We start from the raw sequence: 57,671 nt of genomic DNA, 5'->3' as shown, positions 1-57,671 counted from the left end.
CGGTGGAGAAGCGGAAGTTGAACACCGCCGTCAGGTCGCCCGGGATCACGTTGGTGGCGCCGGTGCCGGAGTTGAGGTTGGAAATCTGGAAGCTGGTAGGCGGGAAGAAGGTGTTGCCATCGTCCCAGTGCTCGGCGGCCAGTTCGGCCAGGGCCGGAGCCGCCAGGTGGATCGGGTTCTTCGCCAGGTGCGGGTAGGCCACATGGCCTTGCACGCCGCGCACGGTCAGGGTGGCGCCGAGGGAGCCGCGACGGCCGTTCTTGACCACGTCGCCCACCAGGGTGGTGCTCGACGGTTCGCCGACGATGCACCAGTCCAGGCGCTCCTTGCGGGCTGCCAGGCGTTCGATCACGGCCTTGGTGCCGTGGTGCGCCGGGCCTTCTTCGTCACTGGTGATCAGGAATGCGACCGAACCCTTGTGGTCCGGGTAGTCGGTCACAAATCGCTCGGAAGCGACCAGCATCGCCGCCAGGCTGCCTTTCATGTCGGCTGCGCCACGGCCGCAGAGCATGCCGTTTTCATCGATCAGCGCGTCGAACGGGTCGTTCTGCCAGGCCTTGACCGGGCCGGTCGGCACCACGTCGGTGTGGCCGGCGAAGCACAATACCGGGCCTTCGTGTTTGCCGTGGGTGGCCCAGAAGTTATCCACATCCTCGATGCGCATCGGCTCAAGCGCAAAACCGGCGTCGCCCAGGCGCTGCATCATCAGCTTCTGGCAATCGGCGTCGACCGGCGTCACCGACGGGCGGCGGATCAGGTCGATAGCGAGTTGGAGGGTCGGCGAAAGGTCGGCGTGGGCCGTCATGTAAAAACTCCAGAAGCATGTCAGGGCGCAAGGCTTATGTGGGAGGGGGGCTTGTGTGGGAGCGGGCTTGCTCGCGAATACGGAGTGTCAGTCAACAATGTATGAACTGACCCGGCGCATTCGCGAGCAAGCCCGCTCCCACACAAAGCAATGGCCTGGGCCAAGTCTCACAAAATGGCCGTTATCTTATAGCAAAACGGCGGCCAGAGGCCGCCGTTTAGTGCATTGCGCAGGATTTTAAGCAGCGGCCACAGGCTCTTGCTTCGGTGCCGGTTTCGGCAGCGACGACAGGAACGCCATGATCAGCGCCGCCACATACGGCAGCGACTGCACCAGCAACATCACCACCCAGAAGCGCATGTCATTGCTCGGCAGGCCCTGCACCAGGTAAATCCCCAGTGCCGCACCCCACAACAGCAGCATGATGAACATCTCTTCCCGGGCTTCGGAGATCGCCACCCAGAAACCGTGGTTATCGGCGTTCTTCGGTGTACGGAAGAACGGAATGCTGGTGGTGAAGAACCCGTACAGCACCGCCTTGGCGATGGTGTGCGACAACGCCAGCCCGGCCAGTGCCGCGCAGAACGCATCTTTCAGGTTCACACCCACCGCACGACGGTAGAGGAAGATGATCTTGCCGACCTTGAACACGAACAACGCCAGTGGCGGGATCGCGAAAATCAGCAGCGGCGGGTCAACCCGCGTCGGCACGATAATCATCGCCGCCGACCACAACAAGGCGCCCACGGTGAAGAAGATGTTCATGCCGTCGGCCACCCACGGCAACCACCCCGCGAGGAAGTGGTAGCGCTGGCCACGGGTCAGCTCGGTGTCCTTGCCGCGCAAGAGGCTCGCAGTGTGGCGCTTGATGATCTGGATCGCGCCGTAGGCCCAGCGGAAACGCTGTTTCTTGAAGTCGATAAAGGTATCGGGCATCAGGCCCTTGCCGTAGCTGTCGTGGTAGTACGCCGCCGACAGGCCCTTCTCGAAGACCCGCAGGCCCAGCTCGGCATCCTCACAGATGCACCAGTCGGCCCAGCCCAGCTCTTCCAGCACCGAGCGGCGGGTCATGGTCATGGTGCCGTGCTGGATGATCGCGTCACGGTCGTTGCGGGTGACCATGCCGATATGGAAGAAGCCTTTGTATTCCGCGTAGCAGAGCTTCTTGAAGGTGCTTTCGTTCTGGTCGCGATAATCCTGTGGCGACTGCACCACGGCGATTTTCGGGTCGGCGAAGTGCGGCACCATGTGCTTGAGCCAGTTTGGCGACACGCAGTAATCGGAGTCGATCACCGCGATCACTTCGGCATCCTTGGCGGTGTGCGGGATCAGGTAGTTCAGTGCGCCGCCCTTGAAACCGGCCAGGGGCGAGACGTGGAAGAACTTGAAGCGCGGGCCGAGGGTTTCGCAGTAGTCGCGCACCGGCTCCCACACGGCCGGGTCCTTGGTGTTGTTGTCGATGATCAGGACTTCGTAGTCCGGATAATCGAGGGCGGCCAGGGCGTCGAGGGTCTGTTTGACCATCTCCGGCGGCTCGTTGTAGCACGGCACGTGGATCGAGACTTTCGGGCGGTAGTCCGAATCCCCTTCAACCGGCAGGAATTCACGCCGGCGTTTGTGGGTCCAGACTGCTTCGGCCAGCTCATGGGCTTCGGTCAGCAACACGATAAATACGCCCAGGGCGCCGAGTGCCAGCAGGAAGCCCACCGTCAAGCTGAACCAGGTGCTGTATTGCTGGCTGTAGTCATAACCGATCCACACCAATACCGACCCGCACAGGAACGCGATAAAGGTCAGGAACGTACGGCCGCGCTGGCGCAGGGCCGAGCCGTCGATCATCAGCAGGGTCAGGGACAGCAGCGCAAGCACCACCGAGCCGATCGCCAGCACTCGCCATTGCGGAATCGCGACCACCGGGCCATCAAAGTTGAATTTCTGCTGGCGTGCGGCGTTGAACACGCCCCAATAGGCGCCTACAGAGCCTTCGTCGCTGGCTTTCCATGGCTGGTCAAACGCTTCGATCACGAAGTAGTTGTAGCCCTGGCGGTTCAGCGTGTTAACCAGCGTGCGCAGGTAAATCGCCTGGTCGGCGGGGGAGGCGTCAGCACCGCCACGCATCCGGCCGTTGCTCGGCCAGCCAACCTCCGACAGCAACAGCGGCTTTTTCGGGAAGGTCTTCTTCAGGTCCCGTGCGCGATCGAGGACGAACTGGCCGGCCTTGTCCACCGGGATATGTTCCCAGTACGGCAGGATGTGCGCGGCGATCAGGTCGACGTGCTTGGCCAGTTGCGGGTTGTGTTCCCAGATGTGCCATTGCTCGGAGGTGGTTACGGGCACCTTGACGGCGGCCCGTACCCGATCCAGCAGCACGATCAGCGCTTCCGGAGTGATTTCCTCGCGGAACAGCGCCTCGTTGCCCACCACTACCCGCACTACACTGCGGGAGCTGTTGGCGATTTCGATGGCGCGCTGGATCTCGCGCTCGTTGCGCTCAAGGTCCGGACTGATCCAGATCCCCAGGGTCACCCGCAGGCCGAATTCTTCCGCCAGCTTGGGGATATCCCCCAGGGTGCCGTCGACCGAGTAGGTACGGATGTTGTCCGTCAGCTTGCTCATGATCGCAAGGTCCTGACGCATTTGATCGTCGGTCGGATACTGGTCTTTCTGTGGGTACTGGCCTTGCTGGAACGGCGAGTACGAAAAACCGGAGATCTGCTCGGGCCAGTTAGGGGCATTGACCGGGCGGTTGATCAGCGCCCAGAAGCCGGTGAACAGCGCGGCAATTGCCAGCACCACCACCAGGTTGAGTCCAAATTTACGCGATGACATGGCTATTTCGGGTTCCAAAGGGTGTGGAACGAAAAGAGGTGTCGGCCTGCGCCGAACGGCGCGCATCCTACACTGGCCTTTCACCGACCGTACAGCAAGCCGGGAAAAACCGGACATTGGGCAGTGCAACTCGTCGTAAGTTCTCTTACTTGTAGCTTGTAGTTTAAAACTTGTCGCTGTGTAGCCCTATAATGCGCGCCGGTTTTTGGGGTAATGGTCATGAGTACAGAAGATCCACGGTTTGCCGGCGTCGCCCGCTTGTATGGCATTGAAGGCCTGGAGCGCCTGAAGGCGGCCCATGTGGCCATCGTCGGCGTGGGCGGGGTGGGTTCGTGGGCGGCGGAAGCCATCGCCCGCTGCGGCGTGGGCGAGATTTCGCTGTTTGACCTCGATGATGTATGCGTCAGCAACAGCAACCGTCAGTTGCATGCGCTGGACAGCACGGTGGGCAAGGCCAAGGTCGAGGTCATGGCCGAGCGCCTGAAAGGCATCAACCCGGATTGCACCGTGCACGCGGTGGCGGACTTCGTGACCCGCGAGACGATGGCCGAGTACATCACGCCGAACATCGACTGTGTGATCGACTGCATCGACAGTGTGAACGCCAAGGCCGCACTGATTGCCTGGTGCAAGCGGCGCAAGATCCAGATCATCACCACCGGCGGCGCGGGCGGACAGATTGATCCGACGTTGATTCAGGTGTGTGACTTGAACCGTACGTTCAATGACCCGCTGGCGTCGAAGGTGCGCTCCACGTTGCGTCGCGATTATGGCTTCTCCCGCACTGTGACCCGCCATTACAGCGTGCCCTGCGTGTTCTCCACCGAACAGCTGCGTTACCCGAAGCCGGACGGCAGCATCTGTTTGCAGAAGAGTTTTGTCGGGGATGGCGTGAAGCTGGACTGCGCCGGCGGGTTTGGCGCGGTGATGATGGTGACTGCGACCTTCGGCATGGTGGCCGCGACCAAGGCGGTGGACAAGATAGTGGCCGGGGTGCGCCGGCCTGCTGACAGAGTTCAGGCAACACCGATCTCTGCACCCTGAAAAGATCAAAATGTGGGAGCGGGCTTGCTCGCGAAGGCGGAGTGTCAGTCACCAGACAGGTCGACTGATACACCGCTTTCGCGAGCAAGCCCGCTCCCACATTTAGTTTTGTATAAGGCTCAACTCCCGCATGCGCTGCAGCACCGCATTCAACCCATTGCTGCGCGACGGCGATAACTGCCGCGACAGGCCCAGTTGCTCAAACCAGCCGGGCAAGTCGACGGCTTGCAGTTCGGCGGCAGACACACCGTTGACCCGCGCCAGCAACAACGCCACCAGCCCGCGTATCAGCCGTGCATCGCTGCTGGCGGCAAACTGCCAATGCCCATCCTGCAAGCGCCCCACCAGCCACACCAGGCTTTCACAGCCCTGCACCAGGTTGACGTCTACCTTGTCTTCGTCCGGCAAGGCGGGCAGCCGCTCGCCCCATTGCATCAGCAGGCGGGCTCGTTGCTCCCAACTGCCGACCGCCTGGAACGCTTCCAGCGCGACAACGGCCTCAGTCGGCAAGCTCATCGCAACATATCCAGGGCTTGATCCAGCGCTTCAAAAAAGCGCTCCAGGTCATCGGAGTCATTGTACAGCGCCAATGACACCCGAATCGCCCCCGACAATCCCATCTGCTTGAGCAGCGGCATCGCACAATGATGGCCAGCGCGCACCGCAATCCCTTGTTCGGTCAGCAAGTGGGCGAGGTCGGCGTTGTGCACGCCTTCCACCACGAAGCTGGCCAGGGCGACGTGCGGCGACCCCAGCAAGCGCACGCCATTGCGCGCTTGCAAGCCACGCAACAGGTAGTCGTGCAGGGCGGCTTCGTGAGCCGTCACCGCCTGCTGGTCCAGGGAACTCAGGTAATCCAGGGTTGCCCCCAGGCCGATCACGCTGGCGATCGGCGGAGTCCCGGCTTCGAAGCCGAGGGGCGCCGGGCGGAAACTGGCGCTTTGATAATCAGCCTGCTGCACCATCTCGCCCCCAAACTGCCAGTGGCGCAGGTGATGCAGGGCTTCGGTGCGGCCATACAGCACGCCGACGCCGTCCGGCCCATAGAGTTTATGGCTGGAAAACACGTAGAAGTCGCAGCCCAGGGCCTGCATATCATGGCGACCATGCACGATGCCCTGGGCGCCATCGACCACCGTCAGGGCGTCGTGGGCCTTGGCCAGTGCCAGCAATTGCGGCAACGGCTGCCAGGCGCCAAGTACGTTGGACAGTTGGCTCACCGCCAGCAGGCGGGTGCGCGGGCCGATCAGTTGGGCGGCGGCTTGCAGGTCGATCAAGCCGCCAGCGTCAAGCGGCAGTACCACCAGCGCCAGCTCGCGACGCTTGGCCAGTTGCTGCCACGGCAGCAGGTTGGCGTGGTGCTCCAGGGCGCTGATGACAATCTCGTCGCCCGGGTTGAATAGGTGCTCAAGGCCATAAGCCAGGAGGTTCAGCGCCGATGTCGCGCCGTGGGTGAAGATGATTTGCCCCTCGTCACCGACGTTCAGCCACTGTGCCACCTTGCTGCGACTGTCCTCGAAAGCCTGGGTCGCATGGGCGCCCGGCAAATGCTGGGCACGGTGCACATTGGCTGCGCCATTGGCGTAGTAATGGCTGATGGCGTCCAGCAGGGCTTGAGGTTTTTGCGTGGTGGCGGCGTTGTCCAGATAGGTCTGGTCTTGCCGTTGCAGGGTGGCGATGGCCGGAAAATCGGCGCGCCAGGGAGAGGGCACAAGCATGGTGATCAAGACTCGTATAAACGGCCCGCACCGGTCAGGCGCGGGCCGTTAGTGGCATCGAGTCGCTGCTTAGTTGTGAGCGTGCAGCGCTGCGTTCAGTTCGATGGCCGATTTGTGGGTTTTGCACTCCACGGCACCGGTCTCGGAGTTGCGGCGGAACAGCAGGTCCGGTTGGCCGGCCAGCTCGCGGGCCTTGACCACCTTGACCAGCTGGTTCTGCTCGTCCAGCAGCGCAACCTTGGTGCCGGCGGTCACGTACAGGCCCGACTCCACGGTGTTGCGGTCGCCCAACGGGATACCGATACCGGCGTTGGCGCCGATCAGGCAGCCTTCGCCGACCTTGATCACGATGTTGCCGCCACCCGACAGGGTGCCCATGGTGGAGCAACCGCCGCCCAGGTCCGAACCCTTGCCGACGAACACGCCAGCCGACACGCGGCCTTCGATCATGCCCGGGCCTTCGGTACCGGCGTTGAAGTTGACGAAACCTTCGTGCATCACGGTGGTGCCTTCGCCTACGTAGGCGCCCAGGCGGATGCGCGCGGCATCAGCGATACGCACGCCGCTCGGCACCACGTAGTCGGTCATCTTCGGGAACTTGTCCACCGAGAACACTTCCAGCAGGTCGCCACGCAGGCGCGCTTCCAGTTGACGCTCGGCCAGCTCATTGATGTCGATTGCGCCCTGGCTGGTCCAGGCCACGTTCGGCAACTGCGGGAACACACCGGCCAGGCTCAGGCCGTGAGGCTTGACCAGGCGATGGGACAGCAGGTGCAGCTTGAGGTAGGCCTCAGGCGTGGAGGTCAGTGCGGCGTCTTCGGCCAGCAGGGTGGCGACCAGCGGCGTGTGGCTTTCAGCCAGGCGGCTCAACAGGGCGGCTTGGGCAGCGTCGACGCCCTTGAGCGCGTCAGCCAGTTGCAGGGCCTGGGTGACGGTGAAAGTGATCGCCTGGTTGCCTTCGGTGTAACCGAGGATCGGCGCGATGGCCGCGATGATTTCAGCCGATGGATTGAGCAGCGGTTGTGCGTAAAACACTTCCAGCCAAGCACCTTGGCGGTTCTGAGTGCCGACGCCGAAGCCCAGGCTGAACAGGGAATTGGACATGCTGTTACCTCTACAAAAATGGAGTGGGCTGGCCTACTTGAGGGCCGCCGAATAGCTATCTGGCTTGAAGCCAATCAGGGTTTTGTCACCGAGATCAAGCACCGGGCGCTTGATCATCGAGGGTTGCGCGAGCATCAATTCAATGGCTTTCGCTTGGTCGAGATCGGCTTTGCGTTCGTCTTCGAGTTTGCGAAAGGTGGTGCCCGCACGGTTCAAAACCACCTGCCAACCGTGCTCATTGCACCATTGGGTCAAGTGTTCGCGGTCGATACCGGCCGTCTTGTAGTCATGAAACTCATACTGGATAGCGTGCTCATCGAGCCAGGTGCGCGCCTTTTTCATGGTGTCGCAGGCTTTGATGCCGAAAAGGTGCAACGTTTTGCTTGAAGCGGTCAAGGAATTGCCCCCCTTTGGGCTCACGCAGATTAAAGGTCACGGATTATGCCATGGCCAGCGGCTTTCGGCGCCGCTCGTCACACTTACGTTTTGCTCGTGTGCGACTTTTGTGCAAAGGCCATCGCGCAGCATAGGCGGCTAATATGGCACTTCAACGGCGAGTTGTTGCCTGATGTGTGTTGTTGCAAGTTGATTGTCTGGGAATCCCGCGTTATGCAAACCGCCTACACCGTACTTATCCTGCTGATGCTGGTCAGCGTTTCGCGCCTTGTCGGGCGTATCATCCCACTGCCGTTGCCACTGGTGCAGATCGCCGCCGGTGCGTTGCTGGCCTGGCCGACCCTGGGGCTGCATGTCGCCCTGGACCCTGAGTTGTTTCTTTTCCTGTTTCTGCCGCCGCTGCTGTTCTCTGATGGCTGGCGCATGCCCAAGCGTGAATTGTGGCGCCTGCGCGGGCCGATCCTGACGCTGGCGGTGGGGTTGGTGCTGTTTACGGTGGTGGGGGCCGGTTATTTCATTCACTGGTTGTTGCCGAGTATTCCCCTGCCGGTGGCCTTCGCCCTTGCGGCCGTGTTGTCGCCGACGGATGCCGTGGCGGTGTCAGCCATTTCCCAGAACCGCTTGCCGACGCCACTGATGCACATGCTCCAGGGCGAGGCGTTGATGAATGATGCCTCGGGCCTGGTGACCTTCAAGTTCGCCCTGGCGGCGGCGCTGACCGGCGTGTTCTCGCTGGCGGATGCGAGCCTCACCTTTGTGCTGGTGGCCGTGGGTGGCCTGGCGGTCGGTGTGGCGTTGAGCTGGCTGGTCGGCCGCCTGCGTGCCTGGATGATCGCCCGGGGCTGGGACGACCCGGCGACGCACGTGGTGTTCATGTTGTTGCTGCCATTCGCCGCCTACGTGCTGGCCGAGCGCCTTGGCGCCTCGGGCATCCTGTCGGCGGTGGCTGCGGGCATGATGCAAAGCTGGCTCGACCTGCTGCCGCGCCAGACCAGCACCCGGTTGCTCAATCGCAGTGTGTGGTCGCTGCTGGAATTTGCGTTCAACGGCTTGATCTTCCTGCTGCTGGGCCTGCAATTGCCGGACATCATCAAGGCGGTGGTCAGCCATGAGCCGACGCTGTGGCCGACCTTGTTGTATCGCTGCCTGGACGTGATCGCGATTTTCCTGGTGCTGGTGGTGTTGCGGTTTATCTGGGTGCAAAGCATCTGGCGCCTGTCGGGTTTATTGCGCCGGATTCGTGGGAAAAGTGAGCTGACGCTGGTGCCCACCGCGCGGTCCTGCTGGTTGCTGACCGTCGGTGGCGTACGCGGTGCCGTGACCCTGGCGGGTGTGATGTCGGTACCGTTACTGCTTGCGCCGGGGCAGGATTTTCCCGAGCGCGACCTGCTGATCTTCATCGCCGCCGGTGTGATCCTGCTGTCGTTGGTCGCGGCCTGCATCGCTTTGCCGCTGCTGTTACGCGGCATCGAGAAGAGCCCGGATGAGAAGCGCCACAATGAAGTGCGCGAGGCCTGGAAGAAGACCGCCGTGGCTGCTATCCATGCCCTGGAAGCCGAAGAACCCGCTGAAGCTGCACCCCAGGATGCCGCCCAGGCAGCCTTGGCCACCGAGCTCAAGGCGCGGTTGATGTCGGAGTATCGTCATCAACTGGAAGTGTTCAACGATTCGGCCGAAGCCCAGGCGCTGGCGTTGCAGATGGATCAACTGGAGCGCAAGTTGCGGCTCAAGGCCCTGCGGGCGCAGCGTCTGGAACTGTATAGCCTGAGCCGTCACCATCAGATTGGTGATGATGTGCTACGGGAGGTGTTGGCGGATCTGGATATGAGCGAGGCGAATCTGGGTCATATCAAATAACACTGCGGTGCTTACTTGTGGCGAGGGAGCTTGCTCCCGCTGGGCTGCGTAGCGGCCCCAAAAAAGCGGGAGCGCTGCGCACTCCAGCGGGAGCAAGCTCCCTCGCCACAGCAAGCTCCCTCGCCACATTCAGCGCAGTTATTTATTGCGGGTAATAAAGTCGCGAATCCGCGTCGCCGCTTCCACGCACTCCGCCAGCGGCGCGACCAGCGCCAGGCGCACACGCCCGGCGCCCGGGTTGACCCCGTCCACTTCCCGCGACAGGTACGAGCCCGGTACCACGGTCACGTGTTCTTCCACGAACAAGTCCCGGCAGAACGCCGCATCGTCGCCCTTCACATTCGGCCACAGGTAGAAGCCGCCGTCCGGGTTTTGCACGTCCAGCACCGGCTTCAGGATCGCCAGCACCGCATCGAACTTCTCCCGGTACAGGTCACGGTTGGCCTGCACGTGGGCTTCGTCCTGCCAGGCAGCAATGCTCGCCAGTTGGGTTTGCACCGGCATCGCGCAACCGTGGTAGGTGCGGTACAGCAGGAAGCCCTTGAGGATATCGGCGTCGCCGGCCACAAAGCCCGAACGCAGGCCCGGCAGGTTGGAGCGCTTGGACAGGCTGTGGAACACCACGCAACGCTTGAAGTCCTGGCGGCCCAGTTCCACGCAGGCGCTGAGCAGGCCTGGCGGCGGGGTTTGTTCGTCGAAGTACAGCTCGCTGTAGCACTCGTCGGCGGCGATCACGAAGTCGTATTCGTCGGCCAGGGCGATCAGCTTTTTCAGGGTGGCGACGGGAATCAGTGCACCGGTGGGGTTGCCTGGCGAGCACAGGAACAGGATCTGGCAGCGTTTCCAGATGTCCGGCGATACCGCGTCGAAATCCGGGTTGAAGCCGTTTTCATCCAGGCACGGCAGGTAATGCGGCTTGGCCCCGGCGAGGAACGCAGCCCCTTCGTAGATCTGGTAGAACGGGTTCGGGCTGACCACCAGCGCGTCGTCGCCGCGGTTGACCACGGTCTGGGTGAAGGCGAACAGCGCTTCACGGGTGCCGTTCACCGGCAGGATGTTGCGCGCCGGGTCAAGCCAGCCCTTGGGCACGCTGAAACGGCGTTCACACCAGGCGCCAATGGCTTCGCGCAGGGCGGGAATGCCCAGGGTGGTGGGGTACACCGCCATCTGGTCCAGGTTGTTGGCCAGCGCCTCGGCAACAAACTGCGGGGATTTGTGCTTCGGCTCACCGATGGACAGGGCGATGGGGCGTTTGTCCGGGTTCGGCGTGACGCTGCCCAGCAGGACGCGCAATTTCTCGAACGGGTAGGGCTGCAGCTGGTTCAGGGCGTTGTTCATCGATAAATCTCGTTCAATTCATTGGAAGCTGAAAATGGGCGGTCGGTCAGATGCTCAAGCGTGACATCTCGACGCCGGTCTCCTGATTGACGCTCAACTGCTGGACGATGGCTTCCTGCAAGCGTCGGCACAGTTCAGGGTCGGAAAGCGGCTGGTTGTCGGCATCGGTAATGAAGAACACGTCTTCCACCCGCTCGCCCAGGGTCGCAATCTTGGCGTTCTGCAACGACAGGTCGAACTCCAGGAATATCGTGCCGATCCGTGCCAGCAGGCCCGGGCGGTCCGGCGCGCTGAGTTCCAGCACCGTCACCGGGCGCTGGGCGTCGTTGTGGATGGTCACCTCGGGGGCAAAAGCAAAGTGCTTGAGCTGGCGCGGCACCCGACGCTGGATGATGGTCGGGTAGTCGTCAGGATTGCGCAGCGCGTCGGTCAGGCCTTTGCGGATCTTTTTCACCCGCTCCGGGTTGTCGCCGATGGACTCGCCTTCTGTGTCGAGCACGATGTAGGTGTCGAGGGTGAACTGGCTGCTGGAGGTGATGACCCGGGCGTCGTGAATGTTCAGGTTGAGCTGGTCCATCGCCGCCACGGTCACGGCGAAGAAGTCGTGCTGGTCGGGCGCGTAGATGAAGATCTGGGTGCCACCCTCGAACTCGCGCTGGGTGGTTTCCTTGATCAGCACCAGCGGGCCGCCATCGGCCGGCTGCTGCAGGATCGCGTCGCTGTGCCAGGCCACGTCGCCGGCGGTGTGGCGCAGGAAGTAGTCGTCTCCCAGTTGCGACCAGAGTTGCTCGACGTCGTCCGGGTCATTGCCGCCACGCACCAGAATATCCAGGGCCGCGCTTTGGGTGCGGCGGATCTGTTCTTCGCGGTCCACCGGGTTCTCGAGGCCGCGACGCAGCGCGCGCTTGGTCTCGGTGTAGAGCTGGCGCAACAGGCTGGCGCGCCAGGAGTTCCACAGCGTCGGGTTGGTGGCGTTGATGTCGGACACGGTGAGCACGTACAGGTAGTCGAGGCGGGTTTCATCGCCGACGGCCTGGGCAAAATCGTGGATCACCTGCGGGTCGGACAAGTCCTTGCGCTGGGCGGTGGTGGACATCACCAGGTGGTTCTGCACCAGCCACACGATCAGGCGGCTGTCCCACAGCGGCAACTGGTGACGCTGGCAGAACGCTTCGGCGTCCACTGCGCCAATTTCCGAGTGATCACCATGCCGGCCCTTGCCGATGTCGTGGTACAGGCCGGCGAGGTAGATCAATTCCGGCTTGGGCAGACGCGCCATGAGCTTGCTGGCCAGCGGGAATTTCTCTGACACCTGGGTGTACTGCAACTTACGCAGGTGCTTGATCAGGTTCAGGGTGTGGGCGTCCACCGTGTAGATGTGGAACAGGTCGTGCTGCATCTGCCCGACGATAAAACCGAACTCCGGCAGGTAGCGCCCCAGGATCCCGTAGCGGTTCATGCGCCGCAGGTTGCGGTGGATGCCGATCTTGCACTTGAACAGCTCGATAAACAGGCTGGTATTGCGGATGTCGTGGCGGAAATCGTCGTCGATCAGGTGACGGTTTTCCCGCAGCAGGCGAATGGTGTCGGCGCGTACGCCCTTGATTTCCGGCTGCTGGGCCATCAACACGAAGATTTCCAGCATGGCGAACGGCGTGCGTTTGAACACGTTGTCGTTGCGTGCCTCGATATAGCCATCGTGGAGCTGGAAGCGCGCGTTGATCGGCTGCGGCGGTGCTTCGTCTTCCGGGGCCAGGATCACTTCTTCGAAGTGCTGGATGATCAGGTCGCTGAGCTGGGCAATGCTCATCACCACGCGGTAGTACTGCTGCATGAAACTTTCGATGCTGGTCTTCGCGTCTTCGCCTTCAAACCCCAACAGGGTGGCGATGGAGCGCTGGTGGTCGAACAGCAGGCGGTCTTCGGAGCGCCCGGCCAGCATGTGCAGCGCGTAGCGCACTTTCCAGAGGAATTCCTGGGAGGAGGCCAGCAGGGCGTTTTCGCTCTCCACCAGGAAGCCTTCCCCGGCCAGGGCGCGCAGGTTCAGGGTGCCGTACTGGCGACGGGCGACCCACAAAATCGTCTGGATATCCCGCAGCCCGCCCGGGGAGCCTTTGACGTTGGGTTCCAGGTTGTATTCGGTGTCGTTGTACTTGTGGTGCCGGGCTTTCTGCTCGGCACGCTTGGCCAGGAAGAAGTCCTTGCTTGGCCACATGTGCGCGGTGCTTGTGACTTCCAGCATGCGCTGGCGCAGGCGCTCGGGGCCGGCGATGGTGCGGCTTTCCATCAGGTTGGTGATCACCGTCAGGTCGGCGCGGGCTTCCTGGGCGCACTCGTCCACCGAGCGCACGCTTTGGCCGACTTCCAGGCCAATGTCCCACAACAGCGTCAGAAAACGCTCGATGGAGTCGCGAAAGATCTCGTGATCGGCGCTGTCCAGCAAGATCAGCAGGTCGATGTCGGAGTAGGGGTGCAGTTCGCCACGACCGTAGCCGCCGACCGCCACCAGGGCGATATCGGCGTCTTCACTCCAGCTGAACTGTTCCCAGGCCTTTTGCAGGATGTTGTCGACGAACCAGGCGCGGTCCTCGATCAGCCGGCGGATATCGCGGCCGGTACGAAAGCGCCCGTCGAGCACCTCGCGGGCCTGACGAATGGCCTTCTTGAAGGCTGCGATGGGGCTGGCCTTCAGTGCCAGTTCCGCCTGGAACTGGCCACGGTCGAAGAGTTCGGGATCCACCTGGGGCATCGATCGGTTTTCCTTTCTATCTATGGGTCACAGCGTCGCTATTAGAAAACCGGTGCAAACATTACGCCGAAACGCGGGGAATCGTGTCGTCGGCACGCAGGGTGAAGATCTCGTAGCCGGTGTCGGTCACCAGCAGGGTGTGTTCCCACTGCGCCGAGAGCTTGCGGTCCTTGGTGATGGCGGTCCAGCCGTCGCCCAGCACCTTGGTGTCGGCCTTGCCCTGGTTGATCATCGGCTCGATGGTGAAGGTCATGCCTGCCTTGAGCTCCATGCCGGTGCCGGCGCGGCCGTAGTGCAGGATCTGTGGCTCTTCGTGGAACACCTTGCCGATGCCGTGGCCGCAGAACTCGCGCACCACCGAGAAGCCGTTCTTTTCAGCGTGCTTCTGGATGATTTCACCGATGTCGCCCAGGCGGCAGCCAGGCTTGACGATCTCGATGGCCTTGTACATGCATTCCTGGGTGACTTGCGACAGGCGCTCGGCCCAGACCGGCACGGTGCCGACGTGGAACATGCGGCTGGTGTCGCCGTGGTAGCCGTCCTTGATGACGGTGACGTCGATGTTCAGGGTGTCGCCGTCCTTCAGCGGCTTGTCGCCGGGAATCCCGTGGCACACCACGTGGTTGATCGAGGTGCAGATCGACTTGGGGAAACCCTTGTAGTTCAGCGGCGCAGGGATGGCCTTTTGCACGTCGACGATATAGTCGTGGCAAATGCGGTCCAGCGCTTCGGTGGTGACGCCGGGCTTGACGTGTTCGGCAATCATTTCCAGGACGTCGGCAGCCAGTTTGCCGGCAACACGCATGCCAGCGATATCTTCGGCGGTTTTGAGGGTTACGGTCATACAGGCTCTCTCTAGCGCGACGCGCTGAAATCAATACGGTTTACGGGTGTGCGACAAAAGGTTGCAGAATTCGCACAAGCCCAAAAAACGCGATTCTAGCAGACGCAAGGGTGAAACCATGAGCGTCTGGCGATCGCTTCTGTCTATAAGGATGGGGGCATTCTGGCTCTATTCAAAGGCTTAGGCAAAAGCGACTGACGGCAAATGTGATTGCGGGTTTCGTTTTTGCAAGCTCTGTGGTATAAAATGCGCCGCTTTCCGGGGATACCCCGCAAAGCTTAAATCCACACACGTGTCGACACGATGACCTGGGTGCCGGAGGCGAATGCCGCTGGTTGGTCATTGGGATACGTGGAGGCCAAACCCGACTTATTAAGGAACTATCATGTCCCAAGTCAACATGCGCGATATGCTGAAGGCCGGTGTGCACTTCGGTCACCAGACCCGTTACTGGAACCCGAAAATGGGTAAATACATTTTCGGCGCGCGTAACAAGATCCACATCATCAACCTTGAAAAAACCCTGCCAATGTTCAACGAAGCTCTGACTTTCGTAGAGCGCCTGGCCCAGGGCAAAAACAAGATTCTGTTCGTCGGCACCAAGCGTTCCGCTGGCAAGATCGTTGCTGAAGAAGCAGCACGTTGCGGTTCGCCGTACGTCGATCACCGCTGGTTGGGCGGCATGCTGACCAACTTCAAAACCATCCGTGCTTCCATCAAGCGTCTGCGTGACCTTGAAGTGCAAGCCGAAGACGGTACTTTCGCCAAGCTGACCAAGAAAGAGGCGCTGATGCGCACTCGCGACCTGGAAAAGCTCGATCGTTCCCTGGGTGGTATCAAGGACATGGGCGGTCTGCCTGACGCACTGTTCGTTATCGACGTTGATCACGAGCGCATCGCGATCACCGAAGCCAACAAGCTGGGCATCCCGGTTATCGGCGTAGTCGATACCAACAGCAGCCCGGAAGGCGTTGACTACATCATCCCAGGCAACGATGACGCAATCCGCGCTATCCAGCTGTACATGGGTTCGATGGCTGACGCTGTAATCCGTGGTCGCAACCACGTTGCTGGCGGTACCGAGCAGTTCGTTGAAGAAGCTCCGGTAGCTGCAGCTGAGTAACTGACGCCTTGGCGTTGACTCAGTAAGCAAAAAGGGGGCTTGGCCCCCTTTTTGCCACCTCGAAAACCATTTGTCGGCAGCGCAGCTACAACATTTGTAACGTGCAGCGGCCTACAAGGGTGGTTCGGGAAGAATTGATCGCCCGTTCAATCGGGTGGAATGGTTGAAAACCTATCCAAGAGGATTTTGAAAATGGCAGAGATTACTGCAGCGTTGGTTAAAGAACTGCGTGAGCGTACCGGCGAAGGCATGATGGATTGCAAAAAGGCCTTGACCAAGGCCGGCGGCGACATCGAAAAAGCCATTGATGACATGCGTGCTTCGGGCGCCATCAAGGCTGCCAAGAAAGCAGGCAATGTCGCTGCTGAAGGCGCCATCGCAATCAAGGAAGACGGCAAATCGGCCGTTATCCTGGAAGTTAACTCGCAGACCGACTTCCTGGCCCTGCAAGACGACTTCAAGAACTTCGTCGCTGCCAGCGTTGAAAAAGCATTCGCTGACAAGCTGACCGACGCCGCTCCGCTGATCGAAGCTCAAGAAGCTGATCGTCTGGTTCTGGTGGGTAAAGTAGGCGAGAACGTTAACATTCGTCGCCTGACCCGCGTTGAAGGTGACGTTGTGGGTGCTTACCTGCACGGCAACAAGATCGGTGTTGTGGTTGCCCTGAAAGGCGGCAACGTTGAACTGGCCAAAGACATCGCTATGCACGTAGCGGCCAGCAACCCTGAATTCCTGCTGCCATCGGAAGTTTCTGCTGAAGCCATCGAACGCGAGAAAGCCGTGTTCCTGCAGCTGAACGAAGAGAAAATCAAAGGCAAGCCTGAAAACATCGTTGAAAACATGGTCAAGGGCCGTATCAGCAAGTTCCTGGCTGAGGCTTCCCTGGTTGAGCAGGCGTTCGTCAAGAACCCTGAAATCAAGGTTGGCGAACTGGCCAAGAAAGCCGGTGCTGAAATCGTTTCCTTCACCTACTACAAAGTAGGCGACGGCATCGAGAAGCCGGTCGACAACTTCGCTGAAGAAGTTGCTGCCCAGCTGGCTGCCACCAAGAAGTAAGACAGTTTTTAACTGTCGCCCAAAAGAGGCTGCCCGCTTACGCGCGCAGCCTCTTTTCAAATGGGGTGATCGATTTTTATTGGTTTCCCTTTGGAACTGGCTTACAAAGCCGTGTTCCGATGGCGCTGTGACAGCGTCAAGCTAGAGTGAACGCAGGCCGTAAACGGCTTGCCAAGAATTTTCAAAAAATACGCCGCAGGAGAGATTCGCAATGGCTCAGCAGGGCAGTGGTCATCAGGCTCGCTATAAACGCATTCTACTCAAGCTTAGCGGCGAGGCCCTGATGGGCTCGGAAGAGTTTGGGATCGATCCCAAAGTACTCGATCGCATGGCGCTGGAAGTCGGCCAGTTGGTCGGTATCGGTGTCCAGGTCGGTCTGGTGATCGGCGGCGGCAACCTGTTCCGTGGCGCGGCACTCAGCGCTGCCGGCATGGATCGGGTGACAGGCGACCACATGGGCATGCTGGCCACTGTGATGAACGCCCTGGCCATGCGTGATGCGCTGGAGCGCGCCAATATCACCGCGATCGTGATGTCGGCTATTTCCATGGTTGGCGTAACGGATCACTATGATCGTCGCAAGGCCATGCGTCACCTGGATGCCAAGGAAGTCGTGATTTTTGCGGCCGGTACCGGCAACCCATTCTTTACCACCGATTCGGCAGCTTGCCTGCGTGGTATCGAGATCAACGCGGACGTGGTACTCAAGGCCACCAAGGTTGACGGTGTCTACACCGCAGACCCATTCAAAGACCCGCATGCCGAGAAGTTCGATCATCTGACTTATGATGAAGTACTGGATCGCAAGCTGGGCGTGATGGACCTGACGGCAATTTGCTTGTGCCGCGACCACAAGATGCCGCTGCGCGTATTTAACATGAACAAGCCCGGCGCCCTGCTGAACATCGTACACGGCGGCGCGGAAGGGACTCTGATCGAGGAAATCGAACAATGATCAACGAAATCAAAAAAGACGCTCAAGAGCGCATGCAAAAATCCCTGGAATCCCTGAACCATGCGTTTGGCCAGATTCGTACCGGCAAGGCCCACCCAAGCATCCTGGGCAGCGTGATGGTGCCTTACTACGGCGCTGATACCTCGATCACCCAAGTGGCCAACATCACTGTAAAAGATTCGCGCACCCTGCAAGTCGTTGCTTTCGAGCGCAACATGCTCGGCGCCGTCGACAAGGCCATCCAGAGCGCCGGTTTGAACCTCAATCCGACCAACCTGGGCGAATTGCTGCTGATCTCCATGCCTGCCCTGACCGAAGAAACCCGCAAGGGCTTCACCAAGCAGGCGCGCAGTGCAGCGGAAGACGCACGTGTTGCCGTGCGCAACATCCGTCGTGATGCCTTGGGTGACCTGAAGAAGCTGGTCAAGGACAAGGAAATCAGCGAAGACGAAGAGCGCCGTGCCGTTGCTGATATCGACAAGCTGACTAAAGATGCCGAGGCCCAGATCACCAAGGCCACGGAAGATAAAGAAAAGGACCTGATGGCCGTATAAGGGGTCAGGACGCCTTCATGGAAAAGACCAAGCAGACTGTGCCCTCCGTGGTGCCGCGCCATGTCGCGATCATCATGGACGGGAATAATCGCTGGGCGAAGAAGCGCTTTATGCCGGGCGTTGCCGGGCATAAGGCGGGTGTCGACGCTGTACGAGCCGTGATCGAGGTGTGCGCCGAGGCCAAGGTCGAAGTATTGACCCTGTTCGCGTTCTCCAGTGAAAACTGGCAGCGCCCGGCCGAGGAGGTCAGTGCCTTGATGGACCTGTTCTTCAAGGCCCTGCGCCGCGAGGCCAAGCGCCTGAACGAGAACAACATCAGCCTGCGTATCATCGGTGACCGTTCGCGGTTTCATCCGGAGCTGCAGGCGGCCATGCGCGAAGCCGAGGCGATCACTGCCGGCAGCAACCGTTTTGTGCTGCAGATCGCAGCCAACTACGGCGGCCAGTGGGATATTGCCCAGGCCGCGCAGCGTCTGGCGCGGGAAGTGCAGGCCGGCCATCTGCGTCCGGAAGACATTACCCCCGAACTCTTGCAAACCTGCCTGGTGACCGGCGACCTGCCGTTGCCGGACCTGTGCATTCGTACCGGTGGCGACCATCGCATCAGCAACTTCCTGTTGTGGCAGTTGGCCTATACCGAACTGTACTTCTCCGACCTGTTCTGGCCGGACTTCAAACACGATGCCATGCGCAATGCGCTGGCCGATTTCGCTTCCCGTCAGCGTCGCTTCGGTAAAACGAGCGAGCAGATCGAAGCTGGAGCCCGGGTTTAATGCTTAAACAACGAATCATCACGGCGCTGATCCTGCTGCCTATTGCCCTGTGCGGGTTTTTCCTGCTTGAAGGTGCGAACTTCGCGCGGTTCATCGGCCTGGTTGTGACCCTGGGTGCCTGGGAATGGGCGCGCCTGGCGGGTTTCGCCGCGCAGTTGCCTCGTGTGGTGTATGCCGCTGTCGTGGCGTTGTTGATGTTCCTGATGTACATCCTGCCGGACGTGGCGCCCTGGGTGCTGGGGGCGGCGGTGTTGTGGTGGGCGTTGGCGACCTATCTGGTGCTGACCTATCCGGGCACCAGCAGTCATTGGTCCAGTGTCGCCTGCAAGCTGGTGATTGGCCTTTTGATTCTGTTGCCTGCCTGGCAAGGCCTGGTCTACATCAAGCACATGCAACTGGGTAACTGGCTGATCATGGCGGTGATGGTCCTGGTGTGGGGTGCCGATATCGGCGCCTATTTCTCCGGGCGTGCCTTCGGCAAGCGCAAGCTGGCGCCGGCGGTCAGTCCGGGCAAAAGCTGGGAAGGCGTATATGGCGGCCTGGCGTTGACCCTGGTGATTACCGTGGTGGTCGGTGTGGTGCGTGGCTGGACCGTCAAGGAAATGCTCCTGGGCCTGGTGGGCGCAGCCGTGGTGGTGTTCATCTCGGTGGTCGGTGACCTGACCGAAAGCATGTTCAAGCGCCAGGCCGGGATCAAGGACAGCAGTAACCTGCTGCCGGGTCACGGTGGCGTGCTGGACCGTATCGACAGCCTGACTGCCGCGATCCCGATCTTTGCCGTACTGCTGTGGATGGCTGCCTCGTGAGCCGCCTGCAACAGGTAACCGTGCTGGGCGCTACCGGCTCGGTGGGGCTAAGCACCCTGGATGTGATTGCCCGTCATCCCGAGCGTTATCAAGTATTCGCCTTGACCGGTTTCAGTCGCCTGAGTGAACTGCTGGCACTGTGTGTGCGGCACGCGCCGCAATACGCAGTAGTGCCCGAAGCGGCAGTTGCACGTGGTTTGCAGGATGACTTGCGCGCTGCGGGCATGGCGACTCAGGTATTGGTGGGGGAGGAGGGGTTGTGCCAGGTTTCGGCAGACCCTGAGGTCGACACCGTGGTTGCGGCGATTGTCGGCGCTGCCGGCTTGCGCCCGACCCTGGCGGCCGTTGATGCGGGCAAGAAGATTCTGCTGGCCAACAAAGAAGCCCTGGTGATGTCCGGGGCACTCTTCATGCAGGCGGTGCGCAAGAGCGGCGCCGTGCTGTTGCCGCTCGACAGCGAGCACAACGCGATTTTCCAATGCATGCCTGGTGATTTCGCCCGCGGGTTGAGCCAGGTCGGCGTGCGCCGGATTCTGCTGACAGCCTCCGGTGGTCCGTTCCGGCAGACGCCGCTGGCCGATCTGGAGCATGTTTCTCCCGATCAGGCGTGCGCTCACCCGAACTGGTCCATGGGGCGCAAGATCTCGGTGGATTCAGCGAGCATGATGAACAAGGGCCTGGAGCTGATTGAGGCCTGCTGGTTGTTCGATGCCCGGCCGGACCAGGTCGAGGTGGTGATCCACCCGCAAAGTGTGATTCATTCCCTGGTGGACTATGTGGATGGCTCGGTATTGGCCCAACTGGGCAATCCGGACATGCGTACGCCGATCGCCAATGCCCTGGCATGGCCTGAGCGGATTGACTCGGGTGTTGCGCCGCTGGATCTGTTTGCCATTGCCCGTCTGGACTTCGAAGCGCCCGACGAGCAACGCTTCCCTTGCCTGCGTCTTGCGCGGCAAGCTGCGGAGGCGGGTAACAGTGCCCCGGCGATGCTGAATGCGGCCAATGAAGTGGCTGTGGCGGCGTTTCTGGACCGGCGCATCCGCTTTCCGCAGATCGCGGGTATCATCGAGGACGTTTTGAGCCTTGAGCCCGTCGTCCCGGTGAATGATCTGGGCGCGGTGTTCGAAGCGGATGCAAAGGCCCGGGCCTTGACCGAGCAGTGGTTGAGCCGCAATACGCGTTAGCCTCTGGGTGTGTTCAAGCCTTCAGGCACTGGATTGAAATGCGGAGAAATTAGATGAGTGCGCTCTACATGATTGTCGGCACCCTGGTTGCTCTGGGTGTGCTGGTTACCTTCCACGAGTTCGGCCATTTCTGGGTCGCGCGTCGTTGCGGCGTCAAGGTACTGCGCTTTTCCGTAGGCTTCGGCATGCCGTTGCTGCGCTGGCACGACCGTCGTGGCACCGAGTTCGTAATTGCGGCCATTCCATTGGGCGGCTACGTCAAGATGCTCGACGAGCGCGAAGGCGAAGTGCCGGCTGATCAGTTGGATCAATCCTTCAACCGCAAGACCGTTCGTCAGCGCATCGCCATCGTCGCGGCAGGCCCGATCGCGAATTTCCTGTTGGCGATGGTGTTCTTCTGGGCCCTGGCCATGTTGGGTAGCCAGCAGGTGCGTCCGGTGATCGGTGCCGTCGAGGCCGACAGCATGGCGGCGAAGGCCGGCCTGACTGCCGGGCAAGAAATTGTTGCAGTTGATGGCGAACCAACCACCGGCTGGGGTGCCGTCAATTTGCAGTTGGTGCGTCGCCTGGGTGAAAGCGGCATCGTGAAACTGGTGGTGCGCGATCAGGATTCCACCACCGAAACCTCGCGCGAGCTGGCCCTGGACCACTGGCTGAAAGGCTCCGATGAGCCTGACCCGATCAAATCCCTGGGCATTCGCCCATGGCGTCCGGCCTTGCCGCCGGTGCTGGCGGAGCTGGATCCGAAGGGGCCGGCCCAGGCCGCGGGTCTGAAAACCGGTGATCGCCTGCTGGCCCTCGATGGCCAGGCGCTGGGTGACTGGCAGCAGGTGGTCGACCTGGTGCGTGTACGCCCTGATACCAAAATTGTGCTGAAAGTTGAGCGCGATGGTGCTCAAATCGACGTCCCTGTGACCCTGGCGGTTCGTGGGGAAGCCAAGGCAGCCGGGGGTTACCTGGGGGCCGGCGTCAAAGGTGTCGATTGGCCACCTTCGATGGTTCGAGAGGTCAGCTTCGGGCCGTTGGCGGCGATTGGCGAGGGTGCGAGACGCACCTGGACCATGAGTGTGCTGACCCTCGATTCCCTCAAGAAAATGTTGTTCGGCGAGCTCTCGGTAAAAAACTTGAGTGGACCGATAACCATTGCTAAAGTGGCGGGCGCTTCTGCGCAGTCGGGCGTTGTAGATTTCCTGAATTTCCTGGCTTATCTGAGTATTAGCCTTGGGGTTCTGAATTTGTTGCCCATTCCAGTATTGGATGGGGGGCATCTGTTGTTTTATCTGGTCGAGTGGGCGCGTGGTCGCCCCTTGTCGGATCGGGTGCAGGGTTGGGGGATACAGATCGGTATCAGTTTGGTGGTCGGGGTGATGTTATTAGCCCTGGTCAACGATCTGGGACGACTGTAACGCTTCGCTGAATTGCGAATCTGCCGCATTTTGCGGCAGTTTGTTTATTGCCAGTTGGAATAAGAAAGGACTTCATGAAACGTCTGCTGCTAACTGCGGTTCTCACCGTATTGATGATCGCCGAAGTTCACGCCGAGTCCTTCACCATCTCCGATATTCGCGTCAACGGCCTCCAGCGGGTTTCCGCGGGTAGCGTCTTTGGTGCCTTGCCGTTGAACGTCGGGGAACAGGCTGATGACCGTCGCCTGGTGGAATCCACTCGTGCGCTGTTCAAAACCGGGTTCTTTCAAGATATCCAACTGGGTCGCGAAGGTAACGTCCTCGTCATCACTGTCGTCGAGCGACCTTCTGTCGCCAGTATCGAGATCGAAGGCAACAAGGCGATCTCCACTGAGGACTTGATGAAAGGCCTCAAGCAATCCGGCCTTGCCGAAGGCGAGATCTTCCAGCGTGCCACCCTCGAAGGCGTGCGTAACGAACTGCAACGCCAGTACGTTGCCCAGGGTCGTTACTCGGCTACCGTCGAGACCGAAGTGGTGCCGCAACCGCGTAACCGCGTCGGCCTGAAGGTCAACATCAACGAAGGCACCGTGGCGGCCATCCAGCACATCAACGTGGTGGGTAACACCAAGTTTGCTGATGACGACCTGATCGACCTGTTCGAACTCAAGACCACCAACTGGCTGTCGTTCTTCAAGAACGATGACAAGTATGCCCGTGAAAAACTCTCCGGTGACCTGGAGCGCCTGCGTTCCTACTACCTGGACCGCGGCTATATCAACATGGATATCGCTTCGACCCAGGTGTCCATCACCCCGGACAAGAAGCACGTCTATATCACTGTCAACGTCAACGAAGGCGAGAAGTACAAGGTTCGTGACGTCAAGCTCAGCGGCGACTTGAAAGTGCCTGAAGACCAGGTCAAGTCCCTGTTGCTGGTGCAGAAGGACCAGGTGTTCTCGCGCAAGCTGATGACCACCACCTCCGAGCTGATCACCCGTCGCCTGGGTAACGAAGGCTATACCTTCGCCAACGTCAACGGCGTACCGACCCCGCACGACGAAGACCACACCGTGGACATCACCTTCGTTGTAGACCCGGGCAAGCGTGCCTACGTGAACCGCATCAACTTCCGTGGCAACACCAAGTCTGCCGACGAAGTGCTGCGCCGCGAAATGCGTCAGATGGAAGGTGGCTGGGCGTCGACTTACCTGATCGACCAGTCCAAGGTTCGCCTTGAGCGCCTGGGCTTCTTTAAGGAAGTCAACGTTGAAACCCCGGCTGTACCGGGTGTGGATGACCAGGTTGACGTGAACTACGCCGTAGAAGAGCAAGCCTCCGGTTCGATTACCGCCAGTGTCGGTTTCGCCCAGAGTGCCGGCCTGATCCTCGGTGGTTCGATCACCCAGAACAACTTCCTCGGTACCGGTAACAAGGTTTCCATCGGCCTGACCCGAAGCGAATACCAGAGCCGCTATAACTTCGGTTATGTCGACCCCTACTGGACTGCTGACGGCGTGAGCCTGGGCTACAACGCCTTCTATCGCACAACCGACTACAAAGACCTCGACGTTGACGTTGCAAGCTATGCAATCGACAGCTTCGGTGTTGGTGCCAACATTGGTTACCCGATCAGTGAGACCTCGCGTTTGACCTTCGGCCTGACCGCGCAGCAGGACAAGATCAAGACCGGTGTGTACACCGTGGATGAGATCTTCAACTTCGTGCGTAAAGAAGGCGACCAGTTCCTGAACTTCAAGGCTTCGGCCGGTTGGTCGGAATCGACCCTGAACAAAGGTGTACTGGCGACCCGCGGCCATTCCCAGAGCCTGACTCTGGAAGCCACCACGCCGGGCAGCGACCTGTCGTTCTTCAAACTCGACTACCGTGGCCAGTTGTTCCAGCCTTTGAGCGAAAACTACACCATGCGCCTGCACACCGAGCTGGGTTATGGCGACGGTTACGGTTCGACCAGCGGCTTGCCGTTCTATGAGAACTACTATGCGGGTGGTTTCAACTCGGTACGTGGTTTCAAAGACAGCACCTTGGGTCCTCGTGGTACCCCAAGCCGTGGCGTGGGTGTGACCGGTAACCAGGGGACTGTGGCTGACTCGGACAACGACCCGCTGCCATTCGGTGGTAACGTGCTGATCCAGGGTGGTGCTGAGATTCTGTTCCCGCTGCCATTCGTTAAAGATCAACGTTCCCTGCGTACTTCGGTCTTCTGGGATGTGGGTAACGTGTTCGACTCCAAGTGCGAACAGGTCACCAACCCGAATGGCTCGAAGTCCAACACGCAGTGCAACGACGTGAGCTTCAGCAACCTGGCAAGCTCTGTCGGTGTCGGTGTGACCTGGGTTACCGCGCTTGGCCCATTGAGCTTTGCTCTGGCCATGCCGGTCAAGAAACCGGATAACGCTGAAACCCAGATTTTCCAATTCTCCCTCGGCCAGACGTTCTAAGCGTCTGACCCAAGATAACGACAACGGATTCTGTAGGAGTGCATCGTGCGTAAGTTGACTCAATTGGTTCTCCTGGCGACTGTCCTGGTAGCGACCCCGGCCTTTGCCGAAATGAAAATTGCCGTTCTGAACTATCAGATGGCGCTGCTGGAATCCGATGCGGCCAAGAAGTATGCCGTAGATGCCGAGAAGAAATTCGGTCCTCAACTGACCAAGCTCAAGACGCTGGAAAGCAGCGCCAAGGGCATCCAGGATCGTCTGGTAGCCGGTGGCGACAAGATGCAGCAAGGCGAGCGCGAGCGTCTGGAGCTTGAATTCAAGCAAAAGGCCCGTGACTACCAGTTCCAGTCCAAGGAGCTGAACGAAGCCAAGGCTGTTGCCGACCGCGAAATGCTCAAGCAGCTGAAGCCGAAACTCGACAGCGCTGTGGAAGAAGTCATCAAGAAAGGTGCCTTTGACCTGGTATTCGAACGCGGTGCAGTCATCGACGTTAAACCTCAGTACGACATCACCCGTCAGGTGATCGAGCGCATGAATCAGCTGAAGTAAGCCATGACTGCGACTATCAAGCTCGGCCAATTGGCCGAGTTCCTGGGAGCCACCTTGCGTGGCTCCGCGGAGAAGGAAATCACTGGGCTAGCCACCTTGCAGGAGGCTGGCCCAGCTCAGTTGAGCTTCCTGGCAAACCCCCAATACCGTAAATACCTGGGCGAAAGCCGCGCCGCAGCCGTGCTGCTGAAGGCCGCTGACGCCGAAGGTTTTGCCGGGGACGCGCTGGTTGTTGCCGATCCGTACCTGGCGTATGCCCGGGTGTCGCACCTGTTCGATCCGAAACCCAAGGCCCCCGCCGGTATCCATCCGACGGCGGTGATCGCCGATGACGCTCAGGTTGACCCTGCCGCGAGCATCGGTGCTTTTGTGGTGATTGAAAGCGGTGCACGCATCGGGGCGGGTGTAACGCTGGGTGCCCAGTGTTTTATCGGCGCGCGCAGCGAGATTGGTGCCGGTGGCTGGCTGGCTCCGCGTGTGACCCTGTACCACGACGTGCGTATCGGTGAGCGTGTGGTGATTCAGTCCGGTGCCGTGATTGGCGGCGAGGGCTTCGGCTTCGCCAACTCGAAGGGGGTCTGGCACAAGATTGCCCAAGTGGGCGGCGTGTTGATTGGCGATGACGTTGAAATTGGCGTCAACACTGCCGTTGACCGCGGGGCCCTGGCCGATACCGTCATTGGTAACGGCGTGAAACTGGATAACCAGATTCAGATCGCCCACAACGTGCAGATTGGCGATCACACCGCCATGGCCGCCTGCGTGGGGATCTCCGGCAGCACCAGGATCGGCAAGCATTGCATGCTCGCCGGGGGTGTTGGCCTGGTGGGCCATATCGAAGTGTGCGACAACGTATTCATCACCGGCATGACCATGGTGACCCATTCGATTACCGAGCCTGGGTCCTATTCATCCGGTACGGCCATGCAGCCTGCGGCCGAATGGCGCAAGAGCGCGGCGCGTCTGAGGCAGCTCGACGATATCGCTCGGCGCCTGAAACATCTGGAAAAGCGTGTTGGGGACGTGACCCCTGACGGTAATGCTTCATCAGATGGCTGATACCATTTCCATATCAAGTGTGCACAGCCGCTAGACTGCCTCCTTGATTTGCTAGAGGGGCGTGCCTTAGTCCGCACGCTCCCAATCTTTATTACAGGCTTCCCCCCGAAATGATGGACATCAACGAGATTCGCGAATACCTGCCTCACCGTTACCCGTTCCTGCTGGTGGACCGGGTCACGGACCTCAATGTTGAGGAAAAGCGCATTCGTGCCTACAAGAATGTCAGCATCAACGAACCGTTCTTCAACGGTCACTTCCCTGCGCATCCCATCATGCCAGGCGTATTGATCATCGAAGCGATGGCCCAGGCTGCCGGTATCCTTGGTTTCAAAATGCTCGACCTGAAGCCTGCCGATGGCACGCTCTACTATTTCGTGGGCTCTGACAAACTGCGCTTCCGCAACCCGGTAACTCCGGGTGACCAGTTGATCCTTGAAGCCAAGTTCATCAGCTGCAAGCGCCAGATCTGGAAGTTCGAATGCCAGGCCTCGGTCGACGGCAAGCCGGTGTGCTCGGCTGAAATCATCTGTGCGGAACGCAAACTATGAGTTTGATTGACCCTCGCGCAATCATCGATCCGACGGCCGTACTGGCCGCCGACGTTGAGGTCGGCCCTTGGTCGATCGTCGGCGCAGGTGTGGAAATCGGCGAGGGGACAGTCATCGGGCCGCATGTGATCCTCAAAGGCCCGACGAGGATTGGCAAACACAATCGTATCTATCAGTTCTCATCGATAGGCGAAGACACCCCGGACATGAAGTACAAGGGTGAAGAAACACGTCTGGTAATCGGTGATCACAACATCATCCGTGAAGGCGTGACCATTCACCGCGGTACTGTCCAGGACCGTGCCGAGACCACCCTGGGTGACCACAACCTGGTGATGGCTTATGCGCATATCGGTCATGACAGCGTAATCGGCAACCATTGCATCCTGGTCAACAACACTGCGTTGGCCGGCCATGTGCACGTTGACGATTGGGCGATCCTGTCCGGCTTTACCCTGGTGCATCAGTACTGCCATATCGGCGCCCACAGCTTTTCCGGCATGGGTACCGCCATCGGCAAGGACGTTCCGGCGTTCGTCACCGTGTTCGGCAACCCGGCCGAGGCCCGCAGCATGAACTTCGAAGGCATGCGCCGTCGGGGCTTCAGCGAAGACGCGATCCACGCCCTGCGCCGCGCCTACAAGGTGGTTTACCGCCAGGGGCTGACGGTCGACCAGGCCTTGATCGAACTGACGGAGCCAGCCGCATTGTTTCCGGAAGTCGCGATATTCCGTGACTCTATCCAGTCGTCGACTCGCGGCATCACCCGCTGATCATGGCCAGGCTGCGTATAGCGTTGGTGGCCGGAGAAGCTTCCGGCGATATTCTCGGTGCAGGCTTGATGCGGGCCCTCAAGCTCCAGCATCCGGCGGTTGAATTCATCGGTGTCGGCGGTCCGCTGATGCAGGCTGAAGGCCTCACGTCCTACTTTCCCATGGAGCGCTTGTCGGTCATGGGGCTGGTGGAAGTGTTGGGTCGGTTACGTGAGCTGCTGGCTCGCCGCAAAAAGCTGATCCAGACCCTGATCGAAGAAAAGCCCGACGTCTTTATCGGAATCGACGCTCCGGACTTCACCCTCAATATCGAACTCAAGTTGCGTCAGGCCGGGATCAAGACCGTGCATTACGTCAGCCCGTCCGTGTGGGCGTGGCGGCAAAAGCGCGTGCTCAAGATTCGCGAAGGCTGCGACTTGATGCTGACCCTGCTGCCCTTCGAGGCCAGGTTCTACGAAGAGAAGGGCGTGCCGGTGCGGTTTGTCGGGCACACCCTGGCCGATACCATTCCTCTGCAGGCCGACCGTGCTGCCGCGCGTGCCGAACTGGGTTTGCCCGAAGGTCCGCTGGTGGCCTTGATGCCGGGGAGCCGTGGCGGCGAAGTCGGTCGTCTCGGCGCGCTGTTTTTTGATGCAGCCGAACGCCTGCAGGCGCTGAAGCCGGGTGTGCGCTTCGTATTGCCATGCGCCAGTCCTCAGCGCCGTGCACAAATTGAAGAATTGCTTGTAGGGCGCAACTTGCCGTTGACCCTGCTCGACGGGGGCTCGCACCTGGCACTGGCGGCGTGCGATGCGGTGCTGATCGCCTCCGGCACCGCGACCCTTGAGGCCTTGCTCTACAAGCGCCCAATGGTCGTTGCCTATCGCCTGGCGCCGCTGACCTACTGGATTCTCAAGCGTATGGTCAAAAGCCCCTACATCTCCCTGCCGAATTTGCTGGCCCAGCGTCTGTTGGTGCCCGAGTTGTTGCAGGACGATGCGACGCCTGAAGCCCTGGCGCAAACCCTTTTCCCGTTGATCGACGGTGGCGAAGAGCAGACCCGTGGTTTCGACGAAATTCACCGCACCTTGCGCCGTGATGCGTCGAACCAGGCGGCGGATGCCGTGCTGACGTTGATCGGTCATAAGCAGGAAGCCCTATGAAGACGCAAATGGGCCTGGATTTCAGCCTGGTCGCCGATGCCCTTGACCTGGTTGCCGGTGTTGACGAAGTCGGACGCGGCCCGCTGTGCGGCGCAGTCGTCACCGCCGCGGTGATTCTCGATCCAAACCGTCCGATCCTTGGCCTCAACGATTCGAAGAAACTCACCGAAGCCCGTCGCGAAAAACTCTACGACGAGATCTGCGAGAAAGCCCTGAGTTGGCACATCGCCCGCGCTGAAGTCGAAGAGATCGACAAACTGAACATCCTGCACGCCACCATGCTGGCCATGCAGCGCGCCATTGAAGGCCTGCATATCACGCCAAAAATGGCGATGATCGACGGCAACCGCTGCCCGAAGCTGACGATGCCCGCAGAAGCGGTGGTCAAGGGTGATAGCAAAGTGCCGGCGATTGCCGCTGCATCGATCCTGGCCAAGGTCAGCCGTGACCGTGAAATGGCGGCTTTCGAATTGATCTATCCCGGCTACGGCATCGGCGGGCACAAAGGCTATCCAACGCCCGTTCATCTGGAAGCTTTGGCTCGCCTGGGCCCGACCCCGATCCACCGCCGCTCGTTTGCCCCGGTTCGCCAGGCTTTCGAGGCTCGGGAAAGCCTGATCGAGGTTTAGCAGCAAGGCTGATGTTTTTGCCAAGGCCCGGTACAATCCGGGCCTTGTTGTCTCCACGTTTTGTACAGGATCACTATGCCGGCTTCATTCGTTCACCTGCGCCTGCACACTGAATACTCCCTGGTCGACGGCCTGGTACGGATCAAACCCCTGGTCAAAACGCTGGTGGGCATGAACATGCCTGCCGTGGCGGTGACCGACCAGAACAACATGTGTTCCCTGGTCAAGTTCTACAAGGCCGCCATGGGCGCCGGCATCAAGCCGATCTGCGGTGCCGACCTGTGGCTGTCGAACAAGGACCCGGATAACCCACTGAGCCGCATCAGCCTGTTGGCGATGAACGGCGTGGGTTATCGCAACCTCACCGAACTGATTTCCCGTGGCTTTATCGATGGCCAGCGCAATGGCTCGATCATCATCGAGCGCGAGTGGGTGGCCGAAGCCAGCGAAGGGCTGATCATGCTCTCGGCGGCCAAAGAGGGTGAAATCGGTATCGCGCTGTTGGGCGGCAATCCTCATGAGGCTGAAGTGCTCGCCCGTGAGTGGATGGAGGTGTTCCCCAACCGTTTCTACCTGGAAATCCAGCGCACCAACCGCCCCAACGATGAAGAGCAGTTGCACGCCGCTGTGGCCCTGGCTGAAAAGCTTGGCGCGCCGCTGGTGGCGACCAACGATGTGCGCTTTATCAAGAAGGAAGACTTCGAGGCCCACGAAACCCGCGTATGCATCGGCGAAGGCCGGGCGCTGGACGATCCGCGCCGCTCGAAAAACTACAGCGAAGAGCAGTACCTCAAAAGCGCCGATGAAATGGCCGAGCTGTTCAGTGACCTGCCCGAGGCCCTGGAAAACTCCGTCGAAATCGCCAAGCGCTGCAATATTGAAGTGAAGCTGGGCAAGCACTTCCTGCCCAACTTCCCGATTCCCGATGGCATGACCATCGACGAGTATTTCCGCAAGGTCTCGTTCGACGGTTTGGAGGAACGCCTGAGCGTCCTGTTGCCCAAGGACACCACGCAAGATTACGAGGCCAAGCGCCAGGTCTACGTCGACCGGCTGAATTTCGAGCTGGATATCATTATCCAGATGGGGTTCCCCGGTTACTTCCTGATCGTAATGGACTTTATCCAGTGGGCCAAAAGCAACGGCGTGCCGGTGGGCCCAGGCCGTGGATCGGGTGCCGGGTCGCTGGTGGCCTATGTACAGAAGATCACCGACCTCGACCCGCTGGAATATGACCTGCTGTTCGAACGTTTCCTTAACCCGGAACGGGTATCGATGCCCGACTTCGACGTCGACTTCTGCATGGATGGTCGCGACCGGGTTATCGAATACGTGGCCGAGAAATACGGCCGTAACGCTGTAAGCCAGATCATCACCTTCGGTTCCATGGCGGCGAAAGCGGTAATCCGCGACGTGGCCCGGGTGCAGGGCAAGTCCTATGGCCTGGCAGACCGTCTGTCGAAGATGATCCCGTTCGAAGTCGGCATGACCCTGGAAAAAGCCTACGAGCAGGAAGAAATCCTGCGGGACTTCATCAAGGTCGATGAAGAAGCGGCTGAAATCTGGGACATGGCGCGCAAGCTCGAAGGCGTGGTGCGTAACGTCGGTAAACACGCCGGTGGTGTAGTAATCGCGCCCACCAAGCTGACCGACTTTTCGCCGATCTATTGCGACGAAGAAGGCGACGGCCTGGTAACCCAGTTCGACAAGGACGACGTGGAGGCGGCCGGCCTGGTGAAGTTCGACTTCCTCGGCCTGCGTACCCTGACGATCATCGACTGGGCGCTGAAGACCATCAACCGCGACCGCGCCAAGGTCAATGAGCCACCGCTGGATATCGCGTTTATCCCGCTGGATGACAAGCCGACCTACAGCCTGCTGCAAAAAGCCGAAACCACGGCCGTGTTCCAGCTTGAATCCCGCGGCATGAAAGAGCTGATCAAAAAGCTCAAGCCCGACTGCCTGGAAGACTTGATCGCACTGGTGGCCCTGTTCCGTCCGGGCCCGCTGCAATCGGGCATGGTGGATGACTTCATCAACCGTAAGCACGGGCGTGCCGAGCTGGCTTACCCGCACTCCGACTACCAGTACGAAGGTCTCAAGCCGGTACTGGCACCGACCTACGGCATCATCCTGTATCAAGAACAGGTGATGCAGATTGCCCAGGTCATGGCCGGCTATACCCTCGGCGGCGCGGACATGCTGCGTCGAGCCATGGGTAAGAAAAAGCCCGAGGAAATGGCCAAGCAGCGCGGTGGCTTCATTGAAGGTTGCGCCACCAACAACATCGATGCCGACCTGGCCGGTAACATCTTCGACCTGGTGGAAAAGTTCGCCGGTTACGGCTTCAACAAATCCCACTCTGCCGCCTATGGCCTGGTGTCTTACCAGACTGCGTGGCTGAAGGCTCACTACCCGGCGCCGTTCATGGCGGCGGTACTGTCTGCGGATATGCACAACACCGACAAGGTCGTGACCTTGATCGAGGAAGTGCGCACCATGAAGCTGCGCCTCGACGCGCCGGACGTGAACACTTCCGAGTTCAAGTTCACGGTGAACGACGAAGGCCGCATCATCTATGGCCTCGGCGCGATCAAGGGCGTGGGCGAAGGCCCGGTGGAGGCGATTACCGAAGCGCGTCAGGACGGGCCGTTCAAGGACCTGTTCGATTTCTGCGCCCGGGTCGACCTCAAGCGCATCAACAAACGTACTCTGGATGGCTTGATCCGCAGCGGCGCCCTGGATCGCCTGGGCCCGTACTTCCATGACGAGCCGAAGGCGTACCAGGCCAATATCGACCGCAACCGCGCGGTATTGCTGACCGCCATGGAAGAAGCGATCAAGGCCGCCGAGCAGACCGCACGCACCCACGACAGCGGCCACGCCGACCTGTTTGGCGGGCTGTTCGTCGAAGAAGATGCCGACGTCTACGCCAACCATCGCAAGGCCAAGGAGCTGACCCTCAAGGAACGCCTCAAGGGTGAGAAAGACACCCTGGGCCTGTACCTCACGGGTCACCCGATTGACGAATATGAAGGTGAAATCCGGCGTTTCGCCCGCCAGCGCATCATCGACCTGAAGCCGGCGCGGGATACCCAGACCGTCGCAGGCATGATCATCGCGCTGCGGGTGATGAAGAATAAAAAGGGCGACAAGATGGGTTTCATCACCCTCGACGACCGCTCGGGCCGGATCGAAGCCTCGCTGTTTGCCGATGCCTTCCATTCCGCCCAGTCGCTGTTGCAGACCGACGCGATGGTGGTGGTGGAAGGGGAGGTCAGCAACGACGACTTCTCCGGCGGCCTGCGCCTGCGGATCAAGCGCGTGATGAGCATGGAAGATGCTCGCACCAACCTGGCCGAAAGCCTGCGCCTGAAGGTCAAGACCGATGCGCTCAAAGGTGATCAGCTACGCTGGTTGGGTGACTTGCTTAAACGCCACCGTGGCGCCTGCCCGGTGACCATGGAGTACACCGGCAACGACGCCAAGGCGATGTTGCAGTTTGGCGAGACGTGGCGAATTGACCCCGCCGATGGCTTGATTCAAGCATTGCGTGACCAGTTCGGGCGTGACAACGTCTTCCTCCAATACCGTTGACGGTCAGGCAGTACGAAGATCGCCTGATCTCGACCGAACATTTAATCTCGACCTAACCGCGCCTCTCCCTTAAGGTAGGGCGCGAATAGACAACCGGCTGGCCAGGCACTCCTTGGCCGTCGACCCAAGACGGACGCTTATGAACCCGAATTTTCTTGATTTCGAACAGCCGATCGCTGACCTGCAAGCCAAGATCGAAGAGCTGCGCCTGGTCGGCAATGACAATTCGCTGAATATCGGCGATGAAATCGCTCGCCTGCAAGACAAGAGCAGCACGCTTACCGAAGACATCTTCGGCAAGCTGACCAGCTGGCAGATCGCGCGCCTGGCCCGCCACCCGCGCCGTCCGTACACCCTGGACTACATCGACCATATCTTTACCGAGTTCGATGAGCTGCACGGCGACCGTCACTTCTCCGACGACGCCGCCATCGTGGGCGGTATCGCTCGCCTGGACGACCAGCCAGTGATGGTCATCGGTCACCAGAAAGGCCGTGAAGTGCGCGAGAAAGTCCGCCGCAACTTCGGCATGCCGCGCCCTGAAGGCTACCGCAAGGCTTGCCGCCTGATGGAAATGGCCGAGCGCTTCAAGATGCCGATCCTGACCTTCATCGACACCCCGGGCGCCTACCCGGGTATCGACGCTGAAGAGCGCAACCAGAGCGAAGCGATCGCCTGGAACCTGCGGGTGATGGCGCGCCTGAAGACGCCAATCATCGCTACCGTGATCGGCGAAGGCGGTTCCGGCGGCGCATTGGCGATTGGCGTCTGCGACCAGCTGAACATGCTGCAATATTCCACCTACGCGGTGATCTCGCCGGAAGGTTGCGCCTCGATCCTGTGGAAAACCGCCGAGAAGGCACCGGATGCCGCGGAAGCCATGGGCATCACTGCCGATCGCCTGAAAGGCCTGGGTATCGTGGATAAAGTGATCGCCGAGCCATTGGGCGGCGCCCACCGTGACCCGGCTGCCGCTGCCGCGACCATTCGTGCCGAACTCAGCTCGCAGCTGGCGATGCTCAAGAAGTTCGACAACGAGGCATTGCTGGCCCGTCGTTACGAGCGCCTGATGAGCTACGGTCTCTAAGCCGACGCGTTACTAAATGTGGGAGCGGGCTTGTGTGGGAGCGGGCTTGCTCGCGAAGGCGGTGATTCAGTCAATATAGTTGGCGACTGACACACTGCATTCGCGAGCAAGCCCGCTCCCACATTTGCCTTGTGTATGCTGGTTATCGCATTCCAGATTGATGGCGTACTTTGCTATGAAGCCCACGTTAACCGCCAAGCTCCTGCAAGCCGTCGCGCCCTGGCGCAACGCCCCGGCCTGGCATATCGCCTTCTCCGGCGGCCTCGACTCCACCGTCCTGCTGCACCTCCTGGCCACGCTGGCCAAAATCGACAAGCTCCCGCCACTCAGCGCTATCCATGTTCATCATGGGCTGCAAGCTGCGGCGGATGCGTGGCCGGCCCATTGCCAGTCCGTGTGCGACGCCTTGTGCGTGCCTCTGCGGGTGATCCGCGTGCAAGTGCAACAAGGTGCAAGCCTGGAGCGCGCGGCCCGTGACGCGCGGTATCAGGCGTTTGCCGAGGTCACCGGGGCAGGGGAGTTGCTGGTCACGGGCCAGCACCGTGACGATCAGGCAGAAACCTTACTGTTTCGGCTGTTGCGTGGGGCTGGCGTGCGTGGCCTGGCGGCAATGCCCGCGCAACGCCCTTTGGCAGATGGCTATCTGGTGCGACCCTTGCTGGATGTGTCTCGCGCCGAGCTTGAAGCCTACGCCCGTGAACATCAATTGACCTGGATCGAAGACCCGTCGAACGCTGATCCGCGTTTCTCCCGCAATTACCTGCGCCACCATGTTTTCCCACACCTGACTGAACGTTGGCCCCAAGCCGTCAGCACCATGGCCCGCAGCGCCGAACATCTGAGCGAAGCCCACGGCTTGCTCGACGAACTGGCGCAGATGGACCTGCTGGCCGCCAGCCAGCACCCGGTGTTTCCCTGGCTGGCATTGCCTTCGCTGACCCTTGAACCGCTTGCCGCGCTCTCCGAGGCCCGCCAGCGCAACGCACTTAGGCACTGGCTGACACCGCTGACACGCTTGCCCGATAGCGACCACTGGACCGGCTGGGCGACCTTGCGCGACGCCAAACACGATGCACAGCCACTGTGGCGCCTGGCCGACGGCCAATTGCACCGTTGTGGTGGACTTATCTGGTGGTTACCTGCCAGTTGGTCGGAATTTTCTGACGCATCGGTGAGCTGGCCGCACCCGCAAAACCCACTACAGTTACCCGGTAACGGCCAAGTGCGCTTCAGCGGCAGTGCACCCGAAGGCCCCCTGAGCATCCGTTATCGCCAGGGCGGTGAAATCATGGAATTGCCAGGCCGGGGCCGGCGCGACCTGAAGCGCTTGCTTAACGAAAGTGCGGTGCCAGGCTTCATCCGTGGCAGATTGCCGCTGCTGTATCAGGGCCAGCAATTGCTGGCTGTGGCCAACCTGCCGGGGCTTGCGGCGGGTGGCGGTACCGGCTGGCAATTACATTGGATGCCACCAACCTGCGATCAAGGTTTGAGCTGATAGAGCCTTTCCGGTAGACTACGCTCCCTTCTTGATACAACTTCTGTGGATTCGCCTGAATCGCAGCAGTTGCCGATTACCAAGCAGTCTTTGCTGGGCGATTCCAAAAAATGTGTAGCGATCAACGTACCGGTGTTTCATTGCTGGTCTGTCACAACGCGGCGGTTTTTTTGAAAGGTGCACTGTGATTAATGCAGGTGATCGGGGGCTTCGGCCTTCCTTCGCTTTCCCCGGCGGCTCGGACCGCTTTAACGCAGACTTCTAGGGTTTTTCATGACGCGCTACATATTCGTCACGGGCGGTGTTGTTTCTTCATTGGGGAAAGGCATTGCCTCCGCTTCATTGGCGGCCATCCTGGAGGCGCGGGGACTTAAGGTCACCATGCTCAAGCTGGACCCGTACATCAACGTTGACCCGGGCACCATGAGCCCGTTCCAGCACGGTGAAGTGTTCGTCACCCACGACGGCGCCGAGACCGACCTGGACCTGGGCCACTACGAGCGGTTCATCCGCACGACCATGACCCAGAACAACAACTTCACCACCGGCCGTGTCTACGAGCACGTGCTGCGCAAGGAGCGCCGTGGTGACTACCTGGGTGCAACCATCCAGGTGATCCCGCACATCACCGACGAAATCAAGCGCCGCATCATCAAGGGTGCAGGCGATGCCGACGTGGCGATGGTCGAGATCGGTGGCACCGTGGGTGACATCGAATCCCAACCGTTCCTCGAAGCCATCCGCCAGTTGCGTTTCGAAGTCGGCGCCAAGCGCGCGATGCTGATGCACCTGACGCTGGTGCCGTACATCGCCACCGCCGGCGAAACCAAAACCAAGCCTACCCAGCACTCGGTCAAGGAACTGCGTTCCATCGGCCTGCAGCCGGACGTGCTGGTGTGCCGCTCCGACCACGCGATCGACATCGCGTCCCGTCGCAAGATCGCCCAGTTCACCAACGTTGAAGAACGTGCGGTAATCGCCCTGGAAGACGCCGACACCATCTACAAGATCCCGGGCATCCTGCATTCCCAGGGCCTGGATGATTTTGTCGTCGAGCGCTTCGGCCTGCAATGTGGCGGCGCCGATCTGTCCGAGTGGGAAGCCGTGGTCGACGCCAAGCTCAACCCTGAGCATGAAGTCACCATCGCCATGGTCGGCAAGTACATGGAGCTGCTGGACGCCTACAAGTCGCTGATCGAGGCGATGAGCCACGCGGGCATCAGCAACCGTACCAAGGTCAACCTGCGCTACATCGACTCCGAAGACATCGAGAACCAGGGCACCGCGCTGCTGGAAGGCGTTGACGCCATCCTGGTTCCGGGCGGCTTCGGTCTGCGTGGCGTGGAAGGCAAGATCACTGCCGTCCAGTACGCTCGTGAGAACAAGGTGCCGTACCTGGGGATCTGCCTGGGCATGCAAGTGGCGGTCATCGAGTTCGCCCGTAACGTGATGGGCTGGAAAGACGCCAACTCCACCGAGTTCGATCGCACCAGCGGTCATCCGGTCGTGGGCCTGATCACCGAGTGGGAAGATGCCACCGGCGCCGTCGAAACCCGTACCGAAGCCTCCGACCTGGGCGGCACCATGCGCCTCGGCGCGCAGGATTGCCTGCTGGAGCCGGGGTCCCTGGTTCACGATTGCTACGGCAAGGACGTGATTGTCGAGCGTCACCGTCACCGCTACGAAGTGAACAACAACCTGCTGCCGAAAATCATGGAAGCCGGCCTGAAAATCTCCGGTCGTTCCGGTGATGGCGCGCTGGTTGAAGTGGTTGAAGCACCGGATCATCCATGGTTCGTGGCTTGCCAGTTCCACCCGGAGTTCACCTCGACCCCGCGCGACGGTCACCCGTTGTTCAGCGGCTTCGTTAAAGCAGCACTGACGCAACATCAGAAGAAGGCGTAAACCTGATGGCCCAGAAGATCATTCGCGTAGGCGACATCGAGATTGCCAACGACAAGCCCATGGTGCTGTTCGGCGGCATGAACGTGCTGGAAAGCCGCGACATGGCGATGCAGGTCTGTGAAGAGTACGTGAAGGTGACCGAGAAACTCGGTATCCCCTACGTGTTCAAGGCCAGCTTCGACAAGGCCAACCGTTCGTCCGTGACTTCCTACCGCGGCCCGGGCCTTGAAGAAGGCATGCGGATCTTCCAGGACATCAAGCAAGCCTTCGGCGTGCCGATCATCACCGACGTCCACGAGCCTGAGCAGGCAGCCGTGGTTGCCGAGGTGTGCGACATCATCCAGTTGCCGGCCTTCCTGTCGCGCCAGACCGACCTCGTGGTCGCGATGGCCAAGACCGGCGCTGTGATCAATATCAAGAAAGCCCAGTTCCTCGCGCCTCAGGAAATGAAACATATCCTGAACAAGTGCGTGGAAGCGGGTAACGACCAGTTGATCCTCTGCGAGCGTGGTTCGAGCTTCGGCTACAACAACCTCGTGGTGGACATGCTCGGTTTCGGCATCATGAAACAGTTCGAATACCCAGTGTTCTTCGACGTGACCCACGCGCTGCAAATGCCCGGTGGTCGCGCCGATTCCGCTGGCGGGCGCCGTGCCCAGGTACTGGACCTGGCCAAGGCCGGCATCAGCCAGTCCCTGGCAGGTTTGTTCCTGGAAGCCCACCCGGACCCGGACAACGCCAAGTGCGACGGCCCATGCGCCCTGCGCCTGGACAAGCTGGAGCCATTCCTGGCCCAGTTGAAGCAGTTGGACGACCTGGTCAAGAGTTTTCCGACGGTAGAGACCGCGTAAGCGCCATTTCTCCGGTAGACTTTCCCTCGCTTTACGCTCAGGCCCACGGGCCTGAGCCTTGTCGCCTGCAAGCCTGCCCGTTGTTCCACCCTTGCGGTCGGTCAAAAGATTTCCTTCAGCTGCGTCGTTTTCGTCAACTTTGGAGTGTTTACAACAATGGCAAAAATCGTCGACATCAAAGGTCGTGAAGTTCTCGACTCCCGTGGCAACCCTACCGTCGAAGCCGACGTGCTTCTCGATAACGGCATCATCGGCAGCGCCTGCGCGCCGTCCGGTGCTTCCACAGGTTCCCGCGAAGCACTGGAACTGCGTGATGGCGACAAGAGCCGTTACCTGGGCAAGGGTGTACTCAAGGCGGTGGCCAACATCAATGGCCCGATCCGCGACCTGCTGCTGGGCAAGGATCCACTTGACCAGAAAGCCCTCGATCACGCGATGATCAAGCTCGACGGTACCGAAAACAAAGGCAGCCTGGGCGCCAACGCCATCCTCGCCGTGTCCCTGGCCGCTGCCAAGGCCGCTGCACAGGACCAGGACCTGCCGCTGTACGCCCACATCGCCAACCTGAACGGCACTCCGGGTGTCTACTCGATGCCGGTTCCGATGATGAACATCATCAACGGTGGCGAGCACGCTGATAACAACGTCGACATCCAGGAATTCATGGTGCAGCCGGTTGGCGCCAAGACCTTCTCCGAAGGCCTGCGCATGGGCACCGAGATTTTCCATCACCTCAAGGCTGTGCTGAAGGCCCGTGGCCTGAGCACTGCAGTGGGTGACGAAGGTGGTTTTGCGCCGAACCTGGCGTCCAACGAAGACGCACTGAAAGTGATCTCCGAAGCCGTGGCCAACGCTGGCTACAAGCTGGGCACCGACGTGACCCTGGCCCTGGACTGCGCGGCCAGCGAATTCTACGAAGACGGCAAGTACAACCTGTCCGGCGAAGGCCACGTGTTCACCTCGGAAGGTTTTGCTGACTACCTCAAGGGCCTGACCGAGCGCTACCCGATCATCTCGATCGAAGACGGCCTGGACGAGTCCGACTGGGCTGGCTGGAAAGTGTTGACCGACAAGATCGGCGAGAAGATCCAGCTGGTGGGCGACGACCTGTTCGTGACCAACACCAAGATCCTGAAAGAAGGCATCGATAAAAAGATCGCCAACTCGATCCTGATCAAGTTCAACCAGATCGGCACCCTGACCGAAACCCTGGAAGCCATCCAGATGGCCAAGGCTGCGGGCTACACCGCCGTGATCTCCCACCGCTCCGGCGAAACCGAAGACTCGACCATTGCCGACCTGGCCGTGGGCACTTCGGCTGGGCAGATCAAGACCGGTTCCCTGTGCCGTTCCGATCGCGTTTCCAAGTACAACCAATTGCTGCGTATCGAAGAGCAACTGGGCGGCAAAGCCAAGTACAACGGTCGCAGCGAGTTTCGCGGCTGATTGTTAAATGGTAAAAGGTCAGCGGATTACGTCGGAAAAATCACGGCAGCGTGAATTTCGGCGCTAATCTCATGACTAACAAGCACAAGCCTGGTTTTTCCAGGCTTCGTGCTATCAGTTGCTGCAAAAGTTTTGCATGGCTGTCTTTTTTCACTGGATACCCGATATTCGATGCGCAGTCCCAATTGGTTGTTCCTCGTCTTGCTCTTGCTGCTGGCTGGCCTGCAGTACCGCCTTTGGGTGGGGAATGGCAGCTTGGCGCAGGTCACCGAACTGACCCAGCAAATTGCCGCACAGCACGCCGAAAACGAGGTGTTGCTGGAGCGCAATCGCGTGCTCGATGCCGAAGTACTTGAATTGAAGAAAGGCATGGAGACCGTTGAAGAGCGGGCTCGCCATGAGTTGGGCATGGTCAAGGAGGGCGAAACCCTCTACCAGTTGGCCCAATGAGCATTTCGTCACCGGCCTTCTGGGCCGTGATTCCTGCCGCGGGCGTGGGTGCCCGTATGGCCGCGGACCGTCCCAAGCAGTACTTGCAATTGGGTGGGCGCACTATTCTCGAACACAGCCTTGGCTGTTTCCTCGATCATCCGGGCCTCAAGGGGCTGGTGGTCAGCGTTGCGATGGATGACCCTTACTGGCCGACCCTGGCTTGCGCCGCCGACCCACGCATTGTGCGCGTTGACGGCGGCGAAGAGCGCTCGGGTTCGGTCCTCAATGCCTTGCTTTACCTGCACGGCCAGGGCGCGAGCGATGACGATTGGGTGCTGGTGCATGACGCCGCCCGGCCGAACCTCAGCCGCGATGACCTGGACAAGTTGCTCTTTGAACTGGCCGACGACAGCGTGGGTGGGCTGCTGGCCGTGCCGGCGCGGGACACCCTCAAGCGCGCCGACAAGCACGGGCGCGTGTTGGAAACGGTTGATCGCACGCCGATCTGGCAGGCCTACACCCCGCAGATGTTCCACCTTGGCGCGCTGCACCGGGCCTTGGCCGACAGCCTGGTCTCGGACGTGGTCATCACCGACGAAGCCTCGGCCATGGAATGGGCCGGGCATGCGCCTCGCCTGATCGAAGGCCGTTCCGACAACCTCAAGGTCACCCGCCCGGAAGACCTTGAATGGCTGCGCCAGCGTCGGACTTTCCAGTCTTCCTGACGGTCACACCGTCATCTGTTCAACCCCGGCCGGGGTCTTGAACTCATCCACCAGCGCCTGAATGCTGTCGAACGGTTTGCCGTCCACGGCCCAACCGGGCGCGCTGATGGCGTATCGGCTGCCCTGTTGATCGATCCTGAAATGGCGTACGTCGCCTCGCCGTGAACGGTAGTGAAGGTGTGCCGGTGTCGTGACGGTGGCCGGGGTCAGCATGAACTGGCCTGGCTTGGTCAGCAGCGTCTGTGGCGTCCTGGCCTGGGGCTGGGAGGGGCCGGGCGCCGGTTGCGCCGGGCGTTGCAAGCTGGCGCGGTCCACCCGCAGGACCAGGTTGGCCTTGACCGTTCCCTCACCCTTGCCGATGCCCAGGCTGGCGGTGCGTCCCGTGTCCACTTCGACGCCGAGGTGCCCGCCAGCCGCTGCATCCTCGATCCGCAGGCCGATGCTGCCGGTGAGTTCGGCGATCCCCGGAATCCCTTTGTAGGTATTGGTATGGCTGTCACCCACCAGTGCGACCCATTTTCCCGGGCGCGGCTTGGTGGTCTGGATCCATTGAATCACCTCGGTGGCGTAGAAGTTCATCATGCGCTGGCGCAAGTTGTCGGCGGTGTCGGGCAGGTCGCGCAGCATGTAGCTGACAGTGCAGTCGATCGGCTGGATTTTGATCCCGGCGTCACGGGCTGCGGTGACGATGTTGACGAACGAGTAGTGCCGGTCGCGCAACGGCGGGTAGATGTTGTTGAGGAAGCCCTTGAGTTCCTCGGGCATCACCGCGCTTCGGGTACGGTAGAACGCCTTGAGCAAGGGCATGTGTACATCCGTCAGCAGATGCTCGAAATAGAGGCGTTTGACCCCCTCGCTGGCCAACAGCGGCATGTTGTTGATCAGGAACGCCTTGCTCGACAGGGCTCCATGGCTTTCGCCGATCACCAGGCCGTCGCTGGCGTGCAGCAGTTTTTGAATGATGGTCGGCTGCGATTCATTCAGGCTGAGCCTTGGAAGCACCGGCCGCATCGGTGAAAACGACAAGTTGGCAAAGAATATCGTGGCATCTTCAGACAGCTTGGTTCTTTTCTCGAAAAACAACTTGCGGGTGTCTTTCACCGGCTGGGCACCGCTGCCCACGGGTTCAAGGTTTTCCGAAAACGAACTGGTGTCGGTGAGCATCTCCGAAACGGTCTCGCGTGCGGGGGGTGGCATCTCGTAGGCACTGTAGAACGTCGAGTGTTGCGGGCCGCCGAACAGCGTGTAGACCCTTTGCCAGGCATTGCGAAATGCGCCTCCGCCGGCCAGCCCGGCCGTGCGCCACTTCAGGTCGGCGCTCTGGATGGCATACAGGCCGGTGGATTGCAGCGTGTTTGGCGCGTTGGGAGCCATTACGAACAGTTCGAAGAAGCCTGATTCATTGGGGGTCTTGTAGGTCAGGTACAGGTCGCCGTGAATCCGGATGGTCTGCAGGCCGCCGGGAGTCATCCGTGGGCTCAGGGTGCGCGTCTCGGTGTTGGCCGCCATGGAGGTTTCGTTGATGGCGCTGACGCTGATCCGGCCCGCATCCTGGCGTACTGCCGGGCCCAGGGTGGGGCGCAGGCTTTCGAGGCCCTTGAGCCCCTTGGACACGCCATGGGCGACCACCGGCAGCGCGTTAAGGGCGCCGAATACAATGCGCTCCTTCGCGTGGGGTTTGCCGCGCAGCAGGTCGTCGGCACCCACCACCATTTCAGTCGCGCCGGAGGTCAGGAAGCAAAATTCCGCCAATAGCGCGTTGCCCATGGCCAGTGCCACGGGAATCGCCAGGATGCAGGCTTTTTCCAGGGCATCCAAGGTGTCGGCCTTGAGCGTATCCAGGGGCGAAATAAAGCTTCGCGCCGCTACTTTTGCAAGGCGTACCCTGATCTGCCGGGCGATGAACTCAAACGGGTTACTGCCCAGTGCCGGATACATCGGGTTATTGATGTACTGCTCGGGATCCCAGTAGTTATCGGCCCGCAGGCTGTTGAACAACCCCGGGGAGGTTGCCGGCTTCGGAAACACCGCCATCCCCACCAGTGCCTCCTCCACGCCGCTGTAGATCAGGCCGGAGTCGATGGCGTCCTCGTCGAAGTGTTGGGTCAGCGCCTTGCGTTGAGTGGCGTCCCTTGCCGTTTCCACCAGCCAACTGCGCATGTCTGCCGGGTTATTGAACCCATGGAAGGGCGAGGAGTTGCCCGGGATATAGAGCAGGGTCACCTGGCTTTGGTTATCGGTGATGGTCAGGATGTCGGTGGATTCGCTGTTGTGAACGCGCAATAGCCGCAGGGACAGGTTTGGGTCGAGGCGATAGGGCTCCTGGAAATCCTCCAGGGTGAGGTTGTCGTGGTTCTTGTCGATGCCGATTCCCGCCGCCCGTGCCGCCAGCTGTCTCTCTGCCACGGTCAGGGTGAACTCATGGAACTGTTCCAGATAGGCTTTGGTGAACGCGATGCGCATCAGGGTGTTGTAGTTTTCCCGGTGGCTGTTCCAGAACTTGCCGATCGCCTCGTCGTAGGTTTGTTCGAAATGGCTTGAGTTAACGATGTGCCTGAAGGTTTTTGGTGAAATCTGCAGCTGCGTGCTCGGGTCGTAAACCTGGGGCTGGCTTTGCAGATACAGCGCCTCATAACGCCTTGGCGGGATCCAGCCCGAGACGATGAACTCTTCGTTGAACATTGCCGGAATCCGGTTATCCATCAAGCGCGGCAGCTCGCTGACAATATTGAAATAAGGTGCAGTGGTGGAAAACCCGGTGGTATTGAGCATGCCGCCCGGGGGCTGGGGCGCATTGCAGACCATGGCCTCGGTCAGCGACATCGACTGGATCACCACGGCGGTGAAGGCCGCATTGGGATTGTCGGTGTTGTATTCGAGGGTGGCGAGGAGGGTGGTATCCGGGTCGAACTCGACCTGGCTGAGGGGCTGTACCCGCTCGCGGATCAACTGGGCGGCGATTTGCGAAGGTACGGGGAAATCCGCCAGGACCTTGCGAACGAAATGACTGATGCGCTGGAGTTGCGGGCCGTTGGTTATCATGGGGGTGCCTGGTTACGCAGTAAAAAAGGCTATTTACCGGCACTCAGGCGCTGCATGGGCGGTAGCTGTCTATCGCAGGTAGACGGGATGGTTGCCCAGGCCCTCCTTGAGAAAGTCCACCAGTTTTCGCACCTTGGGCGAAAGGTGGCGTTGTTGCGGGTACAGCGCCCAAACCGCGGTGTTGGGCGGTTGATGGGCTTCGAGTAACGACACCAGTGCGCCGCTGTGCAAATGCTCCAGCACGTAATAGTCCGGCAACTGGCAAAGACCGACACCTTGCAGGGCCGCATCCAGCACCGCTTGCCCGCTGTTGCAGCGCCAGTTTCCCTGTACACGCTGGGAAAATTCGCGCCCGTCCTGGGCCAGTTGCCAAATATCCGAGCTGCCGATCAGGCAGTTATGCCGGCTTAACTCCGACAAGCTATGTGGCCGCCCGTACCTGGCCAGGTAGGACGGTGACGCGCACAGGTACATACGCCGCGGCGCGAGGCGGCTGGCAACCATGCGCGAATCCGCCAGGCGCCCGAGGCGAATCGCCAGGTCCAGGCCTTCGTGCACCAGGTCCAGCTGGCGGTTGGTCAACTCCACGTCCACGCGCAATTGCGGATAAAGCGCCATGAACCGCGTCACCAGCGGCACGATAAAACGCTCGCCGTAAGCCACTGCGCAGGTCATGCGCAACATTCCCTTGGGCTCGCTGGCCAGGTCGCCCACGGCGCGCAAGGCTTCTTCGCGACCGTCCTGCAATCGCTGGCAATGTTGCAGGAAGGTCTGGCCGGCTTCGGTCAGTGTCACCTTGCGCGTGCTGCGATACAGCAAGCGTGTTTGCAGGCGCTCTTCCAGTCGCGCGACCTGGCGGCTGATATGGGACGACGACACGCCCAGGCGCTCGGCGGCCGCGGTGAATTGGCTGCATTCGGCCACGGCGACGAACTCGTCGATGCCCTCCCAGCGGTTTTCCAGCATGCTGATTGTCCCTGTACGGCAATAATGTTTTGCTTTTGTCTGGATTATTAATCAGATGAGCATGTTTTACACTGCCGGCCTTACGTTTTTAACCCGATGGAGAAACCGGATGATCAAGTCCCGCGCGGCCGTAGCCTTCGAAGCCAAGAAACCCCTCGAGATCGTTGAAGTGGATGTGGCCATGCCCAAGGCGGGCGAGGTGCTGTTGCGGGTGGTGGCGTCCGGTGTGTGCCATACCGATGCCTACACCCTGTCGGGCGCGGACCCGGAAGGCATTTTCCCGTCGATCCTCGGCCACGAAGGCGGCGCCGTGGTTGAAGCCATCGGCGAAGGCGTGACCTCGGTGGCGGTGGGCGACCACGTGATCCCTCTGTACACCCCGGAATGCGGCAAGTGCAAATTCTGCCTGTCGGGCAAGACCAACCTCTGCCAGGCGATTCGCGCCACCCAGGGCAAAGGCCTGATGCCCGACGGTACTTCGCGCTTTTCCTACAAGGGCCAGCCGATTTTCCACTACATGGGCACTTCGACCTTCTCCGAATACACCGTGCTGCCGGAAATCTCCGTGGCGAAGATTCCCAAAGAAGCGCCGCTGGAAAAAGTCTGCCTGCTGGGCTGTGGTGTCACCACCGGTATCGGTGCAGTGATCAACACCGCCAAGGTCAAGCCAGGCGACACCGTGGCCATCTTCGGCCTGGGCGGCATCGGCCTGTCGGCGGTGATCGGCGCGGTGAAAGCCAAGGCCGGCCGCATCATTGCCATCGACATCAACCCGGCCAAGTTTGAAATCGCCAGGCAGCTGGGTGCCACCGACTGCATCAACCCGAAAGACTACGACCGCCCGATCCAGGACGTGATCGTCGATTTGACCGACGGCGGCGTCGACTTTTCCTTCGAGTGCATCGGCAATGTCCAACTGATGCGTGCGGCCCTTGAGTGCTGCCACAAAGGTTGGGGCGAGTCGGTGATCATCGGCGTGGCCGGCGCCGGCCAGGAAATTGCTACCCGTCCGTTCCAGCTGGTCACCGGCCGCGTCTGGCGCGGTTCGGCGTTCGGCGGCGTGCGCGGTCGCAGCGAGTTGCCAAGCTATGTGGAAATGGCCCAGACCGGTGAAATCCCGCTGGATACGTTCATCACCCACACCATGGGCCTGGAAGATATCAACAAGGCGTTTGACCTGATGCATGAAGGCAAGAGCATCCGCACCGTCATTCACTTCTGAGGTCGGCCATGAGTCTGGAAAACCTGTCGTGCCAGAAAAGCTTCGGCGGCTGGCATAAACGCTACAAGCATCATTCCGACGTGCTGGGTTGCGACATGACCTTCGCCGTGTACCTGCCGCCGCAAGCGGAGCAGGGCGGCAAATTGCCGGTGCTGTACTGGCTATCGGGCCTGACCTGCACCGATGAGAACTTCATGCAGAAGGCCGGCGCGCAACGCATGGCAGCCGAGCTGGGGTTGATCATTGTTGCGCCGGACACCAGCCCGCGCGGCCCCGGTGTGCCGGGTGATCCGGACAACGCCTGGGACTTTGGCCTGGGCGCCGGTTTCTACCTGAACGCCACCCAGGAGCCCTGGGCCCAGCACTATCGGATGCATGACTACGTGGTGCAGGAGTTGCCTGCATTGGTCGAGGCGCATTTCCCGGCGTCGGCCAAACGCGGGATCAGCGGCCACTCCATGGGCGGCCACGGCGCGCTGGTGTGTGCCTTGCGCAACCCGGGGCGTTATCAGTCGGTGTCGGCGTTCTCGCCGATCAACAACCCGATGGATTGCCCGTGGGGCCAGAAGGCATTCTCCCGCTACCTGGGCGAAGAGCGCTCGAAATGGCGCGAATGGGATGCCTGCGTGTTGATCAGCGAAGCCTCGGAAAAGCTGCCATTGCTGGTGGACCAGGGCGACCGCGACGATTTCCTCGCGGTGCAGCTCAAGCCTGAAGCGTTGCAACAGGCGGCCAGGGCGGCGAACCATCCGCTGGAGCTGCGCCTGCAACCGGGCTATGACCACAGCTACTTCTTTATCGCCAGCTTCATCGAAGACCATTTACGCCATCACGCGCGCGCTTTGCTCGGTTAATGTGAGGCAAAAGTAGGTAGAATCACGCCCTGAATTAAATCGGGGCGTTTTTTTATGCGTATTGGCCACGGCTATGATGTGCACCGTTTCGCCGAAGGCGATTTCATCACCCTGGGCGGCGTGCGGATCGCGCACCACCACGGGTTGCTGGCTCATTCCGACGGCGACGTGGTGCTGCATGCCTTGAGCGATGCCTTGCTCGGCGCAGCCGCGTTGGGCGACATCGGCAAGCACTTTCCGGACACCGACCCGACCTTCAAGGGCGCGGACAGCCGTGTGCTGTTGCGTCACGTGGTCGGCTTGATCCATGCCAAGGGCTGGAAGGTCGGCAACGTCGACAACACCATCGTCGCCCAGGCGCCCAAGATGGCCCCGCATATCGAAACGATGCGCGCGCTGATTGCCGCGGATCTTCAAGTTGAGTTGGATCAAGTGAACGTAAAAGCCACCACCACCGAAAAGCTCGGGTTTACCGGTCGCGAAGAGGGCATTGCCGTGCACTCCGTTGCCTTGTTGCTGCGCGCATGAATGATCTGCAACTGCTGGGCCCGCGTGCCTATGGCGAGGCCTTGGGCAGCGCTGTTCTAAAGGCCACCGCTGAAGACTTCCAGGTGGATGAAGTGCTGGATATCCCGCTGACCGGCGAGGGTGAACACCTGTGGTTGTGGGTGGAAAAGCGCGGCCTGAATACCGAAGAGGCGGCGCGGCGGATTGCCAAGGCGGCGGGCGTGCCGTTGCGTACCGTCAGCTACGCCGGGCTCAAGGACCGCCAGGCGCTGACCCGCCAGTGGTTCAGCGTGCAGTTGCCGGGCAAGGCGGACCCGGACCTGAGCGCGGCTGAAAACGACACCCTGAAGATCCTCAAGACCGGCCGTCACAAGCGCAAGCTGCAGCGCGGCGCGCATTCGGCCAACGGCTTTACCTTGCGCCTGACCCAGTTTGCCGGGGATGCGGCGGCCATCGACGCCCGCCTGCAACTGATCGCCCGGCAAGGCATTCCCAACTATTTCGGCGCCCAGCGTTTCGGCCATAACGGCGGCAACGTCGTCGATGCCCGTGACTGGGCGGCGCGCAAGGCCTTGCCGGAGCAGCGCAATGTGCGTTCGCGCCTGCTCTCGACGGCCCGCAGCTTCCTGTTCAATAAAGTGCTGGCGGCGCGGGTGGCCGACGGTTCCTGGCAGCGCGCCCAGGTCGGTGACTTGCTGGCGTTTACCGACAGCCGCAGCTTTTTCCCGGCGGGGGAGGCTGAATGCAGCGACCCGCGCCTGGCAATCCTCGACCTGCATCCCACCGGCCCGCAGTGGGGCGAAGGTGATTCGCCGGCGGCGGGAGCAACCTTCGCGCTGGAACAGGCGATTGCCGACGGTGAAGCCGAACTGCGGGATTGGCTGGTGAATGCCGGCATGAGCCAGGAACGTCGCATTCTTCGACTGCCCATTGGCGGGTTGACGTGGCATTATCCCGAACCTGACATTCTGCAATTGGAATTCGTCCTGCCGGCTGGATGCTTCGCCACTGTCTTGGTGCGCGAGCTTGTAGATCTGGTGCCGGTGGGGCAGACGGACAGCCCATGCGTATTCTGATATCTAACGACGACGGGGTCACTGCACCCGGCCTTGCCGCGCTTCATGCTGCGCTGGCGGATTACGCCGAGTGCGTGGTGGTTGCCCCGGACCAGGACAAAAGCGGCGCCAGCAGCTCGCTGACGCTCGACCGTCCGTTGCATACACAGACGTTGCCCAACGGCTTTATCAGCGTGAATGGCACGCCGACCGACTGCGTGCATCTGGCGATCAACAGCCTGCTGGACCGCGAGCCGGACCTGGTGGTTTCCGGGATCAACCTGGGCGCCAACCTGGGTGACGACGTGCTGTATTCCGGTACGGTGGCGGCAGCCCTTGAAGGGCGCTTCCTCGGTCGGACCTCGTTCGCTTTTTCGTTTGCGTCCCGTCAACTGGACAACCTGGCGACTGCGGCGTATTTCGCCCGCAAGCTGGTGGAGGCCCATGACACCCTGGTCCTGCCGCCGCGCACGGTGCTCAACGTCAATATTCCCAATCTGCCCCTGGACCACATTCGCGGTATCCAGCTGACCCGCCTCGGCCACCGTGCCCGTGCGGCAGCGCCGCTGAAGGTGGTCGACCCGCGTGGCAGGGAAGGGTACTGGATTGCCGCTGCCGGCGATGCCGAGGACGGTGGCGAGGGCACGGACTTTCATGCGGTGATGCAAGGTTATGTCTCGATTACCCCGTTGCAACTCGATCGCACCTTCAGTGATGCCTTCAGTAGCCTCGATGGCTGGCTGGAGGGGCTGCGCTGATGGCTCGTGAACAAGACGACCTGCTGCGCCGGGGCATCGGGATGACCTCCCAGCGCACCCGCGAGCGATTGATCCAGCGCCTGTATGAAGAAGGGCTGTCCAATGCCCAGGTGCTGGAAGTCATCCGGCGTACCCCGCGGCATCTGTTTGTCGATGAAGCCCTGGCGCACCGCGCCTATGAAGACACAGCCTTGCCCATCGGCCACAACCAGACCATATCCCAGCCCTATATGGTGGCGCGGATGAGTGAGTTGCTGCTGGCGGCGGGCCCGCTGGACAAGGTGCTGGAAATCGGCACCGGCTCCGGCTACCAGACGGCCGTGTTGTCGCAGTTGGTGGAGCGGGTGTTTTCCGTGGAGCGCATCAAGGTGTTGCAAGACCGGGCCAAGGAACGCCTGGTGGAGTTGAACCTGCGCAACGTGGTGTTCCGTTGGGGCGATGGCTGGGAGGGCTGGCCGGCACTGGCGCCATACAACGGCATTATCGTCACCGCGGTGGCGACCGACGTGCCCCAGGCCTTGCTCGATCAACTGGCTCCCGGCGGGCGCCTGGTGATTCCGGTGGGCTCCGGCGAAGTGCAACAATTAATGTTGATCATTCGCGAGGAAGAGGGCTTTTCCCGGCATGTGCTCGGCGCCGTGCGTTTTGTCCCGCTGCTCAACGGTCCGCTGGCCTGATCAATTATTTCTGCGTACTGAATTCTATTGCCGGGTATGTGTCTTACAGCGGGGTCTGTTGAGTCCACATCATCAGCCGTCGGAGCTAAACATGATGAAATTTTCTTTAGAATCGTGTTTCCAGTAAAAACCCAACGGCCAGTTATACTTGCGTCATATTTCAAGCCTGATACAGGCGTTCATAGTCAGCCACCACAAAGGGAGCGGCGGGTGAGTCTCACGGTCATTGCACAGCGTATGAGTCAAACAAGCTTTCAGCGACTGGTGATTGGCCTTGTCTTGAGTTCCTTGCTGGCGGCTTGTTCAAGCACGCCATCCGGTGGTGCGCGGGTGGTCGACCGCAATAACGCGGTACCGCAGAAACCTACCGTTACCACAGGCCAATACGTCGTGCGCAAGGGCGATACGATGTTCTCGATCGCCTTTCGTTATGGCTGGGATTACAAGGCGCTCGCCGCCCGTAACAACATCCCTGTGCCATACACGATACATCCAGGTCAGACCATTCGTTTCGATGGACGAACCGGTTCAACACCGACCGCGGTAGTCACAAACACGGCTTCTTCGCCGTCGTCTTCGAGCAAGACCACCATCATCACCCGGCCTGCAGGCACCGCCGCGCCTAGCGTTGCGAGCAAGCCAGCACCTGCGCCGATGCCGCCGGCGGGGCCCGCACCGACCGGCTGGGGATGGCCCTCAAATGGCATCCTTATTGGAAAATTCTCTTCAAACGGTAGTTTGAATAAAGGCATTGATATCGCCGGGGATTTGGGACAGCCTGTTTTAGCTGCGTCTGATGGGACAGTGGTGTACGCCGGGAGTGGTTTACGGGGCTACGGCGAGCTGGTCATCATCAAACACAGCGATACCTACGTCAGTGCCTACGGTCACAACCGCAGGCTGTTGGTTCGGGAGGGGCAGCAGGTCAAAGTCGGACAGACAATTGCCGAGATGGGGTCAACTGGTACAGACCGGGTGAAACTGCACTTTGAGATTCGCCGCCAAGGGAAGCCTGTTGATCCGCTGCAATTCCTTCCCCGTCGTTGATGTGTTGCACAGCCTGTTCCTCACGTAGTAGGAACAGGCTCCAGCGTTGCCAAGGATAAAGGCGTCGCTTGAGCTTGAGGTCGAACTCACCAAAGGACTATAACAATGGCTCTCAGTAAAGAAGCGCCGGAGTTTGACATCGACGATGAGGTTCTCCTTATGGAGACTGTCATCGATACGGAATCGATGTCGAATGAGGGACCTGCTGTACCTTCAGTTCGCACCAAATCCAAGAACTCCACCGCGTTAAAGCAACACAAGTACATTGATTACACACGGGCGCTCGACGCGACTCAGTTGTACCTCAATGAAATCGGCTTTTCCCCTCTGCTCACTCCCGAAGAAGAAGTCCATTTTGCGCGCTTGTCGCAAAAGGGCGATCCGGCTGGGCGCAAGCGCATGATTGAAAGCAACCTGCGACTGGTGGTGAAAATCGCCCGACGCTACGTCAATCGTGGGCTGTCCCTGTTGGACTTGATCGAGGAAGGCAATCTCGGCCTGATCCGGGCGGTGGAAAAGTTCGACCCTGAGCGGGGCTTCCGCTTTTCGACCTACGCCACCTGGTGGATTCGTCAGACCATCGAACGGGCGATCATGAATCAGACCCGTACGATCCGGTTGCCGATCCATGTGGTCAAGGAGCTCAACGTCTACCTGCGGGCGGCGCGTGAGCTGACACAGAAACTCGATCATGAACCTTCGCCTGAAGAAATCGCCAACCTGCTGGAAAAACCGGTGGGAGAGGTCAAGCGCATGCTCGGTCTCAATGAGCGGGTGTCTTCCGTCGATGTCTCGCTGGGTCCGGATTCGGATAAAACCCTGCTGGACACCCTGACCGATGATCGTCCTACGGACCCATGTGAGTTGCTGCAGGACGACGATCTGTCGCAAAGCATCGACCAGTGGCTTTCGGAGCTGACGGACAAACAGCGTGAGGTGGTGATTCGCCGCTTCGGGCTGCGCGGCCACGAAAGCAGCACCCTGGAAGATGTTGGCCTGGAGATTGGATTGACCCGTGAGCGGGTGCGGCAGATCCAGGTCGAGGGCCTCAAGCGCTTGCGCGAGATCCTCGAGAAGAATGGCTTGTCGAGTGAGTCGTTGTTTCAATAAGCGACGCAGGATGAAATGTGGGAGCGGGCTTGCTCGCGAATACGGTGTTTCAGTCAGCCTATCTGGCGACTGATTCACCGCTTTCGCGAGCAAGCCCGCTCCCACATTTTTTTGTGCATGGAATTACATCGTGTGATTGGCAAATCCCGAGCACAAAAAAAGCCCCGCTTTGCTCGTTCCCACGCTCTGCGTGGGAATGCAGCCCAGGACGCTCCGCGTCCCAAAGCGTGACGCAGAGCGTCACAAGAGGCATTCCCACACAGAGCGTAGGAACGAGCGGGCACAAAAAAGCCCCGCTTTTGAGGGCGGGGCTTTTCGACTAAATCAGTACAAGTTAGATAACTTGAACTTCTTCAGCTTGCATGCCTTTCTGACCGCGGGTAGCGATGAAAGAAACCTGTTGGCCTTCTTTCAGGCTTTTGAAGCCGTCGGATTGGATAGCTTTGAAGTGAACGAACAGGTCGTCACCGGATTGTGGAGTGATGAAGCCGAAGCCTTTTTCATCGTTGAACCACTTAACGGTACCAGTTTGGCGATTAGACATGGTGTATCTCCTTGGACAAAGTTAACTGCGACTCAGGAAAAGCCCTGGCCGAGACTGAGTGCAAAGAGCAGGAAAAATTCTTGGAGATGGTTGGATCGAAATTCAACATATCGTGTAGAGATTCTCAGTGACACAAGCAGCACAGTGGCGCCACCTTAACCCTTTTTCCGGAACGTGCCAATGGTATTTCCGAAGGTTTCTCTATTTTCGTGACTGGCGGCACCCTGATACCGCACCAACACCCCACGATTGAAGGTGCGCCCCGCCCAGCAGGGGCTGCGCGGCGCCAAGAAAAACAGCCGCCCCTTTGAACCACGGGGCCAGCCCCGGTAAGATGCCCAACAGAATTTTTTCACCTCGCTATTCAGGACACCCGCCATGAGCATCAAATCGGACAAGTGGATTCGCCGCATGGCGCAAGAGCACGGCATGATCGAGCCCTTCGTGGAGCGCCAGATGCGTGGCGAAGGCGCTGAGCGGCTGATCTCGTTCGGGGTTTCCAGCTACGGCTACGACGTACGCTGCGCCGATGAGTTCAAGGTGTTCACCAACATCAACTCGGCAACCGTCGATCCGAAAAACTTCGACGAAAAAAGCTTCGTCGACGTCAAGAGCGACGTCTGCATCATCCCGCCAAACTCCTTTGCCCTGGCGCGCACCGTCGAATTCTTCCGTATCCCGCGTAATGTCCTGACTATCTGCCTGGGCAAAAGCACCTACGCGCGCTGCGGCATCATCGTCAACGTGACGCCGCTGGAGCCGGAATGGGAAGGGCACGTCACCCTGGAGTTCTCCAACACCACCACCTTGCCGGCAAAAATCTACGCCAACGAAGGCGTGGCGCAGATGCTGTTCTTCGAATCCGACGAAGAGTGCGAAGTGTCCTATAAGGACCGTGGCGGCAAGTATCAGGGCCAGCGCGGCGTCACGCTCCCACGCACTTGATCGAATCGTCTTACAGGCTAAGGGAATTTGTCAGCGGGCATGCACTCTATTGGGTGTACTGCCCCGACGCGTGCACAACGCGCCGGGCCACGCTTGAGGAGTCCCCTATGAAGCTCGATCCGCGAATCAGCGCCGAACTCGCCCGGCTTGAACCCAACCAGATTGGTGTGATGGCCTGGTCCTTGATGGCCGATCCCGCCGCAGGCGGCATTCCCGGCCAGCCAGGTCCCGATGATCCCTGGCCCAACCAGCCTGAAGAGCCTGGCGAACCCACTCTCCCTGACGAACCGCCTCCCGCCCCTGTGGCCTGATTTCCTGCACGTGTCGCCAATGGTCAGTTGCTCAACGCACTGGCCATACTTCCTGGTCTCCGATCACGAAGATCCGGCTGCCTTCTTCCTGCGTCACTGAATAACCCCCGGTAAAAGCGCCGAACGCCGGTAGCAGGCTGACTTGGTTGCCGATCAGGAAGCACGGCAGGCGCAAGCTTTGCCGGCCCTTGCCCCGCAGGCGATACACCGGATGCACGTGCCCGGCCAGCACATGGTGGCTGGCATGGGCGTCGGGCTCGTGCTGCAAGGCAAACGGGCCCATCAGCAAGGGTTCGGTCACCACCTCAATATTCAGATCGCCAGGCGGGTCGCCAGCGCGTTTGTCGTGGTTGCCGCGAATCAGCGTGAGCGCCACGCCTGCATGACGCTCACGCCAGGCTCTCAGGGCGTTCAGGGTGCCGCTGGCGTGAGAGCCGGGCCCGTGGAGAAAGTCGCCGAGAAAGATCACCTGCGCGCCGGGGAAAGCCGCCAACAACCGGTCCAGGCGCTGCAGGTTGGCCGTCGTCGTGCCCTGTGGCACTGGCTGGCCCAGGCTGCGATAGGCCGACGCCTTGCCAAAATGCGCGTCGGCGATCAGCAGGCACTTTCTCGCAGGCCAGTACACTGCCTTGTCCGCCAGCAACCACAGCGCTTCTTCCGCCAGATGTATCGGGTAATGAGCGGGCATCAGGGCTTCCCGTTATCGGCGACTTTTTCCAGATCCTTGACCATCCGCGCAATCCGCTCCGAGAGTTTTTCCGAGCTCAGGCTTTCCCGAAAACGTTCCACCAGCAGCGGAAAGGCCAACGGCGTAGGCCGTTTGATGCGATGCAGGTCCAGCTTCAACCCAGACAGGTGGCGCAAGGTCTCTTCCAGGCGACGAATATCCAGCTCATCCCGCAGGACTTCTTCCCCGGCCTGGGTCAGCAGCAGGTTCTGCGGGTCATATTGCTTGAATACCTCAAAGAACAAACCGCTGGAAGCCTGGACCTGACGCGTACTTTTCGGCGCGCCCGGATAGCCTGCGAACACCAGCCCGGCGATCCGCGCGATCTCGCGAAAACGTCGCAGGGCCAGCTCACCGGCATTCAGGCTGGCTACCACGTCATCCAGCAGATGATCCGCGCTCAGCAGTTCGCCGCCCAATAACTCAGGCCAATCCACTTCGGTGGCACTCAGCAGTTCCAGCCCATAGTCATTGACCGCAATCGAGAACGTCACCGCCTGCCGCCGGCTGACGCGCCAGGCCAGCAGGCTCGCCAGCCCCAGATGCACCTGGCGCCCGGCAAACGGATACAGGAACAGATGCCAGCCCTCCCGGGACTTGAGGGCCTCGGCCAGCAAGTGATCGCGGGTCGGCAGTCCGGACCAGCGCAGCTGGGTTTCCAGCAAGGGTTGCACCGCTTGCATCTCCGGGCCGAGATAGTGACCGTGGGCAGCCGCATCAAAGCGCTCGACCACCGCCTGGGCCAGCTCGTTGGAAAGAGGCATGCGCCCGCCGTTCCAGCGTGGCACGGCAGCCTTTTTCGCGGTGCTGCGCTTCACATAAGCAGTCATGTTTTCCACCCGTACCAACTCCAGCAAGCGGCCGGCGAACAGGAAACCATCCCCTGGCTTCAGTCGTGCAATAAAGCCTTCCTCGACACTGCCCAGGGTCTTGCCACCGCCGCCTTTGCTCCAGAATTTCAGCTGGATGCTGGCGTCGCTGACGATCGTACCCACGCTCATGCGATGGCGCCGCGCCAGGCGTGCGTCGGGGACGCGCCAGATGCCGTGTTCGTCCGGCTCGACCCGGCGGTAATCCGGGTAGGCCGTCAGCGACAGGCCACCATGGCGCACGAAGCCCAGGGCCCAGGCCCAGTCTGCTGCGCTCAGGTCACGATAGGCCCACGCGGTGCGCACCTCCGCCAGCAGCTCATCCGGCACAAAGCCGCCGCCCAGCGCCATGCTCACCAGATGCTGCACCAGCACATCCAACGGCTTGTGAGGCGACTGGCGCGCTTCTATGCGCCGTTCAGCGATGGCGTCCTGCGCGGCAGCGGCTTCCACCATTTCCAGGCTGTGGGTTGGCACCAGCGTGACCCGCGAAGGCCGGCCCGGTGCGTGGCCGGAGCGCCCTGCGCGCTGCATCAGCCGGGCTACGCCCTTGGCGGAGCCAATCTGCAGTACCCGTTCCACCGGCAGGAAATCTACCCCCAGGTCCAGGCTCGACGTACACACCACGGCCTTCAGTTGCCCCTCCTTCAGGGCTCGCTCCACCCAGTCCCGGGTTTCCCGGGACAGCGAGCCGTGGTGCAGGGCAATCACTCCGGCCCAGTCGGGGCGCGCGTCGAGCAGGGCCTGGTACCAGATTTCCGATTGTGCCCGTGTGTTGGTAAACACCAGGCAACTGCTGCTGGCATCAACTTCGGCCACCACTTGCGGGAGCATTTTCAGGCCGATATGGCCGGCCCACGGAAAGCGCTCGATAACCGGTGGCAACAGGGTGTCCACTCGCAACTGTTTGGTGGTTTGGCCTTGGACGTTGATCCCGCCGCCTTGTGGGATCAACACCTCCAACGCGTGGGCCTGATTACCCAGGGTTGCGGAAATGCCCCACACAATCAGGTCGGGGTGCCATTGCCGCAGGCGGGCGAGGGCCAGTTGCAATTGCACGCCGCGTTTGTTGCCGATCAGTTCGTGCCATTCGTCCACTACCACCATGCGCAGGTGCGACAGGCTGGGCTGGCTGTCGGCGCGGGCGAGCATCAGCGTGAGGCTTTCCGGGGTGGTGATCAGGGTGGTGGGCAGACGGCGGGTTTGGCGGGCGCGTTCGCTGCTGCTGGTGTCGCCGGTGCGCAGGCCGACGGTCCAGGGGATTTTCAGTGATTCGAGCGGGGCCTCAAGGGCGCGGGCGGTGTCGGCGGCCAGGGCGCGCATTGGGGTGATCCACAGGACGGCCAGCGGTTCGGCGGGGGCTTTGCGTTTGCGGGGTGTGGTTTCGGTGATGGCGAAGCGGTTGAGGGCGGCGAACCACAGGGCGTAGGTTTTCCCGGCGCCGGTGCTGGCGTGGAGCAGTCCCGACTGGCCTTCCTTGACTGCGTGCCATACGTCTTTTTGGAAGGCGAACGGTTTCCAGCCCTTGGCGGTGAACCAGTCTTTGGCGAAGTTGGGGGATTTGGCCATGCTTGGGGCTCTGGGGGGGTAATTCAGAGACCTTTGGGGTGGGGGAAAGGTTTAACTGCGATTTTTTTTGGGGCGGGGTGTATATCCGTTATTTAGGTAACGGCTGCCTATGGTTCCGCTCTTACAGCGGGTCACTTTTGGCAAACGCCCCAAAAGTAACCAAAAGGTCTTTGCCCCACCACTCGGTGCCTCGCCTAGGCTCGGCATGCCCGCACTCCGGC

The 57,671-nt window shown here is 60.5% G+C and carries 49 protein-coding genes (1 of these 49 running past the window's edge); 35 read left to right on the top strand and 14 right to left on the bottom strand.

Going from position 1 to position 57,671, the window contains the following annotated elements:
* On the bottom strand, nt 1-805 hold the 5' portion of the coding sequence (gene dapE / locus HX807_RS10920) for a succinyl-diaminopimelate desuccinylase (protein ID WP_008430488.1). 347 nt of this gene lie to the left of the window's left edge; only the first 805 of its 1,152 coding nucleotides appear in the window; its start codon is at nt 803-805; the stop codon falls past the left edge of the window.
* 237 nt (nt 806-1,042) lie between these two features.
* The gene (locus tag HX807_RS10915; RefSeq protein WP_003219347.1) at nt 1,043-3,634 is read right to left on the bottom strand and encodes a glycosyltransferase; all 2,592 of its coding nucleotides are present in this window, start codon (nt 3,632-3,634) and stop codon (nt 1,043-1,045) included.
* A 219-nt stretch (nt 3,635-3,853) separates the two neighbouring features.
* Here HX807_RS10915 and tcdA point away from each other — a divergent pair, with 219 nt between their 5' ends.
* Nucleotides 3,854-4,678, top strand: a complete 825-nt coding sequence (gene tcdA, locus HX807_RS10910) for a tRNA cyclic N6-threonylcarbamoyladenosine(37) synthase TcdA (protein WP_167665521.1) — start codon at nt 3,854-3,856, stop codon at nt 4,676-4,678.
* 102 nt (nt 4,679-4,780) lie between these two features.
* Here tcdA and HX807_RS10905 read toward each other — a convergent pair whose 3' ends face one another.
* The 4 genes from HX807_RS10905 to HX807_RS10890 form a co-directional block, all read right to left on the bottom strand.
* Nucleotides 4,781-5,194 carry a SufE family protein gene (locus HX807_RS10905; protein WP_003219344.1) on the bottom strand — a complete coding sequence of 138 codons (414 nt, stop codon included), beginning with the start codon at nt 5,192-5,194 and terminating at the stop codon, nt 4,781-4,783.
* Nucleotides 5,191-6,396, bottom strand: coding sequence for an aminotransferase class V-fold PLP-dependent enzyme (locus tag HX807_RS10900; RefSeq protein WP_008432246.1), 1,206 nt, complete (start codon nt 6,394-6,396; stop codon nt 5,191-5,193). The genes HX807_RS10905 and HX807_RS10900 overlap by 4 nt, the downstream gene beginning before the upstream one ends.
* 69 nt (nt 6,397-6,465) lie before the next feature.
* Nucleotides 6,466-7,500 carry a 2,3,4,5-tetrahydropyridine-2,6-dicarboxylate N-succinyltransferase gene (gene dapD, locus HX807_RS10895; protein ID WP_003219342.1) on the bottom strand — a complete coding sequence of 345 codons (1,035 nt, stop codon included), beginning with the start codon at nt 7,498-7,500 and terminating at the stop codon, nt 6,466-6,468.
* A gap of 33 nt (nt 7,501-7,533) precedes the next feature.
* Nucleotides 7,534-7,896 (bottom strand): ArsC family reductase, encoded by a 363-nt coding sequence (locus HX807_RS10890; protein WP_003219341.1) that lies wholly within the window; start codon nt 7,894-7,896, stop codon nt 7,534-7,536.
* Between the two features lie 213 nt (nt 7,897-8,109).
* On the opposite strand from HX807_RS10890, the gene HX807_RS10885 reads away from it, so the two are divergent.
* Nucleotides 8,110-9,753, top strand: coding sequence for a Na+/H+ antiporter (locus HX807_RS10885; RefSeq protein WP_177022982.1), 1,644 nt, complete (start codon nt 8,110-8,112; stop codon nt 9,751-9,753).
* A gap of 138 nt (nt 9,754-9,891) precedes the next feature.
* Here the strand turns inward: HX807_RS10885 and dapC are convergent, their stop codons facing one another.
* The 3 genes from dapC to map form a co-directional block, all read right to left on the bottom strand.
* Entirely contained in the window at nt 9,892-11,091 is a 1,200-nt protein-coding gene (gene dapC / locus HX807_RS10880; protein WP_008432243.1) for a succinyldiaminopimelate transaminase, read from the bottom strand.
* A gap of 46 nt (nt 11,092-11,137) precedes the next feature.
* A complete protein-coding gene (locus tag HX807_RS10875) occupies nt 11,138-13,840 on the bottom strand; it encodes a [protein-PII] uridylyltransferase (protein ID WP_003219334.1) in 2,703 nt (900 codons plus the stop codon).
* 61 nt (nt 13,841-13,901) lie between these two features.
* The gene (map, locus tag HX807_RS10870; RefSeq protein WP_003219332.1) at nt 13,902-14,684 is read right to left on the bottom strand and encodes a type I methionyl aminopeptidase; all 783 of its coding nucleotides are present in this window, start codon (nt 14,682-14,684) and stop codon (nt 13,902-13,904) included.
* Nucleotides 14,685-15,069: 385 nt separating this feature from the next.
* Here map and rpsB point away from each other — a divergent pair, with 385 nt between their 5' ends.
* The 23 genes from rpsB (at nt 15,070) to ispD (ending at nt 41,247) form a co-directional block, all read left to right on the top strand.
* The gene (rpsB, locus tag HX807_RS10865; RefSeq protein ID WP_003219330.1) at nt 15,070-15,807 is read left to right on the top strand and encodes a 30S ribosomal protein S2; all 738 of its coding nucleotides are present in this window, start codon (nt 15,070-15,072) and stop codon (nt 15,805-15,807) included.
* Nucleotides 15,808-15,999: 192 nt separating this feature from the next.
* Complete coding sequence (gene tsf, locus HX807_RS10860) at nt 16,000-16,863, top strand: translation elongation factor Ts (protein ID WP_008432237.1); 864 nt, start codon at nt 16,000-16,002, stop codon at nt 16,861-16,863.
* A 211-nt stretch (nt 16,864-17,074) separates the two neighbouring features.
* Nucleotides 17,075-17,818, top strand: a complete 744-nt coding sequence (pyrH, locus tag HX807_RS10855) for a UMP kinase (protein ID WP_003219327.1) — start codon at nt 17,075-17,077, stop codon at nt 17,816-17,818.
* Complete coding sequence (frr, locus tag HX807_RS10850) at nt 17,815-18,372, top strand: ribosome recycling factor (RefSeq protein ID WP_003219325.1); 558 nt, start codon at nt 17,815-17,817, stop codon at nt 18,370-18,372. Before pyrH ends, frr begins: the two co-directional genes overlap by 4 nt.
* A gap of 17 nt (nt 18,373-18,389) precedes the next feature.
* Nucleotides 18,390-19,145: a polyprenyl diphosphate synthase gene (uppS, locus tag HX807_RS10845; protein ID WP_003219323.1), complete on the top strand. Its 756-nt coding sequence runs from the start codon at nt 18,390-18,392 to the stop codon at nt 19,143-19,145.
* Nucleotides 19,145-19,951, top strand: coding sequence for a phosphatidate cytidylyltransferase (locus HX807_RS10840; protein ID WP_177049944.1), 807 nt, complete (start codon nt 19,145-19,147; stop codon nt 19,949-19,951). The genes uppS and HX807_RS10840 overlap by 1 nt, the downstream gene beginning before the upstream one ends.
* Nucleotides 19,948-21,138: a 1-deoxy-D-xylulose-5-phosphate reductoisomerase gene (gene ispC / locus HX807_RS10835; RefSeq protein WP_177049941.1), complete on the top strand. Its 1,191-nt coding sequence runs from the start codon at nt 19,948-19,950 to the stop codon at nt 21,136-21,138. Before HX807_RS10840 ends, ispC begins: the two co-directional genes overlap by 4 nt.
* A 53-nt stretch (nt 21,139-21,191) precedes the next feature.
* Entirely contained in the window at nt 21,192-22,544 is a 1,353-nt protein-coding gene (rseP, locus tag HX807_RS10830; RefSeq protein WP_177049939.1) for a sigma E protease regulator RseP, read from the top strand.
* A gap of 74 nt (nt 22,545-22,618) precedes the next feature.
* Complete coding sequence (bamA, locus tag HX807_RS10825) at nt 22,619-25,006, top strand: outer membrane protein assembly factor BamA (protein ID WP_008432225.1); 2,388 nt, start codon at nt 22,619-22,621, stop codon at nt 25,004-25,006.
* 45 nt (nt 25,007-25,051) lie between these two features.
* Nucleotides 25,052-25,555, top strand: a complete 504-nt coding sequence (locus tag HX807_RS10820) for an OmpH family outer membrane protein (protein ID WP_003219314.1) — start codon at nt 25,052-25,054, stop codon at nt 25,553-25,555.
* A gap of 3 nt (nt 25,556-25,558) precedes the next feature.
* Nucleotides 25,559-26,614: a UDP-3-O-(3-hydroxymyristoyl)glucosamine N-acyltransferase gene (gene lpxD, locus HX807_RS10815; RefSeq protein WP_008432224.1), complete on the top strand. Its 1,056-nt coding sequence runs from the start codon at nt 25,559-25,561 to the stop codon at nt 26,612-26,614.
* A gap of 110 nt (nt 26,615-26,724) precedes the next feature.
* The gene (fabZ, locus tag HX807_RS10810) at nt 26,725-27,165 is read left to right on the top strand and encodes a 3-hydroxyacyl-ACP dehydratase FabZ (protein WP_003219309.1); all 441 of its coding nucleotides are present in this window, start codon (nt 26,725-26,727) and stop codon (nt 27,163-27,165) included.
* Entirely contained in the window at nt 27,162-27,938 is a 777-nt protein-coding gene (gene lpxA, locus HX807_RS10805; RefSeq protein WP_003219308.1) for an acyl-ACP--UDP-N-acetylglucosamine O-acyltransferase, read from the top strand. Before fabZ ends, lpxA begins: the two co-directional genes overlap by 4 nt.
* A gap of 2 nt (nt 27,939-27,940) precedes the next feature.
* Nucleotides 27,941-29,080 carry a lipid-A-disaccharide synthase gene (gene lpxB, locus HX807_RS10800; RefSeq protein ID WP_087694922.1) on the top strand — a complete coding sequence of 380 codons (1,140 nt, stop codon included), beginning with the start codon at nt 27,941-27,943 and terminating at the stop codon, nt 29,078-29,080.
* A complete protein-coding gene (gene rnhB / locus HX807_RS10795; protein WP_003219305.1) occupies nt 29,077-29,709 on the top strand; it encodes a ribonuclease HII in 633 nt (210 codons plus the stop codon). Before lpxB ends, rnhB begins: the two co-directional genes overlap by 4 nt.
* A gap of 75 nt (nt 29,710-29,784) precedes the next feature.
* Nucleotides 29,785-33,306, top strand: a complete 3,522-nt coding sequence (dnaE, locus tag HX807_RS10790) for a DNA polymerase III subunit alpha (RefSeq protein WP_177049937.1) — start codon at nt 29,785-29,787, stop codon at nt 33,304-33,306.
* Between the two features lie 139 nt (nt 33,307-33,445).
* On the top strand, nt 33,446-34,393 hold the full coding sequence (locus HX807_RS10785) for an acetyl-CoA carboxylase carboxyltransferase subunit alpha (RefSeq protein ID WP_003219302.1): 948 nt from the start codon (nt 33,446-33,448) through the stop codon (nt 34,391-34,393).
* A gap of 175 nt (nt 34,394-34,568) precedes the next feature.
* Complete coding sequence (tilS, locus tag HX807_RS10780; RefSeq protein WP_134325831.1) at nt 34,569-35,888, top strand: tRNA lysidine(34) synthetase TilS; 1,320 nt, start codon at nt 34,569-34,571, stop codon at nt 35,886-35,888.
* Nucleotides 35,889-36,161: 273 nt separating this feature from the next.
* Entirely contained in the window at nt 36,162-37,793 is a 1,632-nt protein-coding gene (locus tag HX807_RS10775) for a CTP synthase (protein WP_003219298.1), read from the top strand.
* A gap of 5 nt (nt 37,794-37,798) precedes the next feature.
* Complete coding sequence (gene kdsA / locus HX807_RS10770) at nt 37,799-38,644, top strand: 3-deoxy-8-phosphooctulonate synthase (protein ID WP_003219295.1); 846 nt, start codon at nt 37,799-37,801, stop codon at nt 38,642-38,644.
* Nucleotides 38,645-38,800: 156 nt separating this feature from the next.
* On the top strand, nt 38,801-40,090 hold the full coding sequence (gene eno / locus HX807_RS10765) for a phosphopyruvate hydratase (RefSeq protein WP_003219294.1): 1,290 nt from the start codon (nt 38,801-38,803) through the stop codon (nt 40,088-40,090).
* A gap of 171 nt (nt 40,091-40,261) precedes the next feature.
* On the top strand, nt 40,262-40,540 hold the full coding sequence (gene ftsB, locus HX807_RS10760; RefSeq protein WP_003219292.1) for a cell division protein FtsB: 279 nt from the start codon (nt 40,262-40,264) through the stop codon (nt 40,538-40,540).
* Entirely contained in the window at nt 40,537-41,247 is a 711-nt protein-coding gene (ispD, locus tag HX807_RS10755) for a 2-C-methyl-D-erythritol 4-phosphate cytidylyltransferase (RefSeq protein ID WP_177020599.1), read from the top strand. Before ftsB ends, ispD begins: the two co-directional genes overlap by 4 nt.
* A gap of 3 nt (nt 41,248-41,250) precedes the next feature.
* Here ispD and HX807_RS10750 read toward each other — a convergent pair whose 3' ends face one another.
* Together HX807_RS10750 and HX807_RS10745 are read right to left on the bottom strand one after the other, a co-directional pair.
* Nucleotides 41,251-44,289 carry a dermonecrotic toxin domain-containing protein gene (locus tag HX807_RS10750; RefSeq protein ID WP_177049935.1) on the bottom strand — a complete coding sequence of 1,013 codons (3,039 nt, stop codon included), beginning with the start codon at nt 44,287-44,289 and terminating at the stop codon, nt 41,251-41,253.
* Between the two features lie 69 nt (nt 44,290-44,358).
* Nucleotides 44,359-45,255, bottom strand: a complete 897-nt coding sequence (locus HX807_RS10745) for a LysR substrate-binding domain-containing protein (RefSeq protein ID WP_003219287.1) — start codon at nt 45,253-45,255, stop codon at nt 44,359-44,361.
* Between the two features lie 109 nt (nt 45,256-45,364).
* On the opposite strand from HX807_RS10745, the gene HX807_RS10740 reads away from it, so the two are divergent.
* From HX807_RS10740 to rpoS, 8 genes are all read left to right on the top strand, one after another.
* Nucleotides 45,365-46,477: an S-(hydroxymethyl)glutathione dehydrogenase/class III alcohol dehydrogenase gene (locus tag HX807_RS10740; protein ID WP_003219285.1), complete on the top strand. Its 1,113-nt coding sequence runs from the start codon at nt 45,365-45,367 to the stop codon at nt 46,475-46,477.
* An 8-nt stretch (nt 46,478-46,485) separates the two neighbouring features.
* Nucleotides 46,486-47,331: an S-formylglutathione hydrolase gene (gene fghA / locus HX807_RS10735; RefSeq protein ID WP_003219284.1), complete on the top strand. Its 846-nt coding sequence runs from the start codon at nt 46,486-46,488 to the stop codon at nt 47,329-47,331.
* Between the two features lie 54 nt (nt 47,332-47,385).
* Nucleotides 47,386-47,859 (top strand): 2-C-methyl-D-erythritol 2,4-cyclodiphosphate synthase, encoded by a 474-nt coding sequence (gene ispF / locus HX807_RS10730; protein ID WP_003219282.1) that lies wholly within the window; start codon nt 47,386-47,388, stop codon nt 47,857-47,859.
* Nucleotides 47,856-48,914 carry a tRNA pseudouridine(13) synthase TruD gene (gene truD / locus HX807_RS10725; protein WP_003219280.1) on the top strand — a complete coding sequence of 353 codons (1,059 nt, stop codon included), beginning with the start codon at nt 47,856-47,858 and terminating at the stop codon, nt 48,912-48,914. Before ispF ends, truD begins: the two co-directional genes overlap by 4 nt.
* Nucleotides 48,902-49,651 (top strand): 5'/3'-nucleotidase SurE, encoded by a 750-nt coding sequence (gene surE, locus HX807_RS10720; protein WP_003219278.1) that lies wholly within the window; start codon nt 48,902-48,904, stop codon nt 49,649-49,651. The genes truD and surE overlap by 13 nt, the downstream gene beginning before the upstream one ends.
* 41 nt (nt 49,652-49,692) lie before the next feature.
* The gene (locus tag HX807_RS10715) at nt 49,693-50,328 is read left to right on the top strand and encodes a protein-L-isoaspartate(D-aspartate) O-methyltransferase (RefSeq protein WP_010176736.1); all 636 of its coding nucleotides are present in this window, start codon (nt 49,693-49,695) and stop codon (nt 50,326-50,328) included.
* A gap of 210 nt (nt 50,329-50,538) precedes the next feature.
* Nucleotides 50,539-51,375 (top strand): peptidoglycan DD-metalloendopeptidase family protein, encoded by an 837-nt coding sequence (locus HX807_RS10710; RefSeq protein ID WP_032898924.1) that lies wholly within the window; start codon nt 50,539-50,541, stop codon nt 51,373-51,375.
* A gap of 105 nt (nt 51,376-51,480) precedes the next feature.
* Nucleotides 51,481-52,485: an RNA polymerase sigma factor RpoS gene (gene rpoS / locus HX807_RS10705; RefSeq protein ID WP_003219274.1), complete on the top strand. Its 1,005-nt coding sequence runs from the start codon at nt 51,481-51,483 to the stop codon at nt 52,483-52,485.
* A 334-nt stretch (nt 52,486-52,819) separates the two neighbouring features.
* Here the strand turns inward: rpoS and HX807_RS10700 are convergent, their stop codons facing one another.
* Entirely contained in the window at nt 52,820-53,029 is a 210-nt protein-coding gene (locus tag HX807_RS10700; protein WP_002554837.1) for a cold-shock protein, read from the bottom strand.
* A gap of 378 nt (nt 53,030-53,407) precedes the next feature.
* Between HX807_RS10700 and dcd the strand changes: the two genes are divergently transcribed.
* Nucleotides 53,408-53,974 carry a dCTP deaminase gene (gene dcd, locus HX807_RS10695; protein WP_003219273.1) on the top strand — a complete coding sequence of 189 codons (567 nt, stop codon included), beginning with the start codon at nt 53,408-53,410 and terminating at the stop codon, nt 53,972-53,974.
* A gap of 107 nt (nt 53,975-54,081) precedes the next feature.
* Nucleotides 54,082-54,285, top strand: a complete 204-nt coding sequence (locus tag HX807_RS10690; RefSeq protein ID WP_003219272.1) for a hypothetical protein — start codon at nt 54,082-54,084, stop codon at nt 54,283-54,285.
* A gap of 31 nt (nt 54,286-54,316) precedes the next feature.
* On the opposite strand, the gene pdeM is transcribed toward HX807_RS10690, so the two are convergent.
* Together pdeM and HX807_RS10680 are read right to left on the bottom strand one after the other, a co-directional pair.
* Nucleotides 54,317-54,973: a ligase-associated DNA damage response endonuclease PdeM gene (gene pdeM / locus HX807_RS10685; protein ID WP_003219271.1), complete on the bottom strand. Its 657-nt coding sequence runs from the start codon at nt 54,971-54,973 to the stop codon at nt 54,317-54,319.
* Nucleotides 54,973-57,450 (bottom strand): ligase-associated DNA damage response DEXH box helicase, encoded by a 2,478-nt coding sequence (locus HX807_RS10680; protein ID WP_177049933.1) that lies wholly within the window; start codon nt 57,448-57,450, stop codon nt 54,973-54,975. The genes pdeM and HX807_RS10680 overlap by 1 nt, the downstream gene beginning before the upstream one ends.
* Nucleotides 57,451-57,671: the final 221 nt, after the last annotated feature.

This window comes from Pseudomonas sp. D8002, assembly GCF_013385695.1.
Classification (GTDB): Bacteria; Pseudomonadota; Gammaproteobacteria; order Pseudomonadales; family Pseudomonadaceae; genus Aquipseudomonas.
Note: the sequence above shows the minus strand (reverse complement) of the source record. Positions and strands in the feature narration are given on the sequence as shown.

Coding starts and splice junctions, on each gene's coding strand:
- HX807_RS10915 (WP_003219347.1), bottom strand. CDS start 3,634: ATGTCATCGCGTAAATTTGGACTCAACCTGGTGGTGGTGCTGGCAATT.
- tcdA (WP_167665521.1), top strand. CDS start 3,854: ATGAGTACAGAAGATCCACGGTTTGCCGGCGTCGCCCGCTTGTATGGC.
- HX807_RS10905 (WP_003219344.1), bottom strand. CDS start 5,194: ATGAGCTTGCCGACTGAGGCCGTTGTCGCGCTGGAAGCGTTCCAGGCG.
- HX807_RS10900 (WP_008432246.1), bottom strand. CDS start 6,396: ATGCTTGTGCCCTCTCCCTGGCGCGCCGATTTTCCGGCCATCGCCACC.
- dapD (WP_003219342.1), bottom strand. CDS start 7,500: ATGTCCAATTCCCTGTTCAGCCTGGGCTTCGGCGTCGGCACTCAGAAC.
- HX807_RS10885 (WP_177022982.1), top strand. CDS start 8,110: ATGCAAACCGCCTACACCGTACTTATCCTGCTGATGCTGGTCAGCGTT.
- dapC (WP_008432243.1), bottom strand. CDS start 11,091: ATGAACAACGCCCTGAACCAGCTGCAGCCCTACCCGTTCGAGAAATTG.
- HX807_RS10875 (WP_003219334.1), bottom strand. CDS start 13,840: ATGCCCCAGGTGGATCCCGAACTCTTCGACCGTGGCCAGTTCCAGGCG.
- map (WP_003219332.1), bottom strand. CDS start 14,684: ATGACCGTAACCCTCAAAACCGCCGAAGATATCGCTGGCATGCGTGTT.
- rpsB (WP_003219330.1), top strand. CDS start 15,070: ATGTCCCAAGTCAACATGCGCGATATGCTGAAGGCCGGTGTGCACTTC.
- tsf (WP_008432237.1), top strand. CDS start 16,000: ATGGCAGAGATTACTGCAGCGTTGGTTAAAGAACTGCGTGAGCGTACC.
- pyrH (WP_003219327.1), top strand. CDS start 17,075: ATGGCTCAGCAGGGCAGTGGTCATCAGGCTCGCTATAAACGCATTCTA.
- frr (WP_003219325.1), top strand. CDS start 17,815: ATGATCAACGAAATCAAAAAAGACGCTCAAGAGCGCATGCAAAAATCC.
- uppS (WP_003219323.1), top strand. CDS start 18,390: ATGGAAAAGACCAAGCAGACTGTGCCCTCCGTGGTGCCGCGCCATGTC.
- HX807_RS10840 (WP_177049944.1), top strand. CDS start 19,145: ATGCTTAAACAACGAATCATCACGGCGCTGATCCTGCTGCCTATTGCC.
- rseP (WP_177049939.1), top strand. CDS start 21,192: ATGAGTGCGCTCTACATGATTGTCGGCACCCTGGTTGCTCTGGGTGTG.
- bamA (WP_008432225.1), top strand. CDS start 22,619: ATGAAACGTCTGCTGCTAACTGCGGTTCTCACCGTATTGATGATCGCC.
- lpxD (WP_008432224.1), top strand. CDS start 25,559: ATGACTGCGACTATCAAGCTCGGCCAATTGGCCGAGTTCCTGGGAGCC.
- fabZ (WP_003219309.1), top strand. CDS start 26,725: ATGATGGACATCAACGAGATTCGCGAATACCTGCCTCACCGTTACCCG.
- lpxA (WP_003219308.1), top strand. CDS start 27,162: ATGAGTTTGATTGACCCTCGCGCAATCATCGATCCGACGGCCGTACTG.
- lpxB (WP_087694922.1), top strand. CDS start 27,941: ATGGCCAGGCTGCGTATAGCGTTGGTGGCCGGAGAAGCTTCCGGCGAT.
- rnhB (WP_003219305.1), top strand. CDS start 29,077: ATGAAGACGCAAATGGGCCTGGATTTCAGCCTGGTCGCCGATGCCCTT.
- dnaE (WP_177049937.1), top strand. CDS start 29,785: ATGCCGGCTTCATTCGTTCACCTGCGCCTGCACACTGAATACTCCCTG.
- HX807_RS10785 (WP_003219302.1), top strand. CDS start 33,446: ATGAACCCGAATTTTCTTGATTTCGAACAGCCGATCGCTGACCTGCAA.
- tilS (WP_134325831.1), top strand. CDS start 34,569: ATGAAGCCCACGTTAACCGCCAAGCTCCTGCAAGCCGTCGCGCCCTGG.
- HX807_RS10775 (WP_003219298.1), top strand. CDS start 36,162: ATGACGCGCTACATATTCGTCACGGGCGGTGTTGTTTCTTCATTGGGG.
- kdsA (WP_003219295.1), top strand. CDS start 37,799: ATGGCCCAGAAGATCATTCGCGTAGGCGACATCGAGATTGCCAACGAC.
- eno (WP_003219294.1), top strand. CDS start 38,801: ATGGCAAAAATCGTCGACATCAAAGGTCGTGAAGTTCTCGACTCCCGT.
- ftsB (WP_003219292.1), top strand. CDS start 40,262: ATGCGCAGTCCCAATTGGTTGTTCCTCGTCTTGCTCTTGCTGCTGGCT.
- ispD (WP_177020599.1), top strand. CDS start 40,537: ATGAGCATTTCGTCACCGGCCTTCTGGGCCGTGATTCCTGCCGCGGGC.
- HX807_RS10750 (WP_177049935.1), bottom strand. CDS start 44,289: ATGATAACCAACGGCCCGCAACTCCAGCGCATCAGTCATTTCGTTCGC.
- HX807_RS10745 (WP_003219287.1), bottom strand. CDS start 45,255: ATGCTGGAAAACCGCTGGGAGGGCATCGACGAGTTCGTCGCCGTGGCC.
- HX807_RS10740 (WP_003219285.1), top strand. CDS start 45,365: ATGATCAAGTCCCGCGCGGCCGTAGCCTTCGAAGCCAAGAAACCCCTC.
- fghA (WP_003219284.1), top strand. CDS start 46,486: ATGAGTCTGGAAAACCTGTCGTGCCAGAAAAGCTTCGGCGGCTGGCAT.
- ispF (WP_003219282.1), top strand. CDS start 47,386: ATGCGTATTGGCCACGGCTATGATGTGCACCGTTTCGCCGAAGGCGAT.
- truD (WP_003219280.1), top strand. CDS start 47,856: ATGAATGATCTGCAACTGCTGGGCCCGCGTGCCTATGGCGAGGCCTTG.
- surE (WP_003219278.1), top strand. CDS start 48,902: ATGCGTATTCTGATATCTAACGACGACGGGGTCACTGCACCCGGCCTT.
- HX807_RS10715 (WP_010176736.1), top strand. CDS start 49,693: ATGACCTCCCAGCGCACCCGCGAGCGATTGATCCAGCGCCTGTATGAA.
- rpoS (WP_003219274.1), top strand. CDS start 51,481: ATGGCTCTCAGTAAAGAAGCGCCGGAGTTTGACATCGACGATGAGGTT.
- HX807_RS10700 (WP_002554837.1), bottom strand. CDS start 53,029: ATGTCTAATCGCCAAACTGGTACCGTTAAGTGGTTCAACGATGAAAAA.
- dcd (WP_003219273.1), top strand. CDS start 53,408: ATGAGCATCAAATCGGACAAGTGGATTCGCCGCATGGCGCAAGAGCAC.
- HX807_RS10690 (WP_003219272.1), top strand. CDS start 54,082: ATGAAGCTCGATCCGCGAATCAGCGCCGAACTCGCCCGGCTTGAACCC.
- pdeM (WP_003219271.1), bottom strand. CDS start 54,973: ATGCCCGCTCATTACCCGATACATCTGGCGGAAGAAGCGCTGTGGTTG.
- HX807_RS10680 (WP_177049933.1), bottom strand. CDS start 57,450: ATGGCCAAATCCCCCAACTTCGCCAAAGACTGGTTCACCGCCAAGGGC.